General features: G+C 64.7%; 47 protein-coding genes and 1 pseudogene (1 of these 48 running past the window's edge). 17 read left to right on the top strand and 31 right to left on the bottom strand.

Annotated features, from left to right (window positions below; all coding sequences use genetic code 11):
- Nucleotides 1-51: the end of a hypothetical protein gene (locus CKO40_RS09660; RefSeq protein ID WP_207173537.1), read on the top strand. The gene continues 498 nt to the left of window position 1, outside the view; 51 of the gene's 549 nt are visible here — the last part of the coding sequence; its start codon lies beyond the left edge, outside the window; its stop codon occupies nucleotides 49-51.
- A gap of 334 nt (nucleotides 52-385) precedes the next feature.
- Here CKO40_RS09660 and CKO40_RS09655 read toward each other — a convergent pair whose 3' ends face one another.
- From CKO40_RS09655 to mdoH, 4 genes are all read right to left on the bottom strand, one after another.
- Complete coding sequence (locus tag CKO40_RS09655; RefSeq protein ID WP_200345997.1) at nucleotides 386-1,684, bottom strand: citrate synthase; 1,299 nt, start codon at nucleotides 1,682-1,684, stop codon at nucleotides 386-388.
- A gap of 517 nt (nucleotides 1,685-2,201) precedes the next feature.
- Nucleotides 2,202-3,446 (bottom strand): malic enzyme-like NAD(P)-binding protein, encoded by a 1,245-nt coding sequence (locus CKO40_RS09650; protein WP_200345996.1) that lies wholly within the window; start codon nucleotides 3,444-3,446, stop codon nucleotides 2,202-2,204.
- A gap of 118 nt (nucleotides 3,447-3,564) precedes the next feature.
- A complete protein-coding gene (rpmE, locus tag CKO40_RS09645) occupies nucleotides 3,565-3,765 on the bottom strand; it encodes a 50S ribosomal protein L31 (RefSeq protein WP_200345995.1) in 201 nt (66 codons plus the stop codon).
- A 114-nt stretch (nucleotides 3,766-3,879) separates the two neighbouring features.
- On the bottom strand, nucleotides 3,880-5,733 hold the full coding sequence (gene mdoH, locus CKO40_RS09640; RefSeq protein WP_200345994.1) for a glucans biosynthesis glucosyltransferase MdoH: 1,854 nt from the start codon (nucleotides 5,731-5,733) through the stop codon (nucleotides 3,880-3,882).
- A 152-nt stretch (nucleotides 5,734-5,885) separates the two neighbouring features.
- Here mdoH and CKO40_RS09635 point away from each other — a divergent pair, with 152 nt between their 5' ends.
- A complete protein-coding gene (locus CKO40_RS09635; protein ID WP_200345993.1) occupies nucleotides 5,886-6,200 on the top strand; it encodes a DUF1840 domain-containing protein in 315 nt (104 codons plus the stop codon).
- Nucleotides 6,201-6,276: 76 nt separating this feature from the next.
- Here CKO40_RS09635 and ppa read toward each other — a convergent pair whose 3' ends face one another.
- From ppa to CKO40_RS09600, 7 genes are all read right to left on the bottom strand, one after another.
- Nucleotides 6,277-6,825 carry an inorganic diphosphatase gene (gene ppa, locus CKO40_RS09630; protein ID WP_200345992.1) on the bottom strand — a complete coding sequence of 183 codons (549 nt, stop codon included), beginning with the start codon at nucleotides 6,823-6,825 and terminating at the stop codon, nucleotides 6,277-6,279.
- Between the two features lie 402 nt (nucleotides 6,826-7,227).
- Entirely contained in the window at nucleotides 7,228-9,306 is a 2,079-nt protein-coding gene (locus CKO40_RS09625; protein ID WP_200345991.1) for a sodium-translocating pyrophosphatase, read from the bottom strand.
- A gap of 184 nt (nucleotides 9,307-9,490) precedes the next feature.
- Complete coding sequence (locus CKO40_RS09620) at nucleotides 9,491-11,686, bottom strand: sodium-translocating pyrophosphatase (RefSeq protein WP_200345990.1); 2,196 nt, start codon at nucleotides 11,684-11,686, stop codon at nucleotides 9,491-9,493.
- A 115-nt stretch (nucleotides 11,687-11,801) separates the two neighbouring features.
- On the bottom strand, nucleotides 11,802-12,578 hold the full coding sequence (locus tag CKO40_RS09615) for a hypothetical protein (protein WP_200345989.1): 777 nt from the start codon (nucleotides 12,576-12,578) through the stop codon (nucleotides 11,802-11,804).
- Between the two features lie 214 nt (nucleotides 12,579-12,792).
- The gene (locus CKO40_RS09610; RefSeq protein WP_200345988.1) at nucleotides 12,793-14,046 is read right to left on the bottom strand and encodes a 6-phosphofructokinase; all 1,254 of its coding nucleotides are present in this window, start codon (nucleotides 14,044-14,046) and stop codon (nucleotides 12,793-12,795) included.
- 460 nt (nucleotides 14,047-14,506) lie between these two features.
- Entirely contained in the window at nucleotides 14,507-14,830 is a 324-nt protein-coding gene (locus CKO40_RS09605; protein ID WP_200345987.1) for an ATP-binding domain-containing protein, read from the bottom strand.
- Nucleotides 14,809-15,369, bottom strand: coding sequence for a hypothetical protein (locus CKO40_RS09600; protein ID WP_200345986.1), 561 nt, complete (start codon nucleotides 15,367-15,369; stop codon nucleotides 14,809-14,811). Before CKO40_RS09600 ends, CKO40_RS09605 begins: the two co-directional genes overlap by 22 nt.
- A gap of 428 nt (nucleotides 15,370-15,797) precedes the next feature.
- Here CKO40_RS09600 and CKO40_RS09595 point away from each other — a divergent pair, with 428 nt between their 5' ends.
- Nucleotides 15,798-15,998 (top strand): PH domain-containing protein, encoded by a 201-nt coding sequence (locus tag CKO40_RS09595; protein ID WP_200345985.1) that lies wholly within the window; start codon nucleotides 15,798-15,800, stop codon nucleotides 15,996-15,998.
- Nucleotides 15,999-16,211: 213 nt separating this feature from the next.
- Here the strand turns inward: CKO40_RS09595 and CKO40_RS09590 are convergent, their stop codons facing one another.
- The 6 genes and pseudogenes from CKO40_RS09590 to CKO40_RS09565 form a co-directional block, all read right to left on the bottom strand.
- Nucleotides 16,212-17,621, bottom strand: coding sequence for a DEAD/DEAH box helicase (locus CKO40_RS09590; protein ID WP_200345984.1), 1,410 nt, complete (start codon nucleotides 17,619-17,621; stop codon nucleotides 16,212-16,214).
- Between the two features lie 66 nt (nucleotides 17,622-17,687).
- Nucleotides 17,688-18,131 carry a hypothetical protein gene (locus tag CKO40_RS09585; protein ID WP_200345983.1) on the bottom strand — a complete coding sequence of 148 codons (444 nt, stop codon included), beginning with the start codon at nucleotides 18,129-18,131 and terminating at the stop codon, nucleotides 17,688-17,690.
- Nucleotides 18,128-19,297 (bottom strand): AAA family ATPase, encoded by a 1,170-nt coding sequence (locus tag CKO40_RS09580; protein WP_200345982.1) that lies wholly within the window; start codon nucleotides 19,295-19,297, stop codon nucleotides 18,128-18,130. The genes CKO40_RS09585 and CKO40_RS09580 overlap by 4 nt, the downstream gene beginning before the upstream one ends.
- A 42-nt stretch (nucleotides 19,298-19,339) precedes the next feature.
- A pseudogene (locus CKO40_RS09575) lies at nucleotides 19,340-20,330 on the bottom strand (Rpn family recombination-promoting nuclease/putative transposase).
- Nucleotides 20,323-20,979, bottom strand: coding sequence for a hypothetical protein (locus tag CKO40_RS09570; RefSeq protein ID WP_200345981.1), 657 nt, complete (start codon nucleotides 20,977-20,979; stop codon nucleotides 20,323-20,325). The pseudogene CKO40_RS09575 and the gene CKO40_RS09570 overlap by 8 nt, the downstream one beginning before the upstream one ends.
- A 302-nt stretch (nucleotides 20,980-21,281) precedes the next feature.
- Nucleotides 21,282-21,923: a hypothetical protein gene (locus tag CKO40_RS09565; RefSeq protein ID WP_200345980.1), complete on the bottom strand. Its 642-nt coding sequence runs from the start codon at nucleotides 21,921-21,923 to the stop codon at nucleotides 21,282-21,284.
- Nucleotides 21,924-22,102: 179 nt separating this feature from the next.
- Between CKO40_RS09565 and CKO40_RS09560 the strand changes: the two genes are divergently transcribed.
- Together CKO40_RS09560 and CKO40_RS24910 are read left to right on the top strand one after the other, a co-directional pair.
- Entirely contained in the window at nucleotides 22,103-22,510 is a 408-nt protein-coding gene (locus CKO40_RS09560; protein ID WP_200345979.1) for a hypothetical protein, read from the top strand.
- A 40-nt stretch (nucleotides 22,511-22,550) separates the two neighbouring features.
- A complete protein-coding gene (locus CKO40_RS24910) occupies nucleotides 22,551-22,676 on the top strand; it encodes a hypothetical protein (RefSeq protein WP_276570804.1) in 126 nt (41 codons plus the stop codon).
- Between the two features lie 222 nt (nucleotides 22,677-22,898).
- Here CKO40_RS24910 and CKO40_RS09555 read toward each other — a convergent pair whose 3' ends face one another.
- On the bottom strand, nucleotides 22,899-23,513 hold the full coding sequence (locus CKO40_RS09555) for a DEAD/DEAH box helicase family protein (protein ID WP_200345978.1): 615 nt from the start codon (nucleotides 23,511-23,513) through the stop codon (nucleotides 22,899-22,901).
- A gap of 422 nt (nucleotides 23,514-23,935) precedes the next feature.
- Here CKO40_RS09555 and CKO40_RS09550 point away from each other — a divergent pair, with 422 nt between their 5' ends.
- Nucleotides 23,936-24,652: an SDR family oxidoreductase gene (locus tag CKO40_RS09550; protein ID WP_200345977.1), complete on the top strand. Its 717-nt coding sequence runs from the start codon at nucleotides 23,936-23,938 to the stop codon at nucleotides 24,650-24,652.
- A gap of 168 nt (nucleotides 24,653-24,820) precedes the next feature.
- Here the strand turns inward: CKO40_RS09550 and hypE are convergent, their stop codons facing one another.
- From hypE to CKO40_RS09530, 4 genes are all read right to left on the bottom strand, one after another.
- Complete coding sequence (gene hypE / locus CKO40_RS09545) at nucleotides 24,821-25,810, bottom strand: hydrogenase expression/formation protein HypE (RefSeq protein WP_200346027.1); 990 nt, start codon at nucleotides 25,808-25,810, stop codon at nucleotides 24,821-24,823.
- A gap of 251 nt (nucleotides 25,811-26,061) precedes the next feature.
- Nucleotides 26,062-27,306, bottom strand: a complete 1,245-nt coding sequence (hypD, locus tag CKO40_RS09540; RefSeq protein ID WP_200345976.1) for a hydrogenase formation protein HypD — start codon at nucleotides 27,304-27,306, stop codon at nucleotides 26,062-26,064.
- On the bottom strand, nucleotides 27,303-27,575 hold the full coding sequence (locus CKO40_RS09535) for a HypC/HybG/HupF family hydrogenase formation chaperone (protein WP_200345975.1): 273 nt from the start codon (nucleotides 27,573-27,575) through the stop codon (nucleotides 27,303-27,305). The genes hypD and CKO40_RS09535 overlap by 4 nt, the downstream gene beginning before the upstream one ends.
- Before the next feature lie 51 nt (nucleotides 27,576-27,626).
- Nucleotides 27,627-28,982, bottom strand: coding sequence for a nickel-dependent hydrogenase large subunit (locus CKO40_RS09530; protein ID WP_200345974.1), 1,356 nt, complete (start codon nucleotides 28,980-28,982; stop codon nucleotides 27,627-27,629).
- Between the two features lie 204 nt (nucleotides 28,983-29,186).
- Between CKO40_RS09530 and CKO40_RS09525 the strand changes: the two genes are divergently transcribed.
- The 8 genes from CKO40_RS09525 to coaE all read left to right on the top strand — a co-directional run bounded on the left by CKO40_RS09525 (nucleotide 29,187) and on the right by coaE (nucleotide 38,150).
- Nucleotides 29,187-29,774: a class I SAM-dependent methyltransferase gene (locus CKO40_RS09525; RefSeq protein ID WP_200345973.1), complete on the top strand. Its 588-nt coding sequence runs from the start codon at nucleotides 29,187-29,189 to the stop codon at nucleotides 29,772-29,774.
- Nucleotides 29,775-29,929: 155 nt separating this feature from the next.
- On the top strand, nucleotides 29,930-31,876 hold the full coding sequence (acs, locus tag CKO40_RS09520) for an acetate--CoA ligase (RefSeq protein WP_200345972.1): 1,947 nt from the start codon (nucleotides 29,930-29,932) through the stop codon (nucleotides 31,874-31,876).
- A 149-nt stretch (nucleotides 31,877-32,025) separates the two neighbouring features.
- Nucleotides 32,026-32,859 (top strand): LabA-like NYN domain-containing protein, encoded by an 834-nt coding sequence (locus tag CKO40_RS09515; protein WP_200345971.1) that lies wholly within the window; start codon nucleotides 32,026-32,028, stop codon nucleotides 32,857-32,859.
- 32 nt (nucleotides 32,860-32,891) lie between these two features.
- Nucleotides 32,892-33,557 carry a GspE/PulE/PilB domain-containing protein gene (locus tag CKO40_RS09510; protein ID WP_242476942.1) on the top strand — a complete coding sequence of 222 codons (666 nt, stop codon included), beginning with the start codon at nucleotides 32,892-32,894 and terminating at the stop codon, nucleotides 33,555-33,557.
- Nucleotides 33,558-33,589: 32 nt separating this feature from the next.
- The gene (gene pilB / locus CKO40_RS09500) at nucleotides 33,590-35,302 is read left to right on the top strand and encodes a type IV-A pilus assembly ATPase PilB (RefSeq protein WP_200345970.1); all 1,713 of its coding nucleotides are present in this window, start codon (nucleotides 33,590-33,592) and stop codon (nucleotides 35,300-35,302) included.
- Nucleotides 35,303-35,307: 5 nt separating this feature from the next.
- Nucleotides 35,308-36,546, top strand: coding sequence for a type II secretion system F family protein (locus CKO40_RS09495; RefSeq protein WP_200345969.1), 1,239 nt, complete (start codon nucleotides 35,308-35,310; stop codon nucleotides 36,544-36,546).
- Nucleotides 36,547-36,559: 13 nt separating this feature from the next.
- Entirely contained in the window at nucleotides 36,560-37,507 is a 948-nt protein-coding gene (locus CKO40_RS09490) for a prepilin peptidase (RefSeq protein ID WP_200345968.1), read from the top strand.
- A 43-nt stretch (nucleotides 37,508-37,550) separates the two neighbouring features.
- Nucleotides 37,551-38,150, top strand: a complete 600-nt coding sequence (gene coaE, locus CKO40_RS09485; RefSeq protein ID WP_338074159.1) for a dephospho-CoA kinase — start codon at nucleotides 37,551-37,553, stop codon at nucleotides 38,148-38,150.
- Nucleotides 38,151-38,952: 802 nt separating this feature from the next.
- Here the strand turns inward: coaE and CKO40_RS09480 are convergent.
- The gene (locus tag CKO40_RS09480; RefSeq protein WP_338074158.1) at nucleotides 38,953-42,021 is read right to left on the bottom strand and encodes an error-prone DNA polymerase; all 3,069 of its coding nucleotides are present in this window, start codon (nucleotides 42,019-42,021) and stop codon (nucleotides 38,953-38,955) included.
- 300 nt (nucleotides 42,022-42,321) lie between these two features.
- Nucleotides 42,322-43,071 (bottom strand): MlaA family lipoprotein, encoded by a 750-nt coding sequence (locus tag CKO40_RS09475; RefSeq protein WP_200346025.1) that lies wholly within the window; start codon nucleotides 43,069-43,071, stop codon nucleotides 42,322-42,324.
- A 184-nt stretch (nucleotides 43,072-43,255) separates the two neighbouring features.
- On the opposite strand from CKO40_RS09475, the gene rnt reads away from it, so the two are divergent.
- Nucleotides 43,256-43,939 carry a ribonuclease T gene (rnt, locus tag CKO40_RS09470; protein ID WP_200345966.1) on the top strand — a complete coding sequence of 228 codons (684 nt, stop codon included), beginning with the start codon at nucleotides 43,256-43,258 and terminating at the stop codon, nucleotides 43,937-43,939.
- A 109-nt stretch (nucleotides 43,940-44,048) separates the two neighbouring features.
- On the opposite strand, the gene grxD is transcribed toward rnt, so the two are convergent.
- Nucleotides 44,049-44,396 (bottom strand): Grx4 family monothiol glutaredoxin, encoded by a 348-nt coding sequence (gene grxD / locus CKO40_RS09465; RefSeq protein WP_200345965.1) that lies wholly within the window; start codon nucleotides 44,394-44,396, stop codon nucleotides 44,049-44,051.
- A gap of 58 nt (nucleotides 44,397-44,454) precedes the next feature.
- Nucleotides 44,455-46,254, bottom strand: coding sequence for an N-acetylglutaminylglutamine amidotransferase (locus CKO40_RS09460; RefSeq protein ID WP_200345964.1), 1,800 nt, complete (start codon nucleotides 46,252-46,254; stop codon nucleotides 44,455-44,457).
- Nucleotides 46,255-46,765: 511 nt separating this feature from the next.
- Here CKO40_RS09460 and sodB point away from each other — a divergent pair.
- Together sodB and CKO40_RS09450 are read left to right on the top strand one after the other, a co-directional pair.
- A complete protein-coding gene (sodB, locus tag CKO40_RS09455; protein ID WP_200345963.1) occupies nucleotides 46,766-47,347 on the top strand; it encodes a superoxide dismutase [Fe] in 582 nt (193 codons plus the stop codon).
- Nucleotides 47,348-47,566: 219 nt separating this feature from the next.
- On the top strand, nucleotides 47,567-47,743 hold the full coding sequence (locus CKO40_RS09450; RefSeq protein WP_200345962.1) for a hypothetical protein: 177 nt from the start codon (nucleotides 47,567-47,569) through the stop codon (nucleotides 47,741-47,743).
- Between the two features lie 308 nt (nucleotides 47,744-48,051).
- Here CKO40_RS09450 and CKO40_RS09445 read toward each other — a convergent pair whose 3' ends face one another.
- From CKO40_RS09445 to CKO40_RS09425, 5 genes are read right to left on the bottom strand one after another with little or no spacing between them, the layout of a single operon-like run.
- Nucleotides 48,052-48,375 carry an STAS-like domain-containing protein gene (locus CKO40_RS09445; protein ID WP_200345961.1) on the bottom strand — a complete coding sequence of 108 codons (324 nt, stop codon included), beginning with the start codon at nucleotides 48,373-48,375 and terminating at the stop codon, nucleotides 48,052-48,054.
- Between the two features lie 42 nt (nucleotides 48,376-48,417).
- A complete protein-coding gene (locus CKO40_RS09440; RefSeq protein WP_200345960.1) occupies nucleotides 48,418-49,386 on the bottom strand; it encodes an ATP-binding protein in 969 nt (322 codons plus the stop codon).
- 25 nt (nucleotides 49,387-49,411) lie between these two features.
- Nucleotides 49,412-54,679 carry an ATP-binding protein gene (locus CKO40_RS09435; RefSeq protein ID WP_200345959.1) on the bottom strand — a complete coding sequence of 1,756 codons (5,268 nt, stop codon included), beginning with the start codon at nucleotides 54,677-54,679 and terminating at the stop codon, nucleotides 49,412-49,414.
- On the bottom strand, nucleotides 54,676-56,175 hold the full coding sequence (locus tag CKO40_RS09430) for a restriction endonuclease subunit S domain-containing protein (RefSeq protein WP_200345958.1): 1,500 nt from the start codon (nucleotides 56,173-56,175) through the stop codon (nucleotides 54,676-54,678). The genes CKO40_RS09435 and CKO40_RS09430 overlap by 4 nt, the downstream gene beginning before the upstream one ends.
- Complete coding sequence (locus CKO40_RS09425; RefSeq protein WP_200345957.1) at nucleotides 56,165-57,478, bottom strand: N-6 DNA methylase; 1,314 nt, start codon at nucleotides 57,476-57,478, stop codon at nucleotides 56,165-56,167. The genes CKO40_RS09430 and CKO40_RS09425 overlap by 11 nt, the downstream gene beginning before the upstream one ends.
- Between the last annotated feature and the right edge of the window lie 193 nt (nucleotides 57,479-57,671).

The following is a 57,671-nucleotide window of genomic DNA, read 5'->3' as shown; positions in this document are numbered from 1 at the left end:
GGGCTGAACACCCGCGCGGTCGAGCAGCTACTCGCAGATGAGGGGCATTAAGGTCGATGTGACGGAGAAGTCCCACGAGATAAAGCGTAGAGCTCGGCAGCAAAGACCTCGATGCTGCGCCTCTTCGCCGGGTTGCGGCCGTTCGGGAGCGGCCTCAAAGCGACGCCGATACCGGCCAAGCCGCACCGCGTCAGACCCGTTAGGCGATTGCCAGAAAAGCTCGTACCGAATTGCGCAGGATTTTCGTTTGCCTTCGAGGAGCGTCGCCGGGAGCATAGCCGGGCTATGTGACCGGCGGCGCGACGAAGAAGGCGAGCGAAAAGACCAGCAAGGCGGTATGAGCTTTGACAGAAATCGCCTTAGGTCTCCCTTGACCAGTGCGTGCTCAGCGCTTGGAGATCGGAACGTAATCGCGCACCTCGGGTCCGTGATAGATCTGACGCGGCCGGCCGATCCGATTGGCCGGATCGCTCATCATCTCCATCCAGTGTGAGACCCAGCCGACCGTGCGCGCAACCGCGAACATCACCGTGAACATATTGCGGGGGATGCCGAGGGCGCGATAGATGATACCGGAGTAGAAGTCGACGTTCGGATACAGCTTGCGCTCGACGAAGTACTCATCGTTGAGCGCGATCTCCTCGAGCTTCACCGCCAGCTCGAGCAGCGGGCTGTCGGCCGCCCCGGGGAACTCGTCGAGCACCTGGTGGCAGACCTCGCGGATGATCTTGGCGCGCGGGTCATAGTTCTTGTAGACCCGATGCCCGAAGCCCATCAGCCGGAAGGGATCATCCTTGTCCTTGGCCTTGTCGACATAGGTGGAGACGTTCTTGACGTCGCCGATCTGCTGCAGCATATCGAGCACGGCCTCGTTGGCGCCCCCGTGCGCCGGCCCCCAGAGCGATGCGATACCGGCAGCGATACAGGCGAACGGATTGGCCCCCGAGCTGCCGGCCAGTCGCACGGTCGACGTGCTGGCGTTCTGCTCGTGATCGGCATGGAGGATGAACAGAAGATTCAGTGCCTTCTCGGCGAGCAGATCGGGCTCGTAATCGGCGCAGGGGGTCGCGAACATCATGTGCAGGAAGTTCGCGCCGTAGCGCAGATCGTTGCGCGGATACATGATCGGCTCGCCGACGAAGTGCTTGTAGGCGGCCGCCGCAATGGTGGGCATCTTGGCGATCAGCCGATGCGCCGAGACCTCGCGGTAGCGCGGATCATGGACATCAATCGATTCGTGATAGAACGCGGACAGCGAGCCGACCACACCACAGAGCATCGCCATCGGATGCGCATCGTAATGGAAACCGCTCAAGAACCGTTTGAGGTTCTCATTGAGCATCGTGTGCTGGGTGATCAGACGCTCGAAGTCGATCAGCTCCTCCTCCGTCGGCAGCTCACCATAGAGCAGCAGATAGGCGACCTCGAGGAAACTGGCCTTGGTCGCGAGCTGCTCGATCGGATAGCCCCGATAGAGCAGCACACCCTTCTCACCATCGATGTAGGTGATGGCGCTGTGGCAGCTCGCCGTCGCCATGAAGCCAGGGTCATAGGTGAAGAAGCCGGCATCCCGGTAGAGCGAGGAGATGTCCAGCGCACCGGGTCCCATGGTGCCTGTCTTGAGCGGGTAGTCGAAGCTTTCACCGGCCGCGTTATCGGTAATGGTGATGATCTTGTCGGCCATAGAGGTCTCTCCCGTCTGTCACTCACCGCTCCAGCCCGACTCCGCAGCAGCGGTCTCAGCGCAGGGCGGCAATTCAGCCTGATGATCGAAGGTCGTCGAGCCTAGGGATGGAGGTCAAACAACCGCCGACCGGCAACGACGCGCGACCGAGCATGAATCGGCTCTGACCGGTCGCGCACAACCTGAGGGCAGCAATGCAACGAGATGGTGCATATCGGGTCGCGAGGGGGAATGATCCGAGTATCAGCGACCGAGGCGAGAGCAACCATAACTGGATACCTGCCTCAGACGAGACGGATTCTACTAGAGGCCATCGGTGCGTCCCTGCACTCACGCCAGAACCTCAGCAGAACCCAACCAGAACCGAACCTAAGCAGAACCTAAGCGGGGATGATTAAGCAGGAATAGTGCCGACTTCGCAGCAGGCACCCCATTCGATCCTTACAGGCACCGACCGCAGAGCATCCGCTGCACAACCCAGCCCGTCCTGCACTGGGATCACCCACGATCAGAGGCATCAAGCGCGAGCGACGCCGCTCGCTATCGCGGCCTTAGCGACGGCCGCTGAAACGGTGTCGCGCAGCCGCGGGTCCAATGGCTTGGGGATGATGTAGTCTGGCCCGCGAGTCAGCGCATCCAGCCCGTAGGCCTCGAGCACCGAGGCCGGCACCGGCTCCCGGGTCAGATCCTTGAGTGCGTGCACCGCAGCGATGCACATCGCGTTGTTGATGCGCGAAGCGCGCACATCGAGCGCACCGCGGAAGATGAACGGAAAGCCCAGGACATTGTTGACCTGGTTGGGATAGTCGGAGCGGCCGGTCGCCATGATCAGGTCGTCACGAACCTCGAACGCAACCTCCGGCCGAATCTCCGGTACCGGATTCGATAAGGCGAACACGATCGGCCTTGGCGCCATCGCCGCGAGCATCGCTCGAGTCACTAGATCCGGCCCCGACAGACCGATGAAGACATCGGCGTCCTGAAAGGCGTCCTCGAGCGAGCGGCGGTCGGTCTCGACAGCGATCTCAGCCTTATGGCGGTTCAGGTCGTCACGCCCACTATGGATGACCCCACGGCGGTCGACCGTGAGGATTCGCTGCGGGTCCGCGCCGAGCTCGATCAGGAGCTTGATCGATGCGATCCCGGCCGCACCGGCACCGAGTACGACGATGCGCGCATCGGCCAGGGCCTTGCCTTGCAGCTCCAGCGCATTGAGCAAGCCGGCAGCGATGATGATCGCGGTGCCATGCTGGTCGTCATGAAAGACCGGGATGTCGAGCCGTTCGATCAACGCCTGCTCGACGTCGAAGCAGTGCGGCGCAGCGAGGTCTTCGAGATTGATACCGCCGAAGGTTGGCGCGATGCGCACGACAGTCTCGATGAACGCCTCCGGCGTCTCGGCGTCGACCTCGATGTCGAAGACATCGATGTCCGCAAAGCGCTTGAACAGGACCGCCTTGCCTTCCATGACCGGTTTGCCGGCGAGCGCGCCGACGTTACCGAGCCCGAGGACAGCGGTCCCGTCGGTGATCACCGCGACAAGGTTGCCGCGATTGGTATAGCGATAGGCAGCCTGCGCATCAGCATGGATGCGCCGCACCGGCTCAGCGACGCCGGGCGTATAGGCCAACGAGAGATCGCGCTGAGTCGCCGCAGGCTTAGTGATCTCGACCCCGGTCTTACCAGGGCGCGGCGTCTCGTGATAGGCCAGCGCAGCGGCGTTGAGGTCGGCGTCAGCGTCGGGGCGTGAATCATCGGACATACAGAACGCTCCGGTCTCGGATCAAGATCGGCCGTGGCCGAGCGGTTCACAGGCTCGGATGCCCGACCGACAGTACTTCGGTGACGGCCCAACAGCTTGAGCCCGACGCGAGGGGTGATCAGCGCCCGTATTTACGACGGAACTTATCGACGCGGCCGCCGGTATCGACGATCTTCTGCTTACCGGTGTAGAACGGATGGCATGCCGAACAGACCTCGACGTGCAGTTCGTCTTTCAACGTCGAGCGCGTGGTGAAGCTGTTGCCGCAACTGCAGAGGACCTTCACGTCCTGATAATCGGGATGGATGCCTTCTTTCATGACCTTCCTGCTCCGAATAGGCTATCTTGTCAGGTTAATCGACGAAGGATAGCCCTTGGGCTAGGTTTCTGCAACGACGTGATCCGCAACGATCCATCCGGCCGGGCCGAATGGTCAGTCGAGAGCCTCAGCGGTCTGTTCGCGCCATCCTGTCGCCAGCAGGGGCTGCACCGAGGCCGCACCGCACTCCGGACGCGCGGCGCGGAGGATCGCAACGGGCTCGACCTCGTCGGGAGTTCGCCATAGGCCCAGCCATGCGACCAATCGGCCAAGCGCTGGCGACGCGGTCGTGACGGCGATCGGGATGGCGAACAGTGCGCCGATGAAGAACGGCGAGATCACCACGGCGCCAGGCGGGGCATGCAGACTGAGCCATGCAACGCCGAGCCCACCGATCAGGGTCTGCGGCCAGAGCCGGCGCACGGCATCGCGCCAGCGCACACCGTGTAACGCGCGCCGCTGAGCCCCCCAGACCATAGCCCGTCCCAGTGCCAGCTCGGCAAGGAAGAGGGTGTGCGCGATCGCCATGATCGGCGCCAGCAGGGCGGCGAATCCGATCTCGGCAAGGCTGCTGATGCCGAGTCGCAGACCGCCCCCGAAGCGGGCCCGGCCCGCCGCGCTGCTGAGCGCATCAATGATCGTCGCGAGCTTCGGCGCGAAGACCATCGTCATCACCAGCGCGAACAATGCCAGCCCGGTCTCGGGCCGATAGACAGGCCCCTCGCCATCGAATCCGAGTCGCAGCACACCGACGAGCATCAGCATCAGCCAGGCCGGCGACGCCAGGAACATCATGACCGCAAGTCGGAGCTGCCAGCGGCTCACCGGATGTAAGCCAGCAATCTCGTCGCGGCCGAGCCTTAGATACTGCATATTGCCTTGACACCAACGCAGATCACGGCGCACGAATTCGAGCAGGGTCGGCGGATGCTCCTCCCAGCTCCCGCCCTCGATCGGCATCACCCGCACCTCGTAACCGGCCCGGCGCATCCAGGCCGCCTCGAGCTGGTCATGACTCAGGATCGCGCCCGAAAGCGGCCCCTTGCCCGCGATCCGAGGCAGGGCGCAGTGCGCGACGAACGGGCGCAGTCGAATCAGTGCGTTATGCCCCCAGTAGGAGCCAGCATCGGCCTGCCACCAGGCGCTGCCAATGCTGTAGCTCTTCATGCCGAGCCGCATGCCGAACTGGAACGGCCGCGCAAAGGCACTGTCGCTGGGTAGCCCGACCGTCAGGGTTTGCAGGATTCCAAGCCCGGGGCGTGCCTGCAGCAGACGTACCATTCGCAGGATGGTCGCGGCAGCCATCAGGCTGTCTGCATCGAGCACCAGCATGAAGTCGTGCTCAGCGCCCCAGCGCGCGCAGAAATCACCGATGTTGCCCGCCTTGTAGCCGGGGTTCGATGACCGGCGCCGGTAGACCACCTCAATCACCCCGTTCCAGCGTGACCTCAGTCGTCCGACCTGCTCCTCCTCGGCCGCAATCACCTCGGGCCAGGTCGAGTCACTGAGCACATAGAGGGTGAAACGATCCTGGACACCGGCCGCATCCAGCTCATCAAGCATCCGGTCCAGATTGCGCACGACCGAGGTGACATCCTCGTTCCGGATACAGCTCAGCAGCGCGGAATCGGCGATGATTGGCGCAGCGTCGTCAACGCTAGCCGCAGGTGGATACAGCGCGTGCGCCGGTTCGGGGGCGGTGCGCAGGATGATGAACCCCACCACCGCGTTCCAGAACCCGATCACGGTCCAGGGCAGGGTCATCGCAAAACAGACGATGAGCAGCCCATCGAGCCAGTCGTAACCACCGGCACCCAGCGTCCAGGTCATCAAACCCAGCATCAACAGGATCGTCGACACCACCAGCACCGCGAATCCGACACGACGCCAGCGCAGCGGGAGACGCGCCCAGCGCGCTCCAGTCGTCACCAATGCGTCCTCCGCGCCCTCGATCGAGCTGGATACCATAGCAGGCCTCTTCCAGTGGTTGTTCAGCTTGTCGATCATTGGGGCGGACAAGACCTGTACAACAGTCGATTGACGGTTATAGTCTCCGCAGACGACGCTATCGCGAGTGGATGGGCGACCTGCCTGAGTGACAAACAATTGAGGACGCAACCATGCTGATCACCTTCAAGACCCCTGTCCACGCCGACATCACGATGTTTGGCGATGTCGCCAAGGCCCTGATTCGGATGATGGGCCACAGCGGCGCGGTGCCTGGTGCGCTGTTGGCCGAGGATGTGCCCACCGCACTCGACCGCCTGAAGGCCGCAGTCGAAGCCAACCCCGAGGCACCGCTGGACCCCGAACGCGACGAGGACGATGAGGATGCCCTCGCCCAGAGCGTCAGCCTGAAGCACCGGGCGCTACCGCTGATCGAGCTGCTCGAGGCGGCGGCCCGGGATGAGAAGAATGTGATGTGGGATCGATGATCCGCGGACAACTACTCTTGAGGCCGGTCTTGAGACCGGTCTTGAGACCGGCAGCGCACCGGCCCGGCAACCGAGGTCAGAAGTGCGGCTTCTCCGGCTCGTCCTCGAACATCGCGACGCTGGCCATGATCTCCTGACGCGCCTCCTCACGACCGCCCCAACCGGCGATGCGCACCCATTTGCCTTCGTCCAGGTCTTTGTAGTGCTCGAAGAAATGGGCGATCTGGTCGAGCAGATGTGGCGGCATGTCACGGAAGCTCTCGATATTCCGGTAGCCCTTGAATAGCTTGTCGATCGGCAGCGCCAGGATCTTCGCGTCGTCGCCCGATTCATCGGTCATCTTGAGCACCCCGATCGGCCGGCACTGGATCACAGACCCCGGGATCAGCGGATAGGGGGTCACCACCATCACATCGACGGGATCGCCATCGGACGAGAGCGTATGGGGCACATAGCCGTAGTTGCAGGGATAGTGCATCGCGGTCGACATGAAGCGATCCACGAACATCGCCCCGGTCATCTTGTCCATCTCGTACTTTACCGGCTCCGAATGCGACGGTATCTCGATGATGACATTGATCTCGTTCGGGACATTGTCGCCCCGGGTCACGCGTTGCAGGTCCATATTCAGCCTCTTGGTTCGATCTCGAGTCGACAGCGGTGGCGCTGCCCTGAGCAAAACCGCACAGGATAGCCGGAAACAGCCGAAACCGATAGCGACGACTCAGATCTCATCCCGATCTGTTTCACCCAAGCTCAAAAGCCAGCTCCGCCCGGACGCCTCGCTGCGACAACAAATCAGAGGCTCGGCGATGACCAGCCCAAGCGCGAAAGATGAACGGCCCAGGCGCAAAAAAGGGCCGACAAACTGATCGCCTGCGCTCGCTACGGATTCGGTGGGCAAGGCGGATTAGACGGGCCTGCCCGGCTGCTGACCAAGATGAGCTGGTCGGCGTTACCCAAGCTGCTCGAGTCATGTGCGGCCAAGCGCGACGCGGATCACGAGACGCCCTTCCAATCGCTGTCGCTACAGGAGAGGCACCATCAGCAATGCGACCAGGTTGATGAGCTTGATCATCGGGTTCACCGCCGGCCCAGCCGCGTCCTTCCCGGCATCACCGACGGCGTCGCCGATGACCGCCGCCTGATGCGCATCGGAGCCAGGGCCGCCGAAATTGCCGTCCTCGATGTATCGCTTCGCATTGTCCCAGGCAGCACCGCCGGCGGTCATCGAGATCGCGACGTAGAGGCCGGTGATGATGGTCCCGATCAGCAGGCCGCCAAGCGCCAACGCACCGGCGTTGCCGCCCATCAGCCACTGGATGCCGAAACCGACCGCCATCGGCACCGCGACGGGCAGCAGCGAAGGGATGATCATCTCCTTGATCGCGTTCTTGGTCAGCAGGTTGACGGTGCGCCCACCGTCCAGCTTCGGCGGATGAGCCATGATGCCTGGCACCTCTTGAGCCTGACGGCGGACCTCGTCGACAGCCACGGCGGCGACCCGAGCGACCGCCTCGATCGTCATCGCGCTGAACAGATAGGGCAGGAGCGCACCGATGAAGAGCCCGATCAAGACCGCTGGACTCTCGAGCTCGAACGACAGCACGTTGCCCCCGGCGGCCATGGAGTGGGTGAAGTCGGCGAACAGCACCAGCGCGGCGAGCCCAGCCGATCCAATGGCATAGGCCTTGGTCACGGCCTTGGTCGTGTTCCCGACCGCGTCCAGCGAGTCCGTGACACCCTGCACCTGCGCGTCCATTCCAGCCATCTCGGCGATCCCGCCGGCGTTATCGATGATCGGCCCATAGGCGCTCAGCGCGACGAGGAGACCGGTCAACGAGAGCATCGAGATTGCCGCGATCGCGATGCCGTAGAGACCAGCCATCTGATACGCGCCCCAGATGGCACCGCAGATCATCAGCGCCGGGGCGCCGGTCGACTTCATCGACACGCCGAGGCCGGCAATCAGGTTGGTTGCGGTGCCATTCAGTGATGCCTTGGCGATACCGCGCACCGGCCCGTAGTCGGTGCCGGTGTAATACTCCGTGCTCACCAAGATCAGGCCTGTCAGCACCAGTCCGATCCCTGCCGCCGCAAGGACGCCCCAGCGGCTTAGGGCCTCCTCTGAACCGGGGGGGATGAAGGTAGCGGGCAGGAACAACCAGGTCGCAGGGACAAAGAGCACGAACGCGAGCACACCGGATACCGTCAGCGCCTTCGATAAGGCAGCGAGCACACGGGTATCGCCCGGCTCGAGCTTAACGAAGAAGGTCCCGACCACCGTCGCCAGCACCGCGAGTCCACCGAGCACCAAGGGATAGGCGATCGCGTCGGCGGCGTGCTCCTGTAACAGGAGCGAACCGAGCAGCATGGTCGCGACCAGGGTCACGGCATAGGTCTCGAACAGATCGGCGGCCATCCCGGCACAATCACCAATGTTATCGCCGACGTTGTCGGCAATGAGGGCCAGATTGCGCGAATCACCCTCGTTGAGACCGGACCCGATCTGATCGACCAGGTCGGCCCCGATATCGGCGCCCTTGGTGAAGATGCCGCCGCCCAGCCGGGCGAAGATGGAGATCAGCGAGCTGCCAAAGGCAAGCCCGATCAGCGCACCGAGGGCCCCTGTCTGCGCGGCAAAGTCATCGGGATCGGGTGGCGCAAGCACCAGGTAATAACCGGCCACACCGAGCAGCGCGAGCCCGACCACCAACAAACCCGAGACCATACCCCCGCGGAACGCGACCTGGAGCGCCGCATTGGTGCCGCGACGGGCCGCCTCGGCGGTCCTCAGGTTCGCACGGACGCAGACGAGCACACCGACATAACCGACCGCGCCCGAGAGCAGTGCACCGACCAGAAAGCCGACCCCGCTCTCGGCACCGAGCCAGTGCCAGAGCCCCAGCATCGGCAGAAGCGCGACGCCCGCAATGGTCAGGTATTGGCGATGAAGATACGCCGAGGCGCCCTCCTGGATGGCACCAGCGATTTGGCGCATTCGCTCATCCCCCTGCGGCTGCAGCATCACCCAGCGGATCGACAGGATGGCGAAGCTGAGTGCAATCAGGGCGCAGAGCGTCGCGAAGATCACCCCGAGGTACATAGCAAGACTCCCTTCAAGCCGGAACACTTGATGAGCGCAAGCGAGGAAGCAGGCTGATCTGCTCCAGCAACGGTCGCAGGCATCGTTGTCGGACGGCTACCCAAGCCCCTTAGAGGGGTTGCGACCCGGCCGCCAACGCTGCCACGTGCGCAGCGCCGCCAGCCGAGATCCCCTTTGCACGTCTTCAGATCAGCGTGTACGAGAGGGTCACGCCTGCCATCACGATCGCCACGATGCTCATCAGCTTGATCAGGATGTTCAAGCTCGGGCCCGAGGTATCCTTGAACGGGTCGCCGATGGTATCGCCGATGACCGATGCCCGGTGGGCGGGTGAGCCCTTACCACCGTGGTTTCCGGCCTCGATGTGCTTCTTGGCGTTATCCCAGGCACCGCCGGCGTTCGAGAGGAACACCGCGAGCACGAACCCGGTGGCAAGCCCGCCGGCCAACAGGCCAATCACGCCGGCGACACCGAACAAGAGCCCGACCACGATCGGCGCCGCGATCGCGATCAGCGACGGGATGGCCATCTCGCGCTGGGCACCAACGGTCGAGATCGCAACACAACGCTCATAATCCGGCTCCGACGTGCCTTTGAGGATGCCCGGATTCTCGCGGAACTGCCGCCGCACCTCCTCGACCATCAGCTGCGCCGCTCGACCGACCGCCTGGACGGTCAGGCCGCTGAAGGTGAAGGCGACCATCGCGCCTAGGAACAGGGCCACCAGGACCGCCGGATTCAGCAGGGTCACCTCATAGTAGGCCATGAAGTCGAGCAACGAGGCGTCGGCGGTGGCCACGCTGAAGCCATGCCCGAGATCGAGCATCGTCGTCCCGGCCTTGATCATCTCGATCCGGATCACCTCGATATAGGAGGCGATCAACGCCAGCGCGGTCAAGGCCGCCGAGCCGATCGCGAAGCCCTTGCCGGTCGCCGCCGTCGTGTTGCCGAGCGAATCCAGCGCATCGGTGCGCTCGCGCACCTCGGGACCGAGGCCGCTCATCTCGGCATTGCCGCCGGCGTTGTCGGCGATCGGCCCATAGGCATCGCTGGCCAGCGTGATACCCAAGGTCGAGAGCATACCGACCGCGGCGATCGCGATGCCGTACAGCCCCTGCGTCATCTGTGTCGGATCGAAGCCGGACGCGAACAGATAGGCCAGCGTTGTCCCGGTCGCGACCGCCAGCACCGGGATCACGGTCGAGAGCATGCCCACCCCGATCCCGGCGATGATCGTGGTCGCGGCACCACTCTCAGCGGCCGCGGCGATGCTGCGTGTCGGCTTGAACGACGGCGAGGTCGAATACTCGGTCGAGCGGCCGATCACCAGACCCGTGACCAGGCCGCTGACGACGGCCCCCCAGACCCCCCAGACGTTCTCGATCCCCAGCAGCCAGAGTACCGCGGCCGACGCGACGACGATCAGCGCCGCGCTGGTGTTGATCCCCTTCGAGAGTGCACCGAGCAGCTCTTTCTGGCCGGCGCCCTCGCGCGTCTTGACCAGGAAGACACCGAGAACGGAGAGCAGGATACCGAGACCGGCGATCGCCATCGGTGCCGCGATCGCCTTCATCTGCATCGCCGGCTCGGCGGCGAAGGCAGCGGCGCCGAGGGCCGAGGCGGCGAGGATCGAGCCGCAGTAGGACTCGAACAGGTCTGCGCCCATGCCGGCGACATCGCCCACGTTATCCCCGACGTTATCGGCGATCACGGCCGGGTTGCGCGGATCATCCTCGGGGATACCGGCCTCGACCTTGCCGACCAGGTCAGCACCGACATCGGCCGCCTTGGTATAGATGCCGCCGCCGACACGCGCGAACAGCGCCTGCATCGAGGCGCCCATGCCAAAGGTCAGCACCGTCGTGGTCACCAGCACCAGATAGGCCCCGTCGCCCGGATCACCGGCGGTGAACAGGTCCACCAGCACGAACCAGAACGCCAGGTTGCCGAGTCCGAGCCCCACCACGACCAGGCCCATCACGGCCCCGCTGCGAAACGCGACGTTGAGCGCGCCGGCCAGCGAGGTCCGCGCTGCCGCTGTGGTCCGGGTCGATGCGAGGGTCGCGGTCTGCATCCCAAAGTAGCCGGCCAAGGCCGAGAAGAAGCCGCCGAAGATGAAGGTGACCGGCAGCCAGGGGTTCTGTACGCCGAGTCCGTAGGCGAGGTACGAGAAGAGCCCTGCGACCAGCGCGAACACGACCAGCATGATCTTGTACTGCTGGCGCAGATAGGCCATGGCGCCTTTGCGCACATGGGCGCCGATCTCGCGCATGGTCTCGGTGCCTTCATCCTGGGTCCGCATCTCGCGGAAGAAGCGCCAAGCGAAGTAGAGGGCAAAGATGGAAGCGAGTGGAGCGAGCCAAAAGACGGGTTCGTTCATGGTTCGACTTCTACAGCTAGGTCGCCAGGCGCGCGCGACGCCACGGCAAGATTGAGGGAGGCCTGGTCAAGGATCGATCGACGCCGGTACCGCCTGCGCCGTCGTCATAACCGGATCAATCGAAATGGGCGATCTGAGCCGATCGCCACCAGTCGTAGTAGGTCGACTGCAGCTCCTCACGAGTCGGAAACGGGTAATAGGCGAAGTGATCGTGATCACCGACGAAGAACCCGCTCTGGACGGTGCGATAGAGCACGCCCTCGCGCACATGCTTGAGCACCAGCTTGCTGTCCTTGGTATTCGCGGTGAAGTCCGAGAGCACATCCCGCAGGTGCCCGATGTAGGGGTAGGGTAGGTCGTCGGCCTTGCCGTTCATCGGATCGAACGCGAGCTCGCCGAGCATCAGGTCCGAGAACGCGATCCGCGGCAGATTGACCGGTCGCTTCGGATCGGTGATCGAGCGGCAGAACGCCTGCGGCTCGAGTCGGCTCGCGACGATTGGGCGTTTCGGGCAGAACTCCTGATAAAGGTGCAGCGGATGCTCCCGATCCGGCGTGTAGTCGCCCCGATCGAGCTCGAGTGTGCGGCCGTCGTCGGTGACCAGGTAGAGCTTACCGAGCGCCGAGATCGGGATGCGCGCAAGCACATTGTAGATCCCGAGATAGACCGATGATTTCGGCGCCCCGTCCGGCTGCGTCACGCAGCGCTCATCGGCAAGATCGAAAGCGAAGTCATCGGAGCGGAAGGCGGGGTCGAGCTCGAAGAAGATCGCCTCCCCGAACACCCGCCCGCTGCGGCCGACCGCGTAGTAGGACCCGAACTCCTTCGGCTCGAGCTGGGAGGCGATCAGCGCCTCCGGGATCAGGGATAGATAAAGATGGTAATCGCTCATCGTCACTCCTTACTGATCACACGCACGGAACTGAACTGATCACACCCTGGAACGGACCGCATCGCGGCCCACGCCGCCGGAAACTCCCGGCAGCCTCGGGCCTGCTGATAGAGACTGGCCGAACAGGACGGTTTGCAGAGGCGCCAAGGGGGAAGTAGCCCGCCTCTCGCCCAACCGCCCCGTTGCCGCGACTGCTTTAGGTGCCGAACGGTGGCTAGAGCTCGAACGCGTCGAGTCGCTTCTCGACCGCAGTGTTCTTGAGCGTCACGAACCGTGGCAGCCCGTTCTCGAACGGCGGATAGTCTTCGCCCTGGATCAACGGCAGCAGATACGACTTGCATGCAGCCGTGATGCCAAAGCCATCGTCGGTGATGAACTCGCGCGGCATGAACTTCTCGACGTTGGCCACCTCCGACAGCGGGGCCTTGCCGACCTGCCACTGGTACGGGTCACTGCTCACGCGATCGATCGTCGGCATGATCGCATTCTCGCCCGTCAACGCCAGCTCGACCGCGGCACGGCCGGTGGCATAGGCCTGCTCGACATCGGTCTTCGAGGCCAGATGCCGGGCCGCCCGCTGCAGGTAGTCGGCAACGGCCCAATGGAACTTGTAGCCGAGCGCCTCCTTGACCAGATTCGCGACCACCGGTGCGGCACCACCGAGCTGGGCATGGCCAAAGGCGTCGCGGGTGCCCTGCTCCGCCAGGAAGCGCCCGTCCGGGTATTTCGCCCCCTCGGACACCACGATGGTGCAGAAATCATGCGCGTCGACCATCGCCTTGACCTTGGCCAGGAACCGATCCTGATCGAACTCGATCTCCGGGAAGAGCACCGCCACCGGCATCCCATGATCCTCGATCAGCCCGCCCGCGGCAGCGATCCAGCCGGCGTGGCGGCCCATCACCTCGAGCACGAAGATCTTGGTCGAGGTCTTCGCCATCGAGCGCACGTCGAATGAGGCCTCGAGCGCCGAGGTCGCGATGTACTTGGCCACCGAGCCGAAGCCCGGGCAGTTGTCGGTGATCGGCAGATCGTTATCGACCGTCTTCGGCACGTGGATCGCCTGCACCGGGAAACCCATGGTCTCCGACAGCTGCGAGACCTTAAAGCAGGTATCGGCCGAATCCCCGCCACCGTTGTAGAAGAAGTAGCCGATATCGTGCGCCTTAAAGACCTCGATCAGCCGCTCGTACTCGCGCTTGTTGGCCTCCAGGCTCTTGAGCTTGTAGCGGCAGGAGCCGAAGGCGCCGGACGGCGTATAGCGCAATGCCGCGATCGCGTCCTCGGACTCCTGGCTGGTGTCGATTAGGTCCTCGGTCAGCGCGCCGATGATGCCGTTGCGGCCCGCATAGACATTGGCGATCTTGTCCGGATGCTGGCGTGCGGTCTCGATGACTCCGCAGGCGGAGGCGTTGATCACAGCGGTCACGCCGCCGGATTGAGCATAGAAGGCGTTCTTCGCGGTCATGAGTGTCCTCTCGTCAAGGCGTTCTCGAAGCAGGCGATACAAGCGATGATGTCTAGCGGCATAGCGCAGCCAAACCGACTAGTGGGGTCCCCAGAGCCCAACCTCCGACCACGGAGCTGAACCCCAGGAAAGCGAATGCCGCACGTTCGCGCAGTCCGGCTGCCGCGATCGCGCAGCTGGCGCAAAACAGGCAAGACAGCACGTGACATGCGGGACCAAGTGATCAGGACGCGAATTGACACCTAGGGTACAGAATGCGCGAACACAGACCAAGCGACTTTCTGATGGCCAGCGCTGTCGTGGCAGCGCTGGAACCGCATACCTGCTCTGGAAGATGCCACCAACTCACTGCTCAAGAGCCGCGCCGACGGCTTGCGCGAAGCCGCATCTCTCAGCGCACCTTACGCTCGGCATGCTTCGATCCAACTCGCTAGCAGGCGTGCATGCCGGAGCGCACGCGTCACGTTCGCGCCTTATCGATCACCAGCAGCTGCTGGCGCGCGCGGGTCGCGGCGACATAGTTCTCGAAGCGGTCTTCCGGTTGTCCGCCATCGGCGTAGTCGAGGATCGCGACAGCCTTGAACTCCAGGCCCTTGATGCGCTTCTTGCTGCCGAAGCGTACCCCGGCCTCCTCCTGGCCCGGGTCCGCCTGGCGCGCCTTCAGCTCGACCGTTGCGAAGCCGTTCGCCTGCAACGCACTGATCACGCTCGAGCGCACCGGTGTGACGCAGATCTCGTGGGTCTTCAGCGCTCCAGCCTCGGTCAGCCCTCGCACCCAGGCCACCGTGGCCTGGGCGACCGCGTCGTCGCCGTCACAGCTGATGCGTTGCGGCTCAGGTCCGTGCAACACAGACCGGTCGCCCTGTCACAGCGCAGCTTCTCGCCGTGCGGCAGCAGCCGCGCCGCGGCAGCGTCGATCGCATACCAGGTCTTGTCGCCATCCTGATGCAGGCGCCGCAGCAGTCCGCCCGCCTCGCCGGCGTGCAGGAAGGCCGCCAGCAGATCGAGCAGGGTCGCGTCATCGAGACCGGGCACCCCGAGCGCCCGCCGGGTCCAGACCAGCGGCCAGGCGCGCAGCTGGCCCTCGCGTGGCGGCGCCAGCAGATGATCCTGATGCTTGTCCGGATGCGTGGTCCACAGCCGCGGCTTGTAGCGGCCGGCAGCTGGATAGGTCTCGCGCCCCTGGATCAGCTTGCCGTGCGGATACTTTCCCCAGAAGCCCTGACGCGCATAGGCGTTCAGATAGGGGTGATGCAGCCCGCCGCGCTCGCGCTGGCGATGCAGCAGCCCCAGCAGCCACAGCCTGAGCGAGGCGTCGTCCAAGTCCTCCAACTGCGGGCTGATGCGCGGCAGGCGCCGGCGCAGCGCGGCCAGGGTGCCAGTGAGACGCTCCGGTTCCCAGCCCAGCCCAGCCCAGCGTCGCGCTCGCGTGCAGCTCCATGGTGCGGCCGTGGGTCAGCAGCAGACTGAACTCGCTGGCGGCCTCCCAGGTCAGCCGAGTGGCGATCTCGGCGCGCAATGCCGCCGGTGGGCGCGCGACAGCGCCATCGCGAAACGCCAGATAGGGCGCGTACTCGCGCAGGTCCGGCGGCACCAGCGTCGCCAGCGCCTGCTTGATGCTGCCCGGCCGGCCGAGCCCAGCGGCGGCCCAATGATCCAGCAAGCGCGGACCGACCTCCGGCACGGGCACGCCCTGCTCGCCGGCCGCATCAATCAGGTGCTGGAGCGCGGTGCGCAAGGTGAAGTGATAGGTGCGCGCCGAGAAGAAGCCCGCGCGATGGCTCGCGTCCTGCACGCTGTCGGTGAAGGCGAGGAGTTTGGGGTCGTCGTTCAGCACCGACCCGAACACTTCGTCGATCGCGACGCTGGACAGCGTCGCCGCCCGGCTGCCGATGAACATCAGGGCGCCGGGCTCGCGACAATGCGGACAGCGCTGGACGCCGACGCGCTGACCGTTCGGCTTGTGCGTCTGCTCGTGCACAAGCTTGACCGCAAAGGTCTGCTCCTCGCTCAGCGGGCAAGGACCAGGGCCCTCGCGCAGCACCAACGAGCCCGGCGCCAGATGCCAGCGCAGCCCCTCCAACCCCGGCTGCCCCAGGACCGGGATGGGATCATCGCCCTCGCGCCAGGGGCTCAGGATCACCAGCTGCGGCTTGGGGTCGCGCTCAAAGCCCCAGGCCTCGTAGATCGGCGCGGCCTCGGCCCGGAAGCGCCCGCAGCAGCGCCAGCCAATGCCCCGGCGCCTCGGCGGTGGCCGCGAGCAGACGCTGGAACAGCGGATGCCAGCGCAGCCACTCGCCCAGCGCGACGCCCCAGCGCCCGGCGTCGTCCAGCGCTTCCAGCTGCGGACGCAGGCTGGCGTAGCGCGGCGCCCACTGCGGCCAGCCGGGATCATCGGCCGCGATCGGGAAGCGCGGCCCGGCGAACAGCGCCGCCATGCGCACCGCATACTGCCAGGCACCCTCGCGCGGGCGCGGCTCGCAGTCGCCGGCGCTCGGGAGCGCATCGACCTCGAGCGCCGGTGTGCGCACCACCTCGTCGACCCGATAGCGATCCTCCTGGATCACCGCCTCATCGGTGACGAGCTCCTCGAACAGGGTGCTGGCGAACTCGCACAGCCGATGGACCGGGTCGAGGGTGGTCTCGTCATCGCCGCCGGCGACCGTGGCGCTGGTGCCGACCATGCACAGCTGCCCGCGCGGCATCGCGAAGCGCGACTTCAGGCGCCGGATCAGACAGGCGACATCGGCCCCCTGGGCGCCGTCATAGGTATGCAGCTCGTCGAGCACCAGATAGCGCAGCAGCTCGGGGTCGGCCTGGTTGTGCCGCCAGATGCCGGCATCCTTGGGCCGCAGCAGCAGATAATCGAGCATCCGATAGTTGGTCAGCAGGATGTCCGGCGGATCGGCCTGCATCGCGGCGCGGTTGGTGATCGGGTGATAGGTCCAGCCACCCCCGCCGGCCCCCGGCCGCGCCGTGACCTCGCTGTAGGTGCCCGGCTCCGCGCCTTGCTCGTGACCGCCTCCCTGGCTCAGGCGCCCGGTATAGAGCCCGACGCGCACGCGCGCCTTGCGCCCGCCGGCCACCGCGTCGCTGAGCTGCTCGGAGGTCATGATCAGCTCGGCGATGCGGCTGCCCTGGTCCGCCGCCAGCGCGTTCATCGGGTAGAGCACGATGGCCTTGATGCCGTCGCGCTTGCCGGCCTGATGCATCCGCAGGCAGTGATCCACCAACGGGAACAGGAAGCATTCGGTCTTGCCCGAGCCGGTGCCGGTGGTCACCAGCGTCGACTGGGGACGCTGGCCGCCGCGGCTGCTGAGGCGGCGCCAGCTCTGCGCCTGATGCTTGAACGGGACGAACGGGATCGGCAGCGCGAACAATGCCGAGAGCTCGCTGTCATCGAGCCGGAAGGGCCGGCGCACCTGCAGCCAGGGCCCCTTGAACAGCCCGTTCTCGGGATCGTTGAAGAAGGTCTCCAGGGCCTGCTCGGTGGCCTGATCGCGCAGGCGGAAGGTCGCCTGCAGATAGTGCAAGACCTGCTTGCGGACATCCTGGGCGAGCGTCGCGGGGAGCATTCGGGTTCCTATCCGTCCGTTGAATCCTGCTCTGCCGGACCGCGCCCCACCATCGACGCCATCACGTCAAAGGCTGAGCCGCCGAGCAGGCTTGAGCCCCATCATCGCCGCTTCGCGGTTCTGCCTGCTGTTCGGCGTGATGGCGACCTTTCCGGAGGCAATCCAATGGAACCGTTGCGGGTTGCGCAGTTGTCCCAGCGCGCCTCGCTGCAGCCACCGCTTCAGCCAATCCAGCTTTCGGCGGACCTCGCGCACCGCTGAGGTATGAGCAGGATGCACCTCGACGAAATGCACCGTCTCCCGATGAGCCAGGACATAATCCCAGCGCGGCTCGTTTGGATACGCAGCGAGCAACGCCTTGTCGATATCCGCACTGCCATGGCAGTCGCGTGGCTCGGATACATTCACCCGCTGCTGATCTTCACGCTTGAGCGCCTGGAGCCCGGGCCGGTAAGCAGCCACCCCCAGGTCATGATCGATCGCTTCCGGGAACGCGCGCTTCAAGCTCACACCCCCGCCTCCTGCATGACCCGGCTGATGACCTCGGTCGCCCGACTACTGAACCGCGTCAACCCGCCCCAGTCGGCAATCAGCTCATCCGCGTCGGCAGGATCAAGGGAAGAGATGTCCCGTGTCGTGACCGCGCCGTCCTCTGCTGGATGAAAATAGAAGCTATGCAATGCCTTTTCGTCCAGGATATTGGCAAAGACCTGACGCATGCTTGGCGAGTGCGGAAGATCGAAGAGCTCGAAGAGGCTGTCCTCCGGATGACGCTGCGCTTGCAGCGTGCGGATCGCCCAGGCCGCCTCCAGCAGCAGCGGCGAGTGCGTCGAGATCACCACCCGATAGCCGCGGTGCATCAGCTCGAGACAGATCAACAGCACGGACTGGATCGCTTGCGGATGCAGGCCCATCTCGGGCTCTTCGAGGACGACCCAGTCCACGCCCTTGCGGCGCGCCGCGCCGGCCGACGGCATCAGCCAATAGAGGCCGAACAGCAACGGCATGAACTCGCGCTGACCGGCGGACCAGGCCATATAAGGCAGCGTCTCATCGCCGACGTTGATCACGATCCGCTTCTTGAGATCATGCAACTGCTGGAGCACGCGCGCACCATGGAAGATGCTGGAATCGATGCGCTCTCGCAGCACCTCCTTGAGGCGATTCTTGATCGGGAACAGCTGGTTGTCCTTACCGCCCAGGCCCTGCTCCATCAAACGCCTCAGCTTCTCGCTGAAACTCTTGACGACATAGGGGTCGAGCGCCTCGAAGCTCTCGTAACTGCGCGGGCGCCCTTGATCCAAGGTCAGCACCCGCTGCGCCGGCACGAAGAACACCGACTCTTCGTCGCGCCCGTTACCAGCGCGCAGTTGATCAAGCGAAACCTGACGCTCGCCGAGCCGAACAACGGTATCGGCACCCCAGATCTGCCCCATGCCCTCACCGAACATCAGGGTCAGCAAGGGATCACCGCCCCCATCGGTCAGGTCGGCGGCATAGCTATACCCGTAACGTTTCAAGGTTTGCGTGATGGAGCCGTGATCGAGCACCAGCTTGAACAGCTGCAGCAGCACGCTCTTGCCGCTGGCCTGAGGCCCCACCAGCAGTGTCAGGTCGCCGAAATCGACCTCAGCTTGGTCGATCTGGGCGAGGTGCTCCACATGAAGACGGTTCATCGGGCGACATGAGCTCATCTTCGGATGCAACGCGGTGAGCAGCTAGGCGGCGAAGACCTCATCCAAGGTCGCGCACTCCAGGACGCGCTCGGCCCAGCGCTCGAGCTCTGCCTCGCTCGCCTGCTCCAGGCGCGTCTCGGCCCAGCCCGGCAGCGCGCCAAAGCGCCTGACCAACTGCCGACGCAGCAGCTTGGCCTCGCCTTGGCAAATGCCTTGCTGCAAACCCTGCTGCAAGCCCTGCTGCAAGCCCTCCTGCACGCCTTGCTGTTTCCATTCCTCGGTCCAGGTCTTCACACGTTCCGCCAACATTGCATGCATCTCCTCGAGATCGGCGACATCCGGCAGCTCGGTCCCCGGCACCCGGGCCGGCAGCAGGACCCGCTTGAGCCAGACGACGAAGGCACGGCGCAGACTGCCCTGTTCGGGCTCGGTCAACCAATCGATGAGACTGGCCAAGACCGGTCGGATATCCTCCGGACTGCGGCTGTTCTCGAGCCGAAACAAGGCCGCGGCGAGATTGCGCTGTCCGCTCAGCTCGGCGCCGGCATCGCGCTGCTCGTCGAGCAAGAGGTAGCGGATCTGCGGCTGCCAGCGCCGCAATGGCTCGGGCAGGGCCGGCTCGAGCAGTGCGCCGAGATTCGGTCTCGGCCCGCCATGCCTGATCGCCATTGTAGAGGACAATGGGCAGTACCGGCGGCAGCGGGCCGCCACTCGGGATCGCGCCGGTGGCGGCGAGCCCCTGATACAGCAGCCCGACGTAGGTCAGCACGCGCACCGCCATCAATGGCCCGACACTGGATTGGAACTCCAGCAGCAGATAGACGTAGACCCAGCGCTCGCCGAAGCGCAGCCGCCAGATCATGTCGTCTTCGCGCTCGCGCAGGTCATGACTGACGCCGATCTCGCTGACCCGCTGCAAGCTGCCGAAATCGAGCTGCTCGACCCAGTCCTCGCGCACGAAGCCGCGGATCAGATCGGCGACCAGCTCCCGGTGCGAGAACAGCAGCGTGTACGAGGCATCGTGCTCAGCCATCGGTGACCGGCTCCGGCGTCACCTGCCGGTTGGCCAGGCGCGCCGTGAACACGCGATAGGCGGCGCGATAGTCGTCGACGCGATCGACCGGTGTGAATGGTGGATAGAAGGTGCGGGCCCGAGTCTGCAGGCCGTTGTCGATCGCCCAGCTCACCGACACCGGCGATTCGCCGTCATGCTCGCGCAGGGCCTCGCGCAGCTCGCGCGCACCGGCCTCCTTGCGGCCGGTGTTGGGCAGCCGGCGGCCGGTCGCATCGTAGCGGTCGGCCTGCTCGTAGGCACGCATGACCGGGAACTGGACCTCGTAGATCTGGATCAGCTCATCGACGCTCAGGCCGAGCGCCATCGCCACCAGCACGTCGATCTCGAGCAGCGCCTGGCGGCGCTCCAGGTCGGTGCGCAAGGCGCAGCCGCGCTGCCAGTGCGCGGTCAGCGCGTCCCAGCGCAGGGTGCCGGCGGGCGGGTGGGTCAGGCTTGGCGCCTCGGCAGCCAGGCCGTCGGGGTCGGGCGATGATGCGCTGGGGCGCGAGACCGCTGGGTTCGGGCTGCAGTCTGCCGTCGGGATCGCGCGGGTAAAGCCATCGTCGCGGATAGCCGGGTCGAAGCAGGTTTGCCAGAGGTCGGCGTAGTGCTGAGTCAGACAATTCACACGTGCGGTACGCCATAGGATTCCTGACCAACGGCGATCAGCCAGCGGGAAGGTGACAAGGGTGCTTTCGTAGATATCCCCTCGACCGCCGACTTTCACGAGAAAATCGAATAATATGCTTTGAGCACAACCGGTTAGAAGCAGCGCATCCTGACCCTCTAGAAAGGTCACGCTCAGCGCTGTATTCGTATGTAGAGCGCCAGCTGGCAGTAGGGCACTGATCAAGGTTCGCTCGTTGGCTGGCTGTCCACGCCTGCGATTCAAGTAGCGATTGTAGGCCGTCAACGGCCGCGGCAACCCTCTCATCGTATCCGCGTCCGGCACGCCCTGCCGCAGCCGGACCTCGGCAAAGCGTGCGGTGAAATCCGGGCTTCGCGGCGGTTGTCGTTGGCCAGCAGCCAGTTGACAGCGCCCTCGACATCGCCTTCCCAGGCGATGAAATAGCCGAACTGGCGTGCGGTGCGGGCGCCGGGCCGGTCGGGGTCGATGCCATGGCGGTGCAGCGGCTCGCCGATCAGGGCCTCGTAGGCCGGCACCGCGGCATCGCTGACCGGCCAGAAGCCGCCGCGTCCCGGCTCCGGCCGGCGCGGCTTGGGCCATTCCGGGATCGCCTGATGAAAGGCGCGCAGGTCGCCGTCGCGATCGCCGGGGCGGTAGACGGCGCGCGGCAGGTAGTCGTCCGGGATCGCGGTCAGGTCGATGTCGTCGTAGTGGCCATTGGCGGTACAGCTCGAACGCGGGGTCTTGTTGAACGGGGTGCCGACATAGAAGTGCGGCCCGGAGATCACCCAGTCATCCGGCCGCTGCGGCTGGAAGCTCGGGTCTTCCTCGCGGGTGATGAGGCCGTCGCGCTGGGCATTCGACTCGTGGAACATCTCCGTGGCCAGATACGCGCCCTTGAGATCGCCCAGCCTGCGCGGCGCTGCGGCGAACTTCTCCAACACCTCGAGCAGCGGCCGGCTGTGGACCTGCGGCAGCCGGGCCTGCAGCGTCGGCGGCCCAGTAATGACCCTCGAGCCAGTGCTCTTTGTGGTCCTGCAGGTATTTCTCCATCTCGTCGCACTTGGCACGCAGTTGCGCGGCGCGTTTGCCGGCGAACGGCAGGCCGGCGAGCTGCGCCTCGATGCGCGTGGCCCAACGCGCGAACCAGGCATCCAGGCCGGGTCTCGGCCTGCACCCGGGGCTCGAGCTCGGCGCGGCGGCGGTCCTTGAGCCGTTTGAGGTGATACAGGCTCTGGTCTACGGCCGAGGACAGGAAGCTCTGCAGCAGGTGCTCCGGCAGACTGCCGCGCTTACCAGCGTTGATCAGCTGCTCGAAGCGGACCTCAGCCAGCGCCGCCTTCAGCGGGCGGATGCGGAACTTGCCGCCTTTCTGAAACGAGACCGCGTGCGGGTCGACGATCAGCGGGGTACCGACGCGGGCGCTGACCTGGCCGATGAAGCAGAACAGCAGCTCGCCGGGCTGCAGATGCGGCGAGGCGATGAGCGGCGCCTCGCCGCGCCCCTGCAGCATCATCAGCCGCTCGGCTAGCCATTGCATCCCCGGGTGCTGCTCGGTGAGCAGCAGCTCCTTGGACCATTGGCCCTTCTGCGCCAGTGCGGCCTGGATGGCGGTCTCGGCGCGTTTGGGGCTGGCGGTGAAGAAGAGCTGGCGCTCGTCCGGCCAGGCCTCCTCGGGCATGGCCGAGGCGCCGTAGACCAGCTCGCTGTCGACCCAGGGGGCGCCGAGTCGGCCCACGACCTCCTTGGGCGGGGTGAAGATTAGCTGGGCCTGGGTCTGCTCCAGCGGCGGCCAGTCCTGGTTCTCAGGCTGGGCGCGCAGGGTACGGTAGCCCTGCTCGAAGAACGCGACATCGCTGAGCAGGCGGAAAACGGGAGCGCGAACTGCTCGGCCAGCGCCGGCGCGAGCGCCTGCTGGGTCAGGCGGCTCTCGGTGAACAGCAGCAGCCGCGGGCTGCCGGCACGGCCGTCCCAGCCCATCGCGTGCAGCTGATCGAGCAACAGCCGATAACGGCTGCTCGCGGTGATCGCGAGCGGCTGCAGCAGCTCGAGCAGGCGCTCGAGCTCGGCGATCTCGGCGCCGTCGGGGTCGTGCGGATCAGCTCGCTGAGGATCATGCCGACCTCGATGGTCTTGCCGAGGCCGACCTGGTCGGCGAGCAGCAGCCGCGGGCGGATCTGCTGCAGGGCGCGGTGCACCGCTTCCTTCTGGAAGCTCATCGGGGTGAAGGCGCCCATGGCGTCGAAGTTCGGCGCCGGGTCGGTCAGCGGCATCTGCCGCAGCTGCGCCTCGAGGAATAGTCGCGCGCGGGCGTAGCCGTTGGACTCGTCGCGCACCAGGCGGGTCTGGCGCGGGTCGATCTCCTCGATGCGGTCGAGCTGGGTGAGGAAGGCGGCCTCATGGCCGCGGGTGAGATCGTCGACCCCGGTGCAGAAGACGATCTGGTGGCGGTAGCTGCCGGCGGCCTCGACCCGGGTGACCAGCCATTCGGCGTCGCGGCAGGTGACGCGCATGCCGGGGGTGAAGATGTCCATGGGTCGGTCTCCATGCTGGCTCGATGCGGATCATACCGCGACGTGGCAGCCGTGACCCAGACTGTTGGGCCGAACCTCGGACCACAAACGGCGCGCTGTGCCTCGGACCACGAACTGCGATAGCCAGCCGAACCTGTCGCTGGACGCTGCGCCGGGCGGATGCTCAAGCCCGGCGATTGATGTATGGTCACTCGCTCTGGTGTCCGGACAGGCTGAGCCCATCGGTGCTGACTTTTCCGGCGCTTTCTGTCCGGCGATCAGGCGGAATGGCTATAAACACCTCGACTGCTTTCGCAATTCAGAGATTATCGGAGCAGGTATCTGGCCGCACCCGGATTGCGTCGATCAGACGCAGTCTTGGTATTGTCTGCACAAGCTCTGATGAAGCCTTGTTGCTGACATTCAACTGAAGGAGGTTCCCCATGGCAGCCAAACCCCTCGCCGTCGTCACCGGCGCCTATCGTGGTCTCGGGCTCGAGACCTGTCGACAACTCGCCGAGCGCGGCTACCAGGTGCTGCTGACCGCTCGGCGCGAGGAACAAGGACGGAACGCCACCGCTGAGCTCGCCAAGGCTGGGCATGAGGTCGCATTCCAGCTGCTCGACGTGACCGATGAGGGATCACGGATCGCGCTGCGCGATCGTATCCAGCAGGAGCAAGGGGCCTTCGAGGTGCTGGTCAATAACGCGGGCATCTTCCCCGGGCCAGCGCCCGGCACTCCCGAGTCGAGCATCCTGCAGGCCGACCTCGAGCCGATCCGCCAGGCCTTCGAGACGAATACGCTGGCGGCACTGCGGTTGTGCCAGTTGCTGATCCCGCTGATGGACGGACACGGCCGCGTGGTCAACGTCGCGTCTGGCATGGGTCAGCTCAGCGATATGAACGGCTACAGTCCCGCTTATCGGTTGTCGAAGACCGCGCTCAATGCGGTCACACGCATCTTCGCCGACGAGCTCGGCGCCGAGAGCGGCATCAAGATCAATTCGGTCTGCCCAGGCTGGGTGCGCACCGAGATGGGCGGCTCGAATGCGCATCTGAGCATCGAAGAAGGCGCGCGAGGCATCGTCTGGGCCGCGACCCTGGCGGATGATGGTCCGAGCGGCGGTTTCTTCCGCCATGGCGAGCCCATCCCGTGGTAAGCGCCTGTCCACAAGTCATGCCCCAATCCCGAGGCGACCAGTCGCGACAGCTTCGCTCAGCCAACACCTGAGTGCTCACGCCCCCGGACTGGGGCAGTTCGGGGCAGCCACTTCACCGCCGAGCAGGCCGCTATGGCCACGAGTGCGCTGCCCAGTGCGCCGCACTCCTCAGCAGATCCGCGGCAGCTGCTCGCCGGCCAGCCAGTCGACGATGCGGCTGCCGCCGAAGGTCGTCTCCATCTGCACGAAATGATGGGGGTCCTCGACTACCTCGCCGATGATCGCGGCGTCCTGCCCCTTCGGATGAGCGCGCATCGCCGCCAGCAGGTTTTCTGCCTGATCGCCTGGGCAGATCGCGATCAGCTTGCCTTCGTTGGCGACATAGAGCGGGTCGAGGCCGAGCAGCTCACAGGCGCCGTTGACCTCGGCACGAACCGGGATCGCCGGCTCGCGGATCAGCATTCCGACCTGCGATTGCAGCGCCAGTTCGTTCAGGGTCGTCGCCAGGCCGCCGCGGGTCGGATCGCGCAGGCAATGGATGCCGGGCACCGCGTCGATCATCGCTGCGACCAGGTCGTTCAGGGCCTGGCTGTCGGAGGCGATCTCGGTCTCGAAGCCGAGGTTCTCGCGCTTGGACAGGATCGCCACACCATGGTCCCCGATGCTGCCGCTGACCAGGATCGCGTCGCCCGGCCGGGCACGCTCACCGGCGATCTCGATCCCGTCCGGTAACACGCCGATACCGGTGGTGGCGATGAAGCAGCCGTCGCCTTTACCGCGCTCGACCACCTTGGTATCGCCGGCGACGACCTGCACCCCGGCGGCACGGGCGGCAGCGCCCATGCTCGCGACGATCCGGTCGAGATCAGCCAGCGGCAGGCCCTCCTCGAGGATGAAGCTAGCGGTCAGATAGAGCGGCCGGGCACCGGACATCACGACATCGTTGACGGTGCCGTGCACCGCCAGCGAGCCGATGTCACCGCCCGGGAAGAACAGCGGCGAGATCACGTGACCATCGGTGCTGGTGACCAGCCGGCCGGGCGGCGGCTGGAACAGCGCCTGATCGTTCCCCTGTTCAAGCAGCGGGTTACCAAGGTAGCGATAGAACAGCTCATCGATCAGCTGCGCCATCGCGCGGCCGCCGCTGCCGTGGCTCATATCGACGGCGCCGCGCTTCAGGTCGAGTCGGCCGGCGAAACGGCGCGCAGCGCCCTTCGAGCCCGCCGCTTGCCCGGCCTTCTGCGCGGTTTGCCGATCACCCGCGTCGGAGCCGTGCTCGACGGATCGATCACCAAAGGATTGATCACTAGCCTGGCCCGAAGACTGATCAGGGGCAGAAGCGGAGCCCGAGGCGGGAGCGGAAGCGCTCAACCTGCGCTCGCCGGTCGGTTGGTCGCTGCCAGCGGCCATCAGACGCCCACCGCCGAATCTTGACTGGCCCGGGCGGCCGAGGCCGTCTCCTGCGACGCCCCGACGGCAGGGCCGGCGACCGGAGCGCGGAACCGCCCATAGCTCCAGTAGGCGGCGCAGGCGCCTTCGGACGAGACCATGCAGGCGCCCATCGGGTTCTCGGGCGTGCAGACGGTGCCGAACAGCTTGCAATCAGTGGGCTCCATCACCCCGCGCAAGACGCTCGGACACTCGCAGCCCTTGATCTCACGGGAGGTGCGCGGCGTGACCGGAAAGCGCTGTTCGGCGTCGAGGTCCGCATAGGCATCGGCGATGCGCAAAGCACTGTTCGGCAGGAAGCCGAGTCCACGCCACTCGAAGGTCTCGCGCGGCGCAAAGACCTCGGCCATCAGGGCCTGGGCCTTGCGGTTGCCATCGCGCGTCACCGCCCGCCGGTACTGATTCTCGACCTCGCGGCGGCCCTCGTTGATCTGGCGGATCAGCATCAGCGCGCTTTGCATCACATCGAGCGGCTCGAACCCGGCGATCACCACCGGCTTGCCGAACGTAGACGGGACGAATTCGTAAGGACGACTGCCGATCACGGTGCTGACATGCGAGGGACCGAGGATGCCGTCGAGCTGGACCCCGGCCTCGCCTTGTGCGCCCGCGCCTCGATCAGCGCCCTGACCTGGGTCTTGCCCACCGCCGGCCGAGGCGAGGATGGTGCCGAGCGCGGCCGGCGTGAGCACATGGTTGCAGAAGACCGAGAAGTTCTCGAGCCCTTCGGCGCGGGCGGCCTTGATCGCGACCGCGGTCGGCGGCGTGGTGGTCTCGAAGCCGATCGCGAACAGCACCACCTGCCGCTCAGGGGCGCTGCGCGCAGCAGCCAGCGCATCCTGGGTCGAGTAGATCATCCGGATGTCGGCGCCGTCGGCCTTGGCCTTGAGCAGACTCTTGCGCTCGCTCGCAGGCACGCGCATCAGATCGCCATAGGTGCAGAGCGTCACCTCGTGCTCGAGCGCCATCGCGATCGCCTGATCGATGCGCGCCATCGGCAGCACGCAGACCGGACAGCCTGGGCCGTGCACGAAGCGCAGATTCGCCGGCATCAGGTCCTGGACCCCATAGCGGAAGATCGCATGGGTATGACCGCCGCAGAACTCCATCAGGCGGTAGTCGCGCCCGGGATCGGCCTCATCGGCGATGCGTTGCGCCAGTGCGCGCGCCAACTCACCGTCGCGAAACTCGTCGATGTACTTCATCGGTTGCCCTCCACGTCAAGCCCCGCCTGAGCCATCCCCTCGTCCTGCTCGAGCTCACCGATCTCCCGGATCATCGCCAGAGTGCGCTCGGCCTCCTCGGCACTGATCCTGTTCAGCGCATAGCCGACGTGCACCAACACATAGTCACCGACCTCGGCATCGTCGATCAGTGCAAGCGAGACCGGCCGACGCACGCCGCTGAGCGACACCGTCGCCATATCGGTCTCGGCGTCGATCTCGAGGATCTGAGCAGGGATCGCAAGGCACATAAGAGTAGGCTCCAAGCAGTGGCAGCCGACGCGCAGTGCGCACGCCGGCCATCAGGATACAGAAAGCTGGTATTCGACACAGGGATCGACTGCGGTGATGTAGAGATGGGCGAGCCGTTCCAGCTCCGCAATGCTGACACCGCTGCGAGCAATGGCCGCAAGCCCCTGCGCAACCACGCCTTCGGGATGGAAATTCCATTCGGTCGGCGCGACGACCTGGTAGCGCTGCACCAGCGCATCGGCAATCACCACCCGATGCACGAGCAGGCCGCGCGCGGCCTCGCTGAGCCCGATCCCGACCTCGGCCGCGTCTGGATCAAGCCCAGCCGCGCTGAAGGCCAAGCCGGCGGACGCGCCGGACGTGGCGGCGGGCTCCATGATCGGCTCGGGCGCTGGTGCGAGCGCGCGATCCGACTCGGCCGCCTTGAAAGCCCTAGTCGCGTCGGCTGAATCACCTGCGGCCGACTGCAGTGACGACGCCGCCCACCCAAGCTCGACCAGCAACGCCGCCAGCCGGGTCAGAAGACCATTGCCGAGATCCGCCAGCAGCGCCACCACGAGCGGATGCGAGGCCGCTCGCGACAACGGACCGGTCTCCCGGCAGCCACCCTGCCATTGCGGCGCCGCGACGAAGGCCTCCGCATCGGGGCAGGCAAGCCGTTGCTCGAGGCCATCGATCGAGATCCCGGCCAGCCTCGGCACCGGGTTCGCACCACAATCGGCCAGGCCTTCGGCCATCAGCGTCCGGAGCAACTGCGCCGGGGTCGTGGGCGCGTCCTCGGCCCAGCGCATCAGCGCGTCCGTGCTATCGACCGCGGCCAGCCAATCCGCCGGGTCCGACTGCAGCGCGTATTCCCGCACCAAGCCCGCGAAGTCGCAGAACGCAGCGGCCGCCTGATCCGGAGTGTCGCGCCGTCCCGACGCCGGGAGCACCGCATCTGGAATACTCGGCGCTGGGCCGCTCCATCGCGGCCGCAGGGGGTCCGCATCGGTACCCTCTCCGACGGTCTGGCGGAGACTGACGAAGCGCTGCATCACCTGCGCCATCGCCGGCATCGCCGGGCTAGGCCGCGCCGCTTGCACAACCGTTGGCGCCACCACCTTCGGCCAATCCAAGAGTAAGCGCCAAAGGTGCTCCTTGATGGTCTCCGCCTGAACCAATTGCTGCCGTCGCCGGCGTACCGGCTCTTCTGCGGTCAGTCCGAGCGCTCGCTCACAGGCATCAGCACAAGCAGCCGCTTGCGCCGTCCCGCACAGGCTGAACAGCATCGGCAGCTGACGGACCACCTCGTCGGGCGGCTTCCCGGCGAACACCCGCGTCGCCGCGAGAACGCGGGACGAGCGGATGGTCACTGCCGCGCTCGCGGCCTCGACCTTGATTGCCAGATGTCCGGAGAGCTCACTCATGCCGGCCGCCGGGCTGTCGCGACATCGCCGAACGCACTGCAAGCATACCCGCCGCGGTCTTCAGTGGTTGCCGCCATGCCCGGAGTAGAGAACCGCCACATCGGATCGAGACCCCTTCCTCAACTGTTCCCGCGGAGTCTAGCCAACGCGAACGGAACAAGGCCCTGTAGACTACAGGCTTTTGCACCTGAAGACGCCTAAGCGATGCTCGCGCCCGACCAGCTCGCCGCGCTGCGCCAGCCGATCCGTTTTTCGGCGGAGCTGCGTGGCCATCCGTTGCAATTCGAGTCCACCTGGGGCCTGTTCTCGCCGCGCGAGATCGATGAAGGGACACGCCTGTTGCTCAAGTATGTCGAGGTCGAACAGGATGCCGACTGCCTCGACCTCGGCTGCGGCTATGGTCCGATCGGGCTCACGCTGGCGGCACTCGCGCCGCAAGGCCGGACGCGCTTGGTGGACAAGGACTTCGTCGCGGTCGACTTCGCGCAACGCAACGCCGAGCTGAACGGGCTCAAGAACACCAGCATTGGCCTCAGCAACGGGTTCGATCAAGTCCCCCCAGAGGCGGCATTCGACCTGATCGCCAGTAACGTCCCGGCGAAGGTCGGCAAGGAGCTGCTCGCGATCCTGCTGCACGATGCCCACCAGCGGCTGCGCCCCGGCGGCTCCATCTATCTCGTCACCATCAACGGTTTGCGCGAGTTCATCAAGCGCAACCTGAAGGAGATCTTCGGCAGCTACGACAAGGTCAAACAGGGCGCTCACTACACGGTTGCCCGTGCTCGACGCTGATGGCGCGCCCAGACCGATCGCGCAAGCCACGGCGCCCTGCCCTAGCCGCCTAGTTGGCGAGCGTTTAGACTCCGTGGGTTCATCTCGCGAAATCATCAGCGGAACGGATGCCGCAGTCGTCATCTTACAGAGCTGTCCTGAGGAGATCGCCCACCATGTCGGATATCAAGACCTATCCTGTTCCCGCCGATGTCGCCGCCGACGCGCTCATCGACGAAGAGACCTATCGCAGCCTCTATCAGCGCTCGGTCGACGACCCGGAAGGGTTCTGGGCGGAGCAGGCCGAACAGCACATCACCTGGTTCGACAAGTGGAGCACGGTGATGGACTACGACTACGGCCCGGATGACGTCCGTATCCGCTGGTTCGACGGCGGCAAGCTGAATGTCGCCTACAACTGCCTCGACCGGCACCTCGCGACCCGCGGCGATCAGGTCGCGATCATCTGGGAAGGGGACAACCCGGAGGAGGACCGCAAGGTCACCTATCGCGAGTTGCATGCCGAGGTCTGCAAGCTCGCGAACGTGATGAAGTCGCGCGGCGTCACCAAGGGCGATCGGGTCTGCATCTATATGCCGATGATCCCGGAGGCCGCCGTCGCGATGCTCGCCTGCACCCGCATCGGCGCGATCCACTCGGTCGTCTTCGGCGGCTTTTCGCCCGACTCGCTGCGCGATCGCATCCAGGATTCCGAGTGCCGGCTGCTGATCACCGCCGACGAGGGCGTGCGCGGCGGACGCAACGTCGCGCTGAAGAAGAATGCCGACAAGGCACTCGAGGAGTGCCCGAGCATCGATACCTGCATCGTTGTGCGCCGCACCGGCGGTGAGGTCGCCTGGAGCGAGGGCCGCGACCTCTGGTACGACGAGGCGATGGCCGATGCCTCGGCCGAGTGCGAGGCGGTGCCGATGGAGGCCGAGGACCCGCTGTTCATCCTCTACACCTCGGGTTCGACCGGCAAGCCAAAGGGCGTGCTGCACACCACCGGCGGCTACCTGGTGTATGCGGCAATGACGCACAAGTACACCTTCGATTACCGCGAGGGCGAGGTCTACTGGTGCACCGCCGATGTCGGCTGGGTCACCGGCCACACCTACATCGTCTATGGGCCGCTCGCCAACGGCGCGATCTCGCTGATGTTCGAGGGCATCCCGAACTATCCCGACATGTCGCGCTTCTGGCAGGTGGTCGACAAGCACAACGTCGCGACCTTCTACACCGCACCGACCGCGATCCGCGCGCTGATGCGCGCCGGCGAGGAGCCGGTCAAGCAGACCTCGCGCAAGAGCCTGCGCATCCTCGGCACCGTCGGTGAGCCGATCAACCCGGAGGCCTGGGAGTGGTACCACAATGTCGTCGGCGACGGCCGCTGCCCGATCGTCGATACCTGGTGGCAGACCGAGACCGGCGGCCATCTGATCACCCCGCTGCCGGGCGCCACCGCGACCAAGCCGGGCTCAGCAACCAAGCCCTTCTTCGGCGTCGTGCCAGCGCTGGTCGATCCGTCCACCGGCACCCTGCTCGAGGGCGAGGCCGAGGGCGCATTGGTCATCACCCGTCCCTGGCCGGGCCAGATGCGCACCGTCTACGGTGATCACCAGCGCTTCATCGATACCTACTTCAAGCAATACCCGGGCTATTACTTCTCCGGTGACGGCGCCAAACGCGATGCCGACGGCTATTATTGGATCACCGGCCGCATCGATGATGTGCTCAACGTCTCCGGCCACCGGCTCGGCACCGCCGAGATCGAGTCGGCGCTGGTCTTGCACGACGGCGTCGCCGAGGCCGCGGTCGTCGGCTATCCGCACGACATCAAGGGCCAGGGCATCTACGCCTATGTGACCACGATGGCCGGCGTCGAGCCGAGCGACGCGCTGAAGAAGGAGCTGGTCAAGCTGGTGCGCGACGAGATCGGCCCGATCGCGACCGTCGACATCATCCAGTGGGCGCCCGGTCTGCCGAAGACCCGTTCCGGCAAGATCATGCGCCGTATCCTGCGCAAGATCGCCGCCAACGAGATCAGCACCCTGGGCGATACCTCGACACTTGCCGACCCCGGCGTGGTCGAAGAGCTGATCGACAACCGCGCCAACCAATAGTCGCTCACCGACAACCGGTTGCGGCGCGCTGGCGCCAGCGCCGTAACCGGAGCAGCCGCCCGGAGCCCTTCCCGACTCCGGCTCGGCGGTCAATCGATCTTGCTATTTCAGACCTGTCCTGCGCGCCTGTCCCAACGAGGTTGATCTCATTGCCTAATTGCCAGCGAGTTGGCGTCTATGTCGACGCCGAGAATGTCCGTTATAACGGCGGTTACCAGATGCGCTACGACGTGCTGCGTCGTTTTGCAGCCCGCGACAATGGCGTCCTGCAACGCCTCAATACCTATATCTCCTACGATCAAGAACGCGCCCGTGATGACCCCGAATACGCGAAGAAGAGCCGTGGTTATCAGCAGATGGTGCGCGATTTCGGCTGGAAGATCACCGTCAAGTATGTGCGCCGCTATACTGACGAGGCCGGCAACGTCTCGATGAAGGCCAATGCCGATCTGGACATGGCGGTCGATGCGATGCTCCAGGCCGAGAAGCTGGACCAGATGATCCTGGTCACCGGCGACGGGGATTTCCTGCAGGTCGTCGAGGCCCTGCAGAATCGCGGCTGCCGCGTCGAGCTGATCGGGTTCAAGAACGTCTCCCGCGCCCTGCAGCAGAAGGCCGACGCCTTCTGGCCGGGTTTCTTGATCCCGGATCTGTTGCCGGTCTCCTATGAACCGCGCAACGAATGGGGCAAGGCCGGCTCCTGCGTGCGCGGCGTCTGCACCAAGTGGTTCCCTGACAAGGGTTACGGATTCCTGCGCTTCATGAACACGATCTCGACCGACCTCTGGATCACCGATCCGCGCGAGCCCGGATCGCCCTACGTCAGCGTCTTCTGTCATGCCAACGAGGTTGCCGAGGAGGTGACCGAAGAGATGCTGATGAACCGCGAGACCATCCTCGAATTCTATCTGGACGAAAGCGATCAGAAAGACAATGGCTTGGTCGCCAACAATGTCAGGCTGGCGTTCAATATCAATCGCTGACCTCTGACGCTGGCTGGGCAGCGCCGCGAGCGATGGGCAGCGAAGCCGCACAGATCAACCCGGCTGGGCTAGCTCGACGCCTGGTACAGGATGGGCTGCTCTCGGAGACGCGCGCTCAGACCGCCCAGACCGAGGCCGCTGGACGCAGACAGCCCTTCGTCCAATACCTGGTCGAGCAGAAGGTGCTCGACAGCCACAGCATCGCGCTGGCGGCCTCGGAGGCGTTCGGCGTCCCGCTGCTCGATCTGGCCGCGGTCGAGCTGCTCAATGTGCCGATGGACCTGATCGATGCACGCCTGGTCCAGAAGCACCGCGCGCTGCCCCTGTTCCGGCGCGGCAATCGGCTGTTTGTCGCGGTTTCGGACCCGACCAATGACCGCGCCCTCGATGAGATCCGGTTCAACACCGACCTCAGCGTCAGCGCCGTACTGGTCGAGGACGACAAGCTCGCGACCGCGATCAACAAGACGTTGCAAGCGCAGGACTCTAGCCTCTCGGAGCTGGCCGATGCCGAGCTCGGAGAGGTTGCAGAATACGTCAGCGTCTTCTGTCATGCCAACGAGGTTGCCGAGGAGGTGACCGAAGAGATGCTGATGAACCGCGAGACCATCCTCGAATTCTATCTGGACGAAAGCGATCAGAAAGACAATGGCTTGGTCGCCAACAATGTCAGGCTGGCGTTCAATATCAATCGCTGACCTCTGACGCTGGCTGGGCAGCGCCGCGAGCGATGGGCAGCGAAGCCGCACAGATCAACCCGGCTGGGCTAGCTCGACGCCTGGTACAGGATGGGCTGCTCTCGGAGACGCGCGCTCAGACCGCCCAGACCGAGGCCGCTGGACGCAGACAGCCCTTCGTCCAATACCTGGTCGAGCAGAAGGTGCTCGACAGCCACAGCATTGCGCTGGCGGCCTCGGAGGCGTTCGGCGTCCCGCTGCTCGATCTGACCGCGGTCGAGCTGCTCAATGTGCCGATGGACCTGATCGATGCACGCCTGGTCCGGAAGCACCGCGCGCTGCCGTTGTTCCGGCGCGGCAATCGGCTGTTCGTCGCGGTCTCGGACCCGACCAATGACCGCGCCCTCGATGAGATCCGGTTCAACACCGACCTCAGCGTCAGCGCCGTGCTGGTCGAGGACGACAAGCTCGCGACCGCGATCAACAAGACGTTGCAGGCGCAGGACTCTAGCCTCTCGGAGCTGGCCGATGCCGAGCTCGGAGAGGTTGCAGAAGGTGATCCGGATGCCGGTTCGGCGGACGAAGTGGACCCCAAGGTGGACGACGCGCCGGTGGTCCGCTATGTCAACAAGATCCTGATCGACGCGATCAACGCCGCCGCGTCCGACATCCACTTCGAGCCCTACGAGCGTTATTTCCGCATCCGTTTTCGTCAGGACGGCGTGCTGCAGGAGGTCGCCAACCCGCCGCTGACCATTGCCTCCCGGCTGATCGCCCGCCTCAAGGTGATGTCGCGGATGAATATCGCTGAGCGGCGTATCCCGCAGGACGGCCGCATTCGGCTCAAGCTCGGTTATTCCCAAGACGTCGACTTTCGCGTCAATACGCTGCCAACGCTCTATGGCGAGAAGGTCGTGCTCCGTATCCTCGACTCGGCCGGGGCCAGCGTCGGCGTCGACAAACTGGGTATGGACCCTGGGCAGCAGGCGATCTTCCTGCGCGCGATCAAGCGGCCCTATGGGATGATCCTGGTCACGGGTCCAACCGGGTCCGGCAAGACCGTGACGCTGTACTCGGCACTGAATCTACTCAACGAGACCGGCGTCAACATCTCGACCGTCGAAGATCCGGTAGAAATACAGGTGGCCGGGATCAACCAGGTCAACATGAACATGAAGACCGGGCTGACCTTTGCCGCGGCGCTGCGCGCCTTCCTGCGTCAGGACCCGGACATCCTGATGGTCGGTGAGATCCGTGACCTCGAGACCGCTGAGATCGCCGTCAAGGCTGCCCAGACAGGCCATCTGGTCCTATCCACCTTGCACACTAATGACGCGCCACAATCGCTGACCCGGCTCGCGAACATGGGGGTGCCGCCGTTCAACATCGCCTCATCGGTCCTGGTGATCATGGCGCAGCGGCTCGCGCGCCGCCTCTGTGTTCATTGCCGAGCGGTCGATGAGCTGCCGCGGCAGACGCTGCTCGAAGAAGGCTTCAGCGAACACGAGATCGACGACGGGCTTAACCTCTACAAGGCGGTCGGCTGCGAGCGCTGCACCGAAGGCTACAAGGGCCGGATCGGCATCTTCGAGGTCGTTGAGGTCTCCGAGGGGATGGGACGAACCATCATGGAGGGTGGCAACGCGCTCGATCTGGCCGAGCAGGCCCGACGAGAGGGCTTCCCCGACTTGCGGCAATCCGGTCTGCAGAAGGTCAAGCAGGGCATCACCAGCCTGGTCGAGCTCAACCGCGTCACACGAGACTGATCACCATGGTCGCGACGACGCTACAGAAGAAAAAGCCGGACAAGTCGGCCGTCTTTATCTGGGAGGGCGTCGACCGCCGTGGCGCCCGGGTGAAGGGCGATCTGCGCGCCGCAAGTCCCGCGCTCGCTAAGGCCGATCTCCGTCGGCAGGGCGTGAGCCCGACCAAGGTTCGCAAGAAGCCGCAGCCGCTCTTTGGCAGCGGCAAGAAGAAGATCACCGCCGGCGACATCAGCATCTTCACCAGACAGCTCGCCACCATGATGGCTGCCGGCGTTCCACTGGTGCAGGCGTTCGACATCGTCGGGCGCGGCCATGACAATCCGTCGATGCAGGAGCTGCTCCTCGCAATCAAGGGCGACATCGAGAGCGGCACCGCCATGGCCGCCGCATTGCGCAAGTATCCGCTCTATTTCGATGACCTCGTCTGCAATCTGGTCGCTGCCGGCGAGCAGGCCGGTGTGCTGGATACCCTGCTGGACAAGATCGCGACCTACAAGGAGAAGACCGAATCGATCAAGGGCAAGATCAAGAAGGCGATGTTCTACCCGGCAGCGGTCATCATCGTCGCGATCCTGGTCACCATCATCATCATGCTGTTCGTGATCCCGCAGTTCAAAGAACTGTTTTCCAGCTTCGGCGCCGACCTGCCGGCGTTCACGCTGCTGGTGATCGCGATCTCGGACTTCATGCGCCAATTCTGGTGGGCGATGGCGCTCGGCCTGGGTGTCGCGATCTACGGTTTCATCGCCGTCTACAAGCGCTCGAGGAGGTTTCGCGACGGGCTCGACCGGCTCGCGCTGCGGATACCGGTGATCGGCGCGATCCTGCACAAGGCCGCCATCGCGCGCTTCTCGCGCACCCTCTCGACCATGTTCGCCGCCGGCGTCCCGTTGGTCGACGCCCTCGATTCGGTCTCGGGGGCAACGGGTAACGCGGTCTATGCCAATGCCGTCAGCAACATGCGCGAAGAGGTCGCGACCGGCCAAAGCCTGCAGCTCTCGATGCGCCAACGCGGGCTGTTCCCGCACATGGTGATCCAGATGACCGCGATCGGCGAGGAATCCGGCTCGCTCGACGCGATGCTCGGCAAGGTCGCCGATTTCTACGAGGAACAGGTCGATAACGCAGTCGATTCGCTCAGCAGCCTGCTGGAGCCCCTGATCATGGTGGTCATCGGCGGCCTCGTCGGCAGCCTCGTCGTCGCGATGTACCTGCCGATCTTCAAGCTGGCGGCCGTCGTCTAGGCGAGCGCGCGTGATGATGCAGAATGACCTCGTCAGCCTGCTCGAGCAGTTCCCGATCCTGCTCTACACTAGCGCCGCCCTGATCGGCCTGGTGGTCGGGAGCTTCTTGAACGTGCTGATCCTGCGGCTGCCGCGGATCATGGAGCAGCAATGGCGCGAGGAGTGCTCGGAGCTGCTCGCAACCGCATCCACGGCACCCGCTGCAACGCCTCCCGCTGAAACACCTCCCGCCGAAACGCCTCCCGCCAAAACGAAGGAGCGAGACAAGCCGCTGCTCGGACTCGCACGCCCCGGCTCGCATTGCTGGGCCTGCGGCGCGGCGATCAAGCCCTGGGACAATATCCCGGTGCTGAGCTGGCTGCTGCTGCGCGGTCGCTGCCGTGCCTGCAAACGGCCGATCGCGCTCCGCTATCCGTTGATCGAGCTGCTCACTGCCCTGCTCTCGGTCGCGGTCGTCTGGCAGCTCGGCCCGACCTTCGCCGCCCTCGCTGCGCTGATCCTCACCTGGGGCCTGATCGCATTGGCAGTGATCGATCTGGACACCCAGCTGCTGCCGGACAGCCTGACGCTCCCGCTGCTCTGGCTGGGCCTGCTGCTCAGCCTCGGCGGCACCTTCACGGAGCCGGCCGCAGCCATCGCCGGCGCTGCCGCCGGGTATCTGCTGCTCTGGCTGGTGTTCCACGCGTTTCGGATCGCGACCGGAAAGGAGGGCATGGGCCACGGCGATTTCAAGCTCCTGGCCCTGTTCGGCGCCTGGCTCGGCTGGCAGGCACTAGCGCAGATCATCCTGCTGTCATCGCTGGCCGGCGCGATCGTCGGCATCGGGCTCATCGCAAGCGGGCGTCAACAGGCCGGGCAGCCGATCCCGTACGGCCCTTTTCTCGCGATCGCCGGCTGGATCAGCCTGCTCTGGGGCAACGCGATCACCCAGTCCTATCTCCAGTGGGCCGGGCTCGCATGAGCGCGCCTGGATTGAACGCCCGCCGCATTGGGCAGAAAAGATCGTGAGCTTCCGGGTCGCGCTCACCGGCGGTATCGGCAGCGGCAAGAGCACGGTCGCCGAATGCTTCGCCGAGCATGGGGTCTGGATCAGCGATGCGGATGCGATCTCCCACGCCCTGACCGCCCCAGCGGGAGCCGCACTGCCAGCGATCCAGGAAGGCTTTGGCCCAGAAGTCTTCGATGCAGACGGCCACCTGGACCGAAACGCGCTGCGCACCCGGATCTTCGCCGACCCAGCGGCGCGGCAGCGACTGGAGCAGATCCTCCACCCGATGATCCGCGAGCGGATGCTCGCCGAGAGCGAGCAGGCGTCCAGCCAGTACGCAATGCTCGTGATTCCACTATTGCTCGAGACCGCACAAACGGACTTAGCAGACCGCATCCTTGTCGTTGATCTACCGGAGTCCGAGCAGATCCGCCGCGTCGCCCAGCGCAGCGGTCTCGACCCGGCCGAGATCAAGCGCATCATCGCCGTCCAAGTCAGTCGCCGCCAGCGCTTGGCCGCGGCGGACGACGTGATCGATAACAGCGGTGACCGAGAGACACTGGATGAAGCGGTCGCAACGCTGCACAGGTTCTATCTGCGTCTCGCTGCCGATTAGGCTCGGCCTCACCAGGCCGGCGAATCGAAGTACCGCTTGGATCAAGCGCGCCTCGAAGCGCAAGAAACGACGGTTGAACGCTTCATTGGGGACGCAACCCTTGGATTCGCTGGAATGCTGGAGCCGCCAAACGCGTCCCCGAAACGAGGCGCCGTAACGGCTCGGCACGCCGCCGCGTAACGCCACGCCTGCATTACAAACCATCAGAATAGAACATTGATTTCTGCTCACCGAGTTGCATCCATGCATACAGTATGGTTAGCTCGGATCGGCGGTGAATGGCCGCCGCCAAAACCTGATGCAGAAGCAACGTCTGCCAATGGCTCGAAACCTTGGATACGGGGGAATACGACGTGACCAAAATGCTCGCTGGATCAAGCCGTTTTGTTACTGCGCTCGCGATTGCGGGAGGCCTCCTACTCGCCTCCCAGTCAGCGGTCTTCGCCGCCGAATGCAAAGGCATGGAAAAAGCCGCTTGTGAACGTCAAAACAGTTGTACCTGGGTCGATAGTTATACCCGCAAGGATGGTGTCAAAGTCAGTGGGTATTGCCGGAGCAAGGGTAGCAAGAAATCCTCGAGCTCCAGCTCGAGCTCCAGTTGAGGCATCAGATGCGTTCCGCCCGATCATCGGCGCGATCAGAATCGCGATCAGAATGAGGTGCAGCGCGATTGCCCAGTATGGGCCAGATCGGCGTCTCTGACCGGATCTCCAGCCGGCGCCATAAGGACTTGGCGCACGCTCACTCGTCGAGCGCGGAGGCGGTCTTGAGCGCAGGAAGCGCCCGTCTAGTGGCCGCACGTTCAATGGAAGTCCCGAACCCGGATCACCAGCCCACCGAGCATCGCCGAATAGTCGACCAGCTCGCTGACCACGAGGTGCGTGACCCCGCCTTCGCGCTGCACCTCGCCGACTGCACCGAGCAGGCGGGCATTCAGCAGCGCCGCGCGTCGACGCACCGCAATCCGCTTCCAGATCACCAGATTCAGCTGGCCGGTCTCATCCTCGAGCGTCACGAAGGTCACGTCATTGGCCGATGCCGGGCGCTGGCGGGTGATCGCCAGCCCGGCCGTGCGCACCCGAACGCCTGGCGTGACCTGTTCCACGGCCTGCGCCGTCAGCAGTTGCAGCCGATCGAGCTCGGGCCGCAACAGCGCCAACGGGTGTCGGCGCAGGCTCAAGCCCAGGCTGGCATAGTCGGCGACGATCGCCTCGCCTTCCTGCGGTGGAGCCAACAGCGGCAGTGCGGCTGCCTGCTCGTCGGCGGGCAGCAGCGGTAGCGCTTCCGCCCGCGACGCCGCCTGCCAGGCGGCCTGGTGGCGGTGACCGGCGATGCCGCTCAGCGCATCAGCCGCCGCCAGGGCCTTCATGTCCCGCCGGTCGAGCCCACTGCGATGGCGCAGATCGGCCAACGACTGCCAGCGACGTTCATGCCGCGCCGCAATCAGACGCCGGGCGCCGGCGCGCGAGAGCCCTTTGACCAGCCGCAAGCCCAGACGCAGCGCCGGAACGCCATCTTGCGTGCGCTCGAGTGTGCAATCCCAGTCGCTGGCGCTGACATCGACCGCACGGACCTCGACCTGCTGCCGGCGCGCCTCACGGATCAATTGGGCGGGCGCATAGAAGCCCATCGGCTGACTATTGATCAACGCGGCAAAGAAGGCCGCAGGCTCATGGTGCTTCAGCCAGGCCGAGCAATAGACCAGCAGCGCAAAGCTCGCCGCGTGCGACTCAGGGAAGCCGTACTCGCCGAAACCGAGGATCTGATGATAGAGCTGCTCGGCGAAGGCGCGCGTATAACCGCGGCCGATCATGCCGTCGATGAGCCGATCGCGGATCGGCTCCAGCCCGCCGCGGCGGCGCCAGGCCGCCATCGAGCGGCGCACCTGATCGGCCTCGCCGGGATCGAAGCCGGCCGCGACCGTCGCGACCTGGATCACCTGCTCCTGGAAGATCGGCACCCCGAGCGTGCGCCCAAGCACCTGCTCGACCTCGGCCGATGGATAGCTGACCGGCTCCAGGCCCTGACGTCGCCGCAGATAGGGATGGACCATGTCGCCCTGGATCGGGCCCGGTCGCACGATCGCGACCTCGATCACCAGATCGTAGAAACAGGCCGGTTTCAGGCGCGGCAGCATCGCCATCTGGGCGCGCGACTCGATCTGGAAGACCCCGGTGGTCTCGGCACGCTGGATCATCCGATACACGGCCGGGTCCTCGGCAGGGATCGACCCGAGCGCGAGCGCCGTGCCGCGAAAGCCGTTGATCAGGCCCAACGCACGCCGGATTGCGCTCAGCATGCCGAGCGCGAGGCAATCGACCTTCAACAAACCGAGCGCATCGAGATCGTCCTTGTCCCATTGGATCACGCTGCGCCCGTCCATGGCCGCGTTCTCGATCGGCACCAACCGGTTCAGCGGCCCGTTCGAGATCACGAAGCCGCCGACATGCTGTGAGAGATGGCGTGGGAAGCCGATCAGCTGATGCACCAGCTGCAACAGCATGCTCACGCGCGGATGCGCGGGATCGAGGCCGACCTCGCGCAAGCGCTCCGGCGCGACCCGCTGGCCATCCCACCAGTTGATGTTGCGGGCCAGACGGTCGACCTGATCGAGCGAGAAGCCGAGCGCCTTGCCGACATCGCGCAGCGCGCTCTTGGGCCGATAGCTGATCACGGTCGCCGCGAGTGCGGCACGCTCGCGGCCGTACTTGTTGTAGAGATACTGGATCACCTCCTCGCGTCGATGATGCTCGAAGTCGACATCGATATCGGGCGGCTCGCCGCGCTCGCGCGAGATGAAGCGCTCGAACAGCATCGCAATGCGCGCCGGGTCGACCTCAGTGATGCCGAGGCAATAACAGACGACCGAGTTGGCCGCTGAGCCCCGACCTTGGCACAGGATGCCTCGGCCGCGGGCAAAGCAGACGATGTCCAGCACCGTGAGGAAGTAGGGGGCGTAGCCGAGCTCCGCGATCAGTCGCAGCTCGTGCTCGGCCTGATCGTGAACGACCCTCGGCATCCCATCGGGCCAGCGTCGGCCGGCACCGGCGAAGGTCATGCGCCGAAGATAGCCGTCCGGCGTCTCGCCGGCCGGCACCAGCTCCTCGGGGTACTCGTAGCGCAGCTGATCGAGGCTGAACTGACAACGCTCGGCGACAGCCAAGGTCTCGGCAAGCAGCGGCTCGGGATAGAAACGACCTAACTGCTCAAGAGTCCGTAGATGCTGCTCCCGGTTCTGCCTGTGCGCCGCACCCCGCGCGACATCGACACCGACGCGGATCGCACGCACCAGGTCGAGCAGCGGCGCCCGCTCTGCCGCATGCATGCGAACCGCACCCATCGCGACGAGCGGCAGTCCCAGCACACCCCCGAGCCGTTGCAGTCCCCGCAACCGCCCTTGATCATCGCCGGCACGGTGCAGCGCGACCCCGATCCAGCATCGGCCCGCAAACCGTTCGCAAAGCCATTCCCCCTCGGAAGGGGCCGCCTCGGCATCGGCGATCCAGATCGCAAGACAGCCGGCAAGGCCATCATCCAGATCGGTCGCGAGCAGGCGATAGGACCCTTTGGGGGCACGCCGGCGTGCGACGGAGATGAGTGCCGAGAGATTCCCGTAACCCGACGCATCGGCCGCAAGCAGGATCAAACGCGGACCCGCCTCGACTGCGACCTCGGTACCGATCAGCAGCTTGAACCCGAGCGCATTTGCCTCGGCATGGGCACGCACGACCCCGGCCAGCGAGCATTCATCGGTCAACGCGAGCGCGCGATAGCCGAGCCGAGCCGCGGTCCGGACCAGCTCTTCCGGATGCGAGGCGGCGGACAGGAAGGTGAAATTTGACCAACAGTTGAGCTCTGCGTAAGCAGCCACCTGCCAATCCCGGGTAACTGTCAATAAAGACAGTATACCCGGCTCATAGTCACCCGCCCTGGTTTCTGGACAGGCTGAGCCCATCGGTGCTGACTGCTCCGGCGCTGTCTGTCCGGCGATCAGGCGGAATGGCTATACGAATGCTCGCCGGCACACCGGATCAAGCCGGCGGCCGCGATGATGAAGAAAGTAGAGCAGGCCTAAGCTGGAGGACCAGGGAGAAGTCCGTAACCAGCTCAGCACAGGCGCTCAGCACAGGCGCTCAGCAAATGAGCTCAGTCAAACGGACAGCACCAGACGCTACTGGTCGATCGCTTCTTCATCCCAGAACAGATCGTACTCTTCGTCGGCCGGCGGGGCCCCGTCGTGGACCAGGTTTCGACGACGCTGCAGAAAGGCGTCTCGGACGAACGCATAGCGGTCGAGCGCGGCTTCGTCCATCAGATCGCCAGCGGCAAGCAGATCAGCGCGCCTATCGATGGTACGCAGGACGACGAGGCCCCAGTAGATCTCGTCTTCGTTCAGGTTGAAGAGCGGGTCGACCACGATGTCCCCGGCAAGACCGACGGTGTCGCGTACCGAGCTCGGCCCGAGAATCGGTAACATCAGGAACGGACCGGCGCCCACCCCCCAGTAGCCGAGGGTCTGCCCGAAGTCCTCCTTATAGGTCGGAATCCCCATATTCGTGGCCACGTCGAAGAAGCCGACAACCCCGACAGTGGTATTCACCACCACACGTCCGACGTCGCTACCAGCGCGTGAGAGCTTGAATTGGAGCGCGTTATTGACCGCTGAGGTGATATCAGCGATGTTATTGAAAAAGTTGGTGATACCGCGGTCGATCGGCTCCGGCGTGATGAACTGATAACCCTGCGCGGCGGGCTTCATGAAGGCATTGTCAAAGTCCGTGTTGAACTTGAACATCGCCCGGTTGTACAACTGCCAGGGGTCGCGTGGATCGCGTTGTGCCTCAGGGATCGAGCTGCACCCGCTAACCACCAACGCCGCACCGACCCAAAAGGGAAGGATGCGTACGAGCGCCTTTCGCATACGCCGGACCCCCACATCATCTGTCATGCGCTACCGTCTCTATGGGATCGGATGGTAGCACAGGCATCGACGGCCATCGCGGCACAGAGCGCGGCATCACCGTTCCGACGCCGCTGCGGGCATAGAACGTTCGTCTCGGGTGTCGTCGTTTGGCTTTTGCTCACAAGGCTCTTATGCTGCCCCGATGCAACCTCGCGACCAAGCCTCCGCGCCTCAGGGCATCGCCGCACGCTTCCGCGGTTTCCTGCCCGTCGTCGTCGATGTCGAGACCGCCGGCTTCGACCCCCAGCGCCATGCCTTACTCGAGATCGCCGCCATTGTCATTCGGATGGACCCCGACGGCTGGCTGATGCCAGGCCCGACACATGCTTGCCATGTCTTGCCGTTCCTCGGCTCAGAGCTCGATCAAAGCGCACTGGCGTTCAATAAGATCGATCCCGACCACCCGTTTCGGGACGCGATGACCGAGCAGCAGGCCTTGCGCAAGATCCTCGATCCAATCCGTAAGGCGGTCTCTTCACAGGGATGCAATCGCGCGATCCTGGTGGGTCACAACGCCCATTTCGACCTCGGCTTCATCAAGGCAGCGGTCGAGCGCAATGACTATAAGCGCAATCCGTTCCATGCCTTCAGCGTGTTCGATACGGTGTCGCTCGCCGGCCTCGCCTACGGCCAGACCGTGCTAGCCAAGGCCGTGCAAGCTGCTGGGCTCGGGTGGGATAACAGCGCTGCGCACTCCGCGATCTATGATGCGGAGCAGACGGCGCAACTGTTTTGCACGATCGTCAACGACTGGCGGTCAGCAACGTTGCGGGCGGGCGCAGACCGCTCGGCTGATCGAACAGGTTCTGCCGAGCGAACCGGCTGAGCCTTGCGCAGGCTCACATCCGCGGATGCTCGCTTGCGTTGATGCTCCGGCGAGGTCGCCGATGCAACGCAGCGCCGGAGCCGGAATGGGCAAGGAACAAGCGGCCGGGTTACCCCGCACTCTCGCTCGTGCCGGCCTCGTGCTTGGCCGCGGCCGACTCCATCATCGTCTTGAGCTCACCACTCGCGGCCAATTCGAGCGTGATGTCGCAGCCGCCAACCAATTCGCCATCGACGTAGATCTGCGGGAAGGTCGGCCAGTCAGCATAGCGCGGCAGGCTCTCGAAGATCTCCGGGTCCTGCAGGACATTGACATAGGCGAACGACACCCCTGTGTCGCCGAGCGCCTGAGCCGCCCGCATCGAGAAGCCGCACTGCGGCATCTGCGGCGTGCCCTTCATATAGATCACGATCGGATGACCCTTGACCTGCTGGTCGATGCGTTCGAGAACGTCCATCGCATTACCTCGTTTGAACCTGGGTGTTTGGTCAGGCGAAGGTCGGGATAGCAATGCGTCATATCAAGGCGCCATCAACCTGCCGCTGCAGCCAATATTCGAGCAATGCGACATGCCAGAGCTTACTGCCCTGAATCCGAGTGTGGTGCTGATCCGGCGCGGCGAGCAGCGTGTCGATGTAATCGCGCCGATAGAGGCCGCGCTCGCGACAGGCCTGTGAGGACAGGATATCGCGCATGAGCTCTAGGAAGGGTCCGCGCACGTACTTGAGCGCCGGCATCGGAAAGTAGCCCTTGGGCCGGTCGATCACCGCGTCCGGCAAGCGGCCGCGCGCGATCGCCTTCAGCGGATACTTTCCCCCGTCGCGTAGCCGGAGCGCCGGCGGGCATTTGGCCGCGAGCTCGACGAGTTGATGGTCGAGAAAGGGCACGCGCGCCTCCAGCCCCCAGGCCATCGTCATGTTGTCGACGCGCTTGACTGGGTCATCAACGATCAGGGTGGTCACATCGAGGCGCAGCACCGCGTCGATCACCTCGTCGGCACCGGGCTCGGCGAGCCGCTCGGCGATCAACGCCTCCGTGTGGTCGGGCCCAGCGAAAGGTCCCGACACCATCCTCAAGTACTCGTCGTGGTCGCGGTCGAAATAGTGCCGGCGCAGCCGATCGACCGGACCGCCTTCCTGGTCCGCCGCGATGCGCGGATACCAGAAGTAACCACCGAAGACCTCGTCGGCGCCCTGCCCGGACTGCACCACCTTGATCTCGCGCGAGACCTGCTCGGCGAGCAGATAGAAGGCGACCGCGTCCTGGCCGAACATCGGCTCGGTCATCGCGTCGACGGCCTCGGGCAGGCGGCGCAGGACCTCCTCGTTCGGCACCCTGAAGCGATGATGATGGGTCCCAAAGTGCGCGACGACCTGATCCGAGTATTCGAACTCGCTGCCAGCCTCCTCCGGCGTGTCCTCGAAGCCGACCGAGAAGGTGTGCAGATCCGAGACGCCATGCTCGGCCAGCAACGCGACCAGCAGGCTCGAGTCGAGCCCGCCCGAGAGCAGCACCCCGACCGGCACATCGGCGATCTCACGGCGCTTGCGCACCGCGGTCTCGAGGGCATCATGGATGGCCGCGACCCAGTCGGCCTCGGAGCGCGGCTCACCCGACCCGATCGGCTCGCGGGTCGCATCGAGCTGCCAGTAACGCCCTTCGGTCTTGGTGCCGTCGGCATCGATGCGCAGCCAATGCGCCGGCGGCAGCTTGCGGATCGCGCTCAGGATGGTGCGCGGCGCGGGCACCACGGCATGTAATGTAAACAGGTTGTGCAACGCGACCGGATCGATCTCAGAGCTGATGCCGCCGGCCGCGATCAACGCTTGGGTTGTCGAGGCGAAGCGGATGCGGCCGCCAGACTCGCTCCAGTACAGCGGTTTGATCCCGAAGCGATCCCGCGCCAGGAAGAGCTGGCGCTTGTTGGTGTCCCAGACCGCGAATGCGAACATCCCATGCAGGCGCGCGACACAATCCTCGCCCCAGGCATGCCAAGCCTTCAAGATGACCTCGGTGTCGCCGTCCGAGAAGAAGCTGTAGCCCAGATCGCGCAGCTCCCGGCGCAGCTCGGGATGGTTATAGATCGTGCCGTTGAAGACCAGTGCGAGCCCCAGACCCTGATCGACCATCGGCTGATTCGAGCGCGCAGAGAGGTCGATGATCGACAGTCGACGATGCCCAAAGGCGAGCGCACCATCGCTGTAGCTGCCGCCATGATCGGGACCGCGCGGCTGCAGCCGCTCCATCATCCGTGCCACCGCCCCCAGGTCTGCAGCCGCACCGTTGATGCCCAACTCTCCGCAGATGCCACACATCGGTCAGTCTCCCCCGTCATGATCTCCAGACCGAGGCCAGTCTCAGACCGTTCTCGGGCCGGCCTCATGCCAGTCTCGCTCTAAGCCAGACATCAGCATCTCACATGCGGCGCGATCGCGTGCAAAGCGATCCCAAGATGACGGTCTCTTCGCCCGGGCTGGCACGACACTCTGGAACAGTCGCGGCCTATCGTCCCGGGTGGCGATGCGTCGTCAGCATCACCACGCACCTTGGAGGGGTGACCGGTGGCGTCGGCATCGCGCTCGAAGGCGGTCCGTCATCATCCGCATGAACCTTGTAGGGGGCGCCGAGACCATTGACGGAGGGCGCCCGAGACCGCGCCTTGCCGGTAGCACGCATTCTCAGCTCTTCCCGAGCCAGCCGATCGCACAATGGTCAGCAGGCCATCACCCATCCAGGTAACGCTTGATATCCCCTGACGCGTGCATACGTTTTCGTCGCAGTCGTTCGATAAGTCAACGTCCAAGCCACAAGCCAGGAGAGTCAGCAATGGCACATGAACTTCCACCCCTACCTTATGAGAAGAATGCGCTGGAGCCCGTCATCTCCGCGGAGACGCTCGAATACCACTACGGCAAGCACCATCAGACCTACGTCAACAACCTCAACAACCTGATCCCCGGCACCGAGTTCGAGAGCAAGTCGCTCGAGGACATCATCAAGTCGGCCTCCGGCGGTATCTTCAACAATGCGGCGCAGGTCTGGAACCACAGCTTCTACTGGAATTGCTTGAGCCCAAACGGCGGCGGTGAGCCGACCGGTGCGCTCGCTGACGCGATCAACGCCAAGTTCGGCAGCTTCGACGAGTTCAAGACACAGTTCAGCCAGTCGGCCGCGACCAACTTCGGCTCCGGCTGGACCTGGCTGGTCAAGAACAGTGACGGGAGCGTCGAGATCATGAACACATCGAACGCCGGCACCCCGATGACCGAGGGCAAGACCGCGCTGCTGACCGTCGACGTCTGGGAGCACGCCTACTACATCGACTACCGCAACGCTCGCCCGAAGTACCTGGAAGCCCTCTGGGACAAGATCAACTGGGATTTCGTCGCCAGCAACTACGCAGGCTGAGGCCAGCATCGGCGATGGCCCGCCTCAACGGTGCAATCAGCACCGCAGGGCTAGGAGCCTGACCTGAGCGTAGCCTCCTCAGGCGTCGCTGCGGGCGAAGCCTTTGGCTGAGCTAGCGCGAGCGACGATCACGAGACCAGAGAGCCCCGGCCGAAACGCCATCCTGGCGTGGCGTCCGGGGTGTTCCGTTAACTGACCAAACCAAAGAGGCGATCCAAGGTGGACACAGGCTCTCTGAAGGTACTCGAGCTGGCGCTGATCGTCGGCGTCGTCGGCTATTTCTACTTCCGTCAGCGGAACAACCTACAGCGACTCAAGGATGAGCGCGAGGCCGGGCAACAGGCCGACGAGAAGACACCCGAGACGGATCGAGGAGACGGAGACAGTAGGTCTTGACAGTCATTCGGCTAACGGTCGACTCGGGAACCGGCACCCGGCAGCTCAACCTTGCTGCCCACCGTCGACAGGATCGCTTCCTTGGACTGCGTACGCGTGTACTCTCCTGCCGTAAAGGTGGTGAGTCAGCCCACCTTTAGGGGCTGTCCGGCGAATACACTGAATAGGCATGTCTCGCTAGCGGGCAAAATGACCTGATCGGCCGGCAAGTAGTGTTCAAGTTATGGACGGACAAGCGCTTAGAGTTGGCGAGGATCGGAGCGTGAGTTTGGGCAAACGAGGTTAACGAAACCCTCAAACGCCGTTCCTCAATGCGTGTTGTTCTTGAGGTACTGGTCCAAACGATCGGCGGCGACGAAGCGCAGGATCGCGCGCGTATCGTCAGTGCAGTTTTTGAAGACGAGGCGCTGGAGCACGCCCGGCCCTTGCTCCAGTATCAGACGGCCGACTAGCTCATCGACGAAGGACTGCGTGACTGCGGCTCCAGCGAAGTCGATCACTACCTCGAAACCCTCCGACAGGAAGCCCTCGATGCGTTCCCGCTCCGGCACAGCGGCGTGCCGCATGCCGAAGAAATGGCGTTCGGCTGCATGCTGGAGCGGGACGAGCTGGCGTTCTGGGGTCGGGTTCATTTCGTCAGTCTCTGCCGATTCATAACCAAAAAGCAAGACTCGCTACTCGAACCGAAGTTCCGGCGGCACCGCATCGCCCAGCGGCAACAGTTCTGGAACCCGAAGACTGCGCAAGGCCTCACGCCGCATCTCGACCGCGGTCGCGACACCTTGCCACGCCGCATTATCCCGCAGCATCCCACCACCTCGCTGGCGCTGATAGGCGTCCCCCGTCACCACCAGCATGTCTCCACTGCTGCGATCGATGATCCGGTGCACGGTTGTCAGGCCGATGCCCTGGTTGACGGTGTCAGCTCGCACGCCCAGATTTCGATTACAGCTGACTCTCGGCTGAAGCGCCGCGGAGATCGCGGCAAAATGGGTCTCTGCTTCGAGCAGCGGGTGTCCCCTCAATGTAGCGAGCAAGCCGCAGCCCGTGTCCGCAACAGCTAATCTGACCTTGTCACTGGACGGGTAATACTGCGCGGCAGTCCAAACTCGTGCTCTGCTCCGAAACCCGTGCCTCTGTGCATGACTCAGGGCGTTGCTCAGCAGCTCCGACAGAACATACTGGATGATACCCATCTGGTGCTCGTGCTCGTCTGCGTGCATCGAGTCTTGCTTCGGCGGCCGGCCTTGGGCTCGAGTGCCGATAAGCGCCTCCGCGAGACTACTCGCGACTGCTTCAGCCTCCTCCTCGCCATCGATCCGCTTCAGCTCCGAAAGCGCATCACGGCGGTCACGGCGCCGCCCTGGTGGCAGAGGACTGTCCACCAGTTCAACGTGATCAAAAACATCCATCCGGTGCAGATAGGCGCCGGTCTGCTGATCCAGTCCAATGACACGGACACTCTGTTCGAAATCCGTAAGTTGAAGAAGGCCCTCCCCCAGCAAGGTCATGCCGAAAGGATCGACGAACTCGGTTCCGCGAACATCCAACTCGACGATGTCCCCCTCGGCCTCTGCCAAACGCCGGTAGGTAGCCAGGGTCTCCACTGGGCTTCTGGCGGTCAGGAACTTCGGCAGTCGCAACGGTGATACTGGCAAAGGACGGTACCTAGACTTTCTCAGCCTGCTGGATGCGCTCAAAGAACGAAAGTATCTCGACCTGCGAGTAAGGCACGAAATGCGTCGACCGAATCAGTCCGACGCCGCTGGGTTGTCCGATGATCAGGCTCTTCAGCATGCCTTGGTCCTTCTTCTCCTGGGCGTAGACCTTGGCCATGATGCTGGCGTCGGAGTCCTCCAGCGCGAGCACGATCTGGGTGCCGGCGTTGGCGAAGATCGACGGGTGGAAGTCCCGCGTCTCCTGCGAGGACAGGATCAGCCCGAGCCCGTACTTGCGGGCTTCCTTGGCTAGGTCCGTAATCTTGGGGTCGTTGCAGAGCTTATGGGCCTCGTCAACGCAGACCATCAGCCGCAGGGACTTGGACATGCCCTGCATCATCATCGCGCCGTAGAGCTTCTCCAGCAGGAAGCGCGAGGCCGCCAGCATCAGGTCCTTGATGCCGGCCGTCAGCAGGATAACGGTGGTGCGCTTGAACAAGTCGTCGAAGCTGAACCCCGCCTTGCCCTGGTCGAAGATGCCGCTCATGAAGAGCGGTTGCAGCCGGACCTGAAGGTTCTTGATCTGTCCGCCCTTCTCGGACCATTGGTCCAGCACCGCCTCCAGCATCTCCAGCGTCGGCGGCTCCTTGTCGGCAGGCGCTGGGGTCTTCATGTCGAACCCGGCCTGTTCGTAACACTCCTGGATCGCCTCCCGCAGCTTGCCGAGCTGGATGTCGCCGGAGCCGGCGAAGACCGCATTCAGGGTATCCGCGAGGCGGAACACCATCTCCACCGGGCGGCGGCGCTCTCCGGTGCGGGGGTCTACGGGGACCTCGAAGGGGTTGATCGGCAGACCCTCCATGACATCGAACACCTGGGGCTGGACGGCCTCGGCGAACTCGCCCGAAGCGTACTCCCCCTGGAAGTCGAAGATGATCGAGGGCACGCCTCGGCGGTCCAGCTCGTACAGCAGACTCTTGGTCGTTTCGCTCTTGCCTGAGCCGCTCTTGCCGACGATCAGCAGGTGCTGGTTCAGCAGCCGCGTTGGCACAGAGGTGTGCGGGTCCCAGTGCACGGCGGCCTGCGTGACGCGATCATTGCCGAGCAACACCCGTACCGGCTCATCGGATGGCTTGGCTTGCTCCGCTGGCTGTTCTTCCTGTCCTCCCGTCCCGGGGGCGCCGGGGTCCCCGCCCGACTGAGTACCGTCCGACTGAGCACCGTCCGGTGTTGCGCCTGAAACGCGTGGCCTAGCGCCCTCAGAGCCTGGTTTGCCCCGCTGCTGAGTTGCGCCGTCTTCGCCGCCATGCGGAGCCGAACCATCGTCGGCCGGCGGCGTGCTTCCATCCTCGCCACCGTCATCGGTCCCGATCCCCAGCAGCTCGGCGATACCGGCACGCCCGAAGGTCTGGATGCGGTTCTCGTGAACAACCTTGTCCTCAACGGTTGCGTACGAGCTGCCGTTGAAGATGAACCCCTCATGCCCGAAGCTCACCTCGGCAACACCGGCCTCCACCGACTCCAGCGCGCGCTGAAACGCCGCGTGATCGTCCGCCGTCGGCGCGCCATCGGCGAAGAGTCCGTAGCGAACGGCTCGCTCGAAGTAGAAGCGCAGAATGTTCGCCAGCTCCTTGTGCTTGATGGCCGCATCCAGCCTGGGCTCCTCGCCGCCGAGGAAGTTGCGGCGGAAATGCTGCTCGGTGTTGTGATTCTTCTCGCGGATTGCCTCGTGCAGCTCGAGCAACTGGGCGGGCGACCCCGCCTTGCGGTTCTTCACCTCGATCAGATCCAGATGCAGTGCACGCTCGGAGAGCCGTGCCAGCATCAGGTCCGTGCGCTTCAGCGTCAGGTCCGCGTTGACCAGCTCCTTCTGGCTCAGGTGGAACAGCTCCATGTGGCTGTCGACCGGGATCAGCACGGCGCCCCGGAGCCTGCCGTCGCGCTCCAGCGCAAGCCGCGTCAGCGCCAGCCCGATCACCTCCTGGGCTTGGGTGGGGTTGTTGATGAGCTTCAGCGCCAGCCGCCCGGAGACGGACTTCAGCAGCGTCAGCACCTCTGCGACCTTGGCGCTGTCGATGGTCTCGCCTTCCTGGTCCGGGTCGATGCCCAGCATCTCCAGGAAGCCGTTGCGCAGGATGCTCTCGATCTCCTGCTGGTGAAAGGTGGAAATGATGAGCCGGTGCGCGACCCCGTCCAGGAACTCCGGGGTGTAGTCGATCAGGTAACCGCCGCCGACCTTGCCCGGCCCCTTGATCGGGTCGTCGAAATACTCGATGCCGAAGTTGCGGTCGATGGTGAAGACCCAGTCGGACGCCTGGTGCACCCGCTCCAGCATCGTCAGGTGGTACTTGCCCTTGTCTTCGGTCAGCTCAAGCTGCACCGCCAGGTAGTGCTGACCGGCGTCGCCCCAGTCGAACAAGGATGCCGCCGCGTGCGACAGGCCGACCTGCGTGTCGAACAGCCGTTGCGTGTTGCCGTCGCTGGTCAGGTCCGGGCAGCGGTTCGGCACGATCATCCGGGACCAGGTCGCCGTAGTCTTGCCCGAGGTGTAGTCGGTCAGATACTCAGCCAGCAGGTTGTACAGCGACGAGCTACCGTTGCTCCCGTGATAGGAGCGACTGGCAAGCGTCGTGCTGAAGAAGTCGATGACCAGTGTCAGGTGAGCCTCGAAGCGTTTGCTCTCCTCCTGGCGCAGATCAGCGGTCCGGTACTTGCCATAGATCAGCTTCGGGAACAGCGGGTTCTCGTTCGGGCTCAGCAGCCGCTCTTCCACATCGGACAGGGTCTGCCCGGAGATCCAGTCTTCCCGTGTCTTCTGCGTCATCAGGTCGTCGAAGGCGGAGCCCACCAATGGGTGCGGCGTGTCCTCCGGCGAGAAGAACTTGATGTCGAAGTCCAGGTCCGCGTACAGCTCGTTGTTCAGGACCAGCTTGATCGCCTCCAGCAGCAGCCGCCCGTCCCCCGGGTTGATGACGTTGACCTTGAGGGTCTGCACGTACGGATGGTGGGCCAGGTAGCGCAGCATCTTGTCCGCGATCTGGCGCGGCGTCACCGTGGACACCTCGCCGCCGCTGGAGCGGGCACCAACGGCCTGCAAGGCCGCGTTCACGGCCGTGCGCAGGTCGGCCAGCTCACCATCCGGATAGATGCCCCAGAACAGACCCAGGTTATCGGTGTTGACGAAGGCGCGATCCTGGCGCCAGGCCAGCGCATTCGGTAGATTCAGCGAGGTCAGCTTCTCCAGCACATCCTCGTCCATCAGCACGCCGATCTGCTTGGGGTCCATCCCCTCCATCTGCCGCATCCACTCCCGCAGCAGCGTCTGGTACTGGAACAGCCACAGCACCCGCAGCGGATGGGTCGGTGCCAGCAGCACCACCTCGATGGGGCTGTCCTGGGGGCCGAGCCGCAGATGGACGTTGTCGATGCGGAGCACATCGGCATGGTCCGCCAGGGCCGTATTCACGGCGCTCGGTGACCCCGCGTGGCGGATGCGATCCAACAGCAGCCGCAGCAGGGCCAGGTAGGCATCGACGTACCCAAGCACCTCCTGACGCAGATCGTGCAAGTCCGCGATCTCGATGACCCCGCGCCCATCGGACAGGTCTCGAACCGCGGTGAACAAGGTCTCCCGCGCCTTGAAGAAGGCGTTCGCATCGCGGGTCACCGCCGGCGACGGCGCATGGGCAGTAAAGTCGGATGCCTCCCCCTTGCGCCGATTGGTCAAGTCGGCCTCCAGCATGCCGAGGCTGCCGGGCTCCGCCAGGATGCGCCGCTCCAGCTCCAACAGCAGGGGGGTCAGCACCAGGTCGCCGCGGCTGTTGTTGGTGAGCCGCACGGAGTAGACATGCTCCCGCTTCAGGTCCCACGCGGCGCTGCGCACGTCATAGCGCTTGCCGGATCTGACCATGGCCAGAAAGCCGATCTCGTCCAGGTGGCGGATGCGCGTGCTGCGCTCCGCGGGCGTGTCATCGATCTCGTCGCCGACCTCGATCCAGAACGCCTCGGTCTCGTCCGACGCGTCTTCGAAGGGCAGCCCCTTCTTGGTCAACGCCTGGATGCGGATGACGGCAACGCACTGCTCGTCGTCGCCGAGATTGTGCTGGTCGATGGGTACCTTGAACGACTTGCGCTTGGCGGAGACACTCTGGGTTGGGATCACATCCACGTCGCCCTCGTCCTGCGACTTGCGCACCACGGTGACGGCGAAGCGCCCGAGGTCCTCGTGGTTGGCCGGTGATACGGTCCAGCCGATGGTGACGGCGCGCTTGCCGTCGCTGGTCAGCTCGCCGCCTTTGTCTTTGAGGCCCGCCGCGACCTTGCCCTTCTTCGGGTCCTTCAGCGGCTTCAGCGCCACGCGCAACCCAGTGACCGGCTGGGTGAAGGTCCAATTGTCGAAGGAGAGCCGACGGCGCACCGTCGGGTTGTGGCAGATGGGTGGCAGCCAATGCTCGGGCTTCAAGATCGGCTTGTCGGCCAGGTACACCAGCAGTTCCTTGCGGCGCTGATCGTCGTCCAGCTCGGCGTCCTGCACAAGCCGCGCCACGTTCTGGCCGAGGCTGCGCTCCGGGTCGGTGAGCAGCGCCATGCACCGGGCGTTGCGCGCCAGCTTCTGGGCCAGCACGCTGTCCGACAGCTCCAGGTCCGGGATCAGCCCCAGCTCATACAGGTAAGCGCCGGCGATCTCCCAATCCACAGGGCGCGCGCTCGCCTCGGCCTGCCCGAGCACCGACAGCACATAGCGCAGCCGCTGACGGACCGAGCGGCCGCGGATCTCGGGATCGAAGAGCACCTTGTTCAGGGTCGCGCGCTCGTCCGGCGGCAGATTGCTGACCTTGCCGTTCAGATGCTGCGACAGGATGCGCTCGGCATCGAAGCTCTCGGCGTCGTCGGTCTTGAAGGTGGCGATGTTGAGCGAGTCCTCCTCCGCCAGACGGATGCCGGCCGGGAACAGCGCGCAGAAGACCTTGATCCGGCCGTAGGTGGCGTCCTCGCGCAGCTTCACGGCACCGCTGCCGCTGACCATCCAGGGGTCGCTGGTCGGCTGGTCCGTGACCATCCGCACTGCGATGCCCGGCGTCGTCAGGTCCGCGTCCGCGTGCAGTCGCTCGGCCAGGCCTGACATCACCCGCCGCGGCAGATAGTCCATGCGCTGACAGTGACCGGCGCCCTTCTTGAGCAGGAATGCTTTCAGCGGGTCGGCGAGGGCGGCGACGTATTCGGCGTCGAGGGCGGAGTCGGGGAGTTTGAAGAGCGCAGTTTGGCTTGCGTTGCTCATGCGCTGTTACCCCCGGTCTTTACCGACCGCATCGATTCTGTCGAGCCTTCTTCCAAAGTGGAAATGAACGCGGCGAAGGCATCGTTCTCGATAGAGAGGGCATCGGCGCGCCTATCGAACGCGGCCACGACCGTCTCGTGAATGGAAAATCCTCTGTCCGTTGGTAATCCAACGATCACGTCTCGAAAATGCAGGTCTCGAAGCTCCTTCTGCACAGAGCCGTAGCTCATCTGGTCAAGCTGCGCCTGACCGTATGCAGAAGACAGAAAACCGGTAATGAAGCCCGGATGCACTTTGGCCTGATTGGGTATCAGTCGCATGACGTGCTGCGACATGACCCAGTTGTTGTAGTTTCGATGCACCAGCAAGGTTCTACCGACGGTGCCGCCACAGGTGACCAAGGTCCAGCCTTCGCTCACCCGCTCGTTCTTCAACCCCCGTGTGTGCAGCGAAGAAAGGTACTTCAGATCACTGGGCCTGATACGCGTTATTTGCTTGCCGCCCATCAGCGGTACGCCATTCTCGGGATCATCCACGTAAAGTCGCTTGCGCAGATTCGAGTTGCGCACATCAGACAGTAGATCACCGAGCCGCATCCCTCCCTCAGCTAGCAAGAACTTTCGCAAAGCGTTGACCGACGGTTCATGAACGGTTGCGTCTAGGCGGACTTGACCGTACTCGGTTTTCTTGATGACCCTGTCCATGGCGCCGACGGCGAAGGTCGCAGGTTCATGCGACGAGGCATTCTTCATAAATGTATCGGTCGGCGGCAGACCAAGCTGCTCCTGCACCATCCGCTCGGCCTCATCCAGCAACCGATTGGCCTCGACCCGCAGCGCGCTGACCTTGCGGATGCGCTCGGTCAGGTCGCGGCGCAGCTCCAGCGGCAGCTTGGGGATCGGCAGGTTGGCGACATCGGCCTCGTACAGATGCCGTACCACGGAGCCGGTCTGGCTGCGCTTGAGGAGGAACTGGCCCAGTGCGCTTTGGAGATAGCAATAGACAGCCCCGAGATCCACGGGGTCACGGACGTGCACGCGTAGGGCATCCTCGCTCACTGCGTGACCCGCTAGGTCTTTGGTCACAAGAGCAACATTGCCGACAGTGCCGGATCGCGAGACTAGGATGGTGCCTTCCCGCACCAGATAGGCACTGAGATTCCGGGTGTTCTTAATGGACAGGAATTGTTTCGCCTTCGGCTTCGCCTCCATCATCGCCGAGGTGGACAGAAATGGTACTCCGCGCTCCGGGTCCGGAACGAATCTGCGGGCGAAGACGCCGGGCCAGACCACTGCCGTAAGCTCCCCGAGTCGACAGGTTTCGAGATGAGAGTTGCGCAGCGCCTCCAGCGCCTGATAGCCGTCGGAGCCGTAGTAGATCGCCTCCATCCGGCTCGGCCGCTCCCGCACCTTCCCGACCCCCAGCGGCCAGACCTCCGCCTTGCAGAGCCCGCCCAAGCCAGCAAAGGCACGCCCAAGGGCCGGCTCACTCGACATGACCGCCGCGCTCCGCCAAAAACTTGTGATACTCCGCCGCGATGAAGGGCAGGTCGTCGTCGCGCATCCGGCCGTACTCGTCCACCTCGGGCAGGAAGTCATAGACCGTCGCGGCCTTCGATTCCTCATGCAGGTCGCGGCCTTCGAAGTCGCGGAACTGGGTCAGCTCGGTGCCGTCCGGGTCGCGCTTGTAGAGGGGGTTGTCGCGGCGGTCCTTGCCGACCTTCTTGGCGATGGCCATGAAGATGTCGTAGTCCGCGGGCTTGCGGGTGCGGGCCTCACGGTTCATCTCGTCGGTGCTCTTGCGGCGCAGGAAGATCAGGTGCGTCTGGATGCCGACCTTGGGCAGGAACAGCTCCACGGGCATGGCCACCAGGGCCAGGATCTGGCACTCCTTGAGCAGCCACTGGCGGATGTACTCATCATCCGGGTTGCCGAGGATGCCGTTGGGCAGGACGATGCAGGCGCGACCGGTGCCGGGCTTGAGCAGCCGCACCACGCGCTCGATGAACAGGATCTCCGGTGCGATCTTCTTTTGCAGCTTGCTGGACTGGGACCAGAAGCCGCGGTCTTCGTCGTAGGCCCAGCGGAAGCCGAGCCCGGTGTACTCGGTCAACAGGTCTTCGTCGTCGATCTTGATCTTGGTGCCGAAGGGCGGGTTGGTGGCGACGATGTCGAAGCTCCCTTCTTCCAGGGCCTCGGTGAAGAAGTCGCGGATCTTGTACGTCATCTCGGAGCCGTCCGCCTGGTAGCGCTTCAGCTCCCCGTCAGGCAGGTTCCACCGCCGTGGGTCCGGCTCCAGGCCGTTCAGGTGCGTCACGCCGCCCTGGCCATCGTTGTTCATGACCATGTTCATCCGGGCGACGCGCACCAGGTTCGGGTTGATGTCGAGCCCGTAGATGTCCTGCGATACCAGGCGCATGCGGTGGCGGAATGCGCGCTCGGCCTCGGTGCCGGTCAGACCTTCGGCGGCGATGGCGCGGCGAATCTGCTCGCCGATGTAGCCCAGCATGACCACGATGAACCCGCCGGTGCCGCAAGCGGGGTCGATGCACTTCATGCCGGGCTTCGGGTCCAGCATCTTCACGGCCATCTTGACCGCGTTGCGCGGGGTGAAGAACTCGCCGCGGGTGCCTTGCAGATTCTTGCCGACGATGGCCTCGTAGGCTTCCCCTTTGACATCGACGGATGAGCCCAGGAAGTCGTAGTGGCTGAGCTGGGAGACCAGGTAGGTGACGATGCGCGGCTCCAGGTCGATCTCCTCGGCCTGTTGCCGGAACAGCTCCGGGTAGCGGTTGCGCACCTGCTCGTCAGCAATTCCCGCCGCAAAAATATCTGCTTTAGAAACAATAAGTTGGCTTTGAGCCGAAAAAAATCTTTCGTAAACTTTTGAAGCCGAATCAGTATACTGCCACGACCTTCTCAAGCTGCGAGGCAGGTATTGATGAGTGGTCCGTTCTCACGCCAGCACCTCAGCGTCGCGGGACTGCTGCGCG

Source organism: Halochromatium glycolicum, from assembly GCF_016584085.1.
In the GTDB taxonomy this organism is placed as follows: Bacteria; Pseudomonadota; Gammaproteobacteria; order Chromatiales; family Chromatiaceae; genus Lamprobacter; species Lamprobacter glycolicus.
The sequence above is the reverse complement of the archived record's forward strand: the minus strand, read 5'-3'. Positions and strand labels throughout refer to the sequence as shown.

Coding starts and splice junctions, on each gene's coding strand:
- CKO40_RS09475 (WP_200346025.1), bottom strand. CDS start 43,071: ATGCGAAAGGCGCTCGTACGCATCCTTCCCTTTTGGGTCGGTGCGGCG.
- pilB (WP_200345970.1), top strand. CDS start 33,590: ATGGGCAGCGAAGCCGCACAGATCAACCCGGCTGGGCTAGCTCGACGC.
- CKO40_RS09650 (WP_200345996.1), bottom strand. CDS start 3,446: ATGTCCGATGATTCACGCCCCGACGCTGACGCCGACCTCAACGCCGCT.
- CKO40_RS09620 (WP_200345990.1), bottom strand. CDS start 11,686: ATGAACGAACCCGTCTTTTGGCTCGCTCCACTCGCTTCCATCTTTGCC.
- hypD (WP_200345976.1), bottom strand. CDS start 27,306: ATGAAGTACATCGACGAGTTTCGCGACGGTGAGTTGGCGCGCGCACTG.
- grxD (WP_200345965.1), bottom strand. CDS start 44,396: ATGGACGTTCTCGAACGCATCGACCAGCAGGTCAAGGGTCATCCGATC.
- CKO40_RS09460 (WP_200345964.1), bottom strand. CDS start 46,254: ATGTGTGGCATCTGCGGAGAGTTGGGCATCAACGGTGCGGCTGCAGAC.
- CKO40_RS09555 (WP_200345978.1), bottom strand. CDS start 23,513: ATGGACATCTTCACCCCCGGCATGCGCGTCACCTGCCGCGACGCCGAA.
- CKO40_RS09580 (WP_200345982.1), bottom strand. CDS start 19,297: ATGAACCGTCTTCATGTGGAGCACCTCGCCCAGATCGACCAAGCTGAG.
- CKO40_RS09635 (WP_200345993.1), top strand. CDS start 5,886: ATGCTGATCACCTTCAAGACCCCTGTCCACGCCGACATCACGATGTTT.
- hypE (WP_200346027.1), bottom strand. CDS start 25,810: ATGAGCCACGGCAGCGGCGGCCGCGCGATGGCGCAGCTGATCGATGAG.
- CKO40_RS09610 (WP_200345988.1), bottom strand. CDS start 14,046: ATGACCGCGAAGAACGCCTTCTATGCTCAATCCGGCGGCGTGACCGCT.
- CKO40_RS09495 (WP_200345969.1), top strand. CDS start 35,308: ATGGTCGCGACGACGCTACAGAAGAAAAAGCCGGACAAGTCGGCCGTC.
- CKO40_RS09525 (WP_200345973.1), top strand. CDS start 29,187: ATGCTCGCGCCCGACCAGCTCGCCGCGCTGCGCCAGCCGATCCGTTTT.
- CKO40_RS09550 (WP_200345977.1), top strand. CDS start 23,936: ATGGCAGCCAAACCCCTCGCCGTCGTCACCGGCGCCTATCGTGGTCTC.
- rpmE (WP_200345995.1), bottom strand. CDS start 3,765: ATGAAAGAAGGCATCCATCCCGATTATCAGGACGTGAAGGTCCTCTGC.
- CKO40_RS09560 (WP_200345979.1), top strand. CDS start 22,103: ATGCGCGTGGCCCAACGCGCGAACCAGGCATCCAGGCCGGGTCTCGGC.
- CKO40_RS09655 (WP_200345997.1), bottom strand. CDS start 1,684: ATGGCCGACAAGATCATCACCATTACCGATAACGCGGCCGGTGAAAGC.
- CKO40_RS09590 (WP_200345984.1), bottom strand. CDS start 17,621: ATGCTCCCCGCGACGCTCGCCCAGGATGTCCGCAAGCAGGTCTTGCAC.
- CKO40_RS09615 (WP_200345989.1), bottom strand. CDS start 12,578: ATGAGCGATTACCATCTTTATCTATCCCTGATCCCGGAGGCGCTGATC.
- rnt (WP_200345966.1), top strand. CDS start 43,256: ATGCAACCTCGCGACCAAGCCTCCGCGCCTCAGGGCATCGCCGCACGC.
- CKO40_RS09535 (WP_200345975.1), bottom strand. CDS start 27,575: ATGTGCCTTGCGATCCCTGCTCAGATCCTCGAGATCGACGCCGAGACC.
- ppa (WP_200345992.1), bottom strand. CDS start 6,825: ATGGACCTGCAACGCGTGACCCGGGGCGACAATGTCCCGAACGAGATC.
- mdoH (WP_200345994.1), bottom strand. CDS start 5,733: ATGGTATCCAGCTCGATCGAGGGCGCGGAGGACGCATTGGTGACGACT.
- CKO40_RS09445 (WP_200345961.1), bottom strand. CDS start 48,375: ATGAACCCGACCCCAGAACGCCAGCTCGTCCCGCTCCAGCATGCAGCC.
- CKO40_RS09430 (WP_200345958.1), bottom strand. CDS start 56,175: ATGTCGAGTGAGCCGGCCCTTGGGCGTGCCTTTGCTGGCTTGGGCGGG.
- CKO40_RS09625 (WP_200345991.1), bottom strand. CDS start 9,306: ATGTACCTCGGGGTGATCTTCGCGACGCTCTGCGCCCTGATTGCACTC.
- CKO40_RS09530 (WP_200345974.1), bottom strand. CDS start 28,982: ATGAGTGAGCTCTCCGGACATCTGGCAATCAAGGTCGAGGCCGCGAGC.
- sodB (WP_200345963.1), top strand. CDS start 46,766: ATGGCACATGAACTTCCACCCCTACCTTATGAGAAGAATGCGCTGGAG.
- CKO40_RS09435 (WP_200345959.1), bottom strand. CDS start 54,679: ATGAGCAACGCAAGCCAAACTGCGCTCTTCAAACTCCCCGACTCCGCC.
- CKO40_RS09510 (WP_242476942.1), top strand. CDS start 32,892: ATGGGCAGCGAAGCCGCACAGATCAACCCGGCTGGGCTAGCTCGACGC.
- CKO40_RS09490 (WP_200345968.1), top strand. CDS start 36,560: ATGATGCAGAATGACCTCGTCAGCCTGCTCGAGCAGTTCCCGATCCTG.
- acs (WP_200345972.1), top strand. CDS start 29,930: ATGTCGGATATCAAGACCTATCCTGTTCCCGCCGATGTCGCCGCCGAC.